Origin of the sequence: Streptomyces sp. NPDC006551 (genome assembly GCF_040611675.1) — a bacterium.
In the GTDB taxonomy this organism is placed as follows: domain Bacteria; phylum Actinomycetota; class Actinomycetes; order Streptomycetales; family Streptomycetaceae; genus Streptomyces.
Map to the genome: position 1 here is coordinate 1 of NZ_JBEXOT010000050.1, position 44,493 is coordinate 44,493.

Annotated in this window: 41 protein-coding genes; 35 read left to right on the forward strand and 6 right to left on the reverse strand. The window is 70.8% G+C overall.

Annotated elements, in window-relative coordinates:
- Window positions 1-175: 175 nt before the first annotated feature.
- Both ABZY12_RS29815 and ABZY12_RS29820 read right to left on the reverse strand, forming a co-directional pair.
- Window positions 176-1,834, reverse strand: a complete 1,659-nt coding sequence (locus tag ABZY12_RS29815) for a hypothetical protein (RefSeq protein ID WP_356895730.1) — start codon at window positions 1,832-1,834, stop codon at window positions 176-178.
- Window positions 1,835-2,028: 194 nt separating this feature from the next.
- Entirely contained in the window at window positions 2,029-4,236 is a 2,208-nt protein-coding gene (locus tag ABZY12_RS29820; protein ID WP_356895732.1) for an elongation factor G-like protein EF-G2, read from the reverse strand.
- A gap of 251 nt (window positions 4,237-4,487) precedes the next feature.
- Between ABZY12_RS29820 and pgsA the strand changes: the two genes are divergently transcribed.
- The 16 genes from pgsA to ABZY12_RS29900 all read left to right on the forward strand — a co-directional run bounded on the left by pgsA (window position 4,488) and on the right by ABZY12_RS29900 (window position 20,498).
- Window positions 4,488-5,150, forward strand: a complete 663-nt coding sequence (gene pgsA, locus ABZY12_RS29825) for a phosphatidylinositol phosphate synthase (protein WP_356895734.1) — start codon at window positions 4,488-4,490, stop codon at window positions 5,148-5,150.
- Window positions 5,147-6,085: a phosphatidylinositol mannoside acyltransferase gene (locus ABZY12_RS29830; RefSeq protein WP_356895736.1), complete on the forward strand. Its 939-nt coding sequence runs from the start codon at window positions 5,147-5,149 to the stop codon at window positions 6,083-6,085. Before pgsA ends, ABZY12_RS29830 begins: the two co-directional genes overlap by 4 nt.
- Entirely contained in the window at window positions 6,082-7,248 is a 1,167-nt protein-coding gene (locus ABZY12_RS29835) for a glycosyltransferase family 4 protein (protein WP_356895738.1), read from the forward strand. The genes ABZY12_RS29830 and ABZY12_RS29835 overlap by 4 nt, the downstream gene beginning before the upstream one ends.
- A 232-nt stretch (window positions 7,249-7,480) precedes the next feature.
- Window positions 7,481-8,152 carry an N-acyl homoserine lactonase family protein gene (locus ABZY12_RS29840; RefSeq protein WP_356895740.1) on the forward strand — a complete coding sequence of 224 codons (672 nt, stop codon included), beginning with the start codon at window positions 7,481-7,483 and terminating at the stop codon, window positions 8,150-8,152.
- 11 nt (window positions 8,153-8,163) lie between these two features.
- Window positions 8,164-8,706 (forward strand): hypothetical protein, encoded by a 543-nt coding sequence (locus ABZY12_RS29845; RefSeq protein ID WP_356895742.1) that lies wholly within the window; start codon window positions 8,164-8,166, stop codon window positions 8,704-8,706.
- 123 nt (window positions 8,707-8,829) lie between these two features.
- Window positions 8,830-9,753 (forward strand): pyridoxal 5'-phosphate synthase lyase subunit PdxS, encoded by a 924-nt coding sequence (gene pdxS, locus ABZY12_RS29850; protein ID WP_356895744.1) that lies wholly within the window; start codon window positions 8,830-8,832, stop codon window positions 9,751-9,753.
- A gap of 6 nt (window positions 9,754-9,759) precedes the next feature.
- Window positions 9,760-10,350, forward strand: a complete 591-nt coding sequence (gene pdxT, locus ABZY12_RS29855) for a pyridoxal 5'-phosphate synthase glutaminase subunit PdxT (RefSeq protein WP_356895746.1) — start codon at window positions 9,760-9,762, stop codon at window positions 10,348-10,350.
- Window positions 10,351-10,412: 62 nt separating this feature from the next.
- On the forward strand, window positions 10,413-11,165 hold the full coding sequence (locus ABZY12_RS29860; RefSeq protein WP_356895748.1) for a YebC/PmpR family DNA-binding transcriptional regulator: 753 nt from the start codon (window positions 10,413-10,415) through the stop codon (window positions 11,163-11,165).
- Window positions 11,166-11,296: 131 nt separating this feature from the next.
- A complete protein-coding gene (gene ruvC, locus ABZY12_RS29865; RefSeq protein ID WP_356895750.1) occupies window positions 11,297-11,851 on the forward strand; it encodes a crossover junction endodeoxyribonuclease RuvC in 555 nt (184 codons plus the stop codon).
- Window positions 11,848-12,480: a Holliday junction branch migration protein RuvA gene (gene ruvA, locus ABZY12_RS29870; RefSeq protein ID WP_356895752.1), complete on the forward strand. Its 633-nt coding sequence runs from the start codon at window positions 11,848-11,850 to the stop codon at window positions 12,478-12,480. The genes ruvC and ruvA overlap by 4 nt, the downstream gene beginning before the upstream one ends.
- Window positions 12,481-12,529: 49 nt before the next feature.
- A complete protein-coding gene (gene ruvB, locus ABZY12_RS29875; RefSeq protein ID WP_356895754.1) occupies window positions 12,530-13,609 on the forward strand; it encodes a Holliday junction branch migration DNA helicase RuvB in 1,080 nt (359 codons plus the stop codon).
- Window positions 13,610-13,774: 165 nt separating this feature from the next.
- Window positions 13,775-14,245, forward strand: a complete 471-nt coding sequence (yajC, locus tag ABZY12_RS29880; protein ID WP_356895756.1) for a preprotein translocase subunit YajC — start codon at window positions 13,775-13,777, stop codon at window positions 14,243-14,245.
- Window positions 14,246-14,387: 142 nt separating this feature from the next.
- Window positions 14,388-16,157 carry a protein translocase subunit SecD gene (gene secD / locus ABZY12_RS29885; RefSeq protein WP_356895758.1) on the forward strand — a complete coding sequence of 590 codons (1,770 nt, stop codon included), beginning with the start codon at window positions 14,388-14,390 and terminating at the stop codon, window positions 16,155-16,157.
- A gap of 1 nt (window position 16,158) precedes the next feature.
- On the forward strand, window positions 16,159-17,265 hold the full coding sequence (gene secF, locus ABZY12_RS29890; RefSeq protein ID WP_356895760.1) for a protein translocase subunit SecF: 1,107 nt from the start codon (window positions 16,159-16,161) through the stop codon (window positions 17,263-17,265).
- Window positions 17,262-17,813: an adenine phosphoribosyltransferase gene (locus tag ABZY12_RS29895; RefSeq protein ID WP_356895762.1), complete on the forward strand. Its 552-nt coding sequence runs from the start codon at window positions 17,262-17,264 to the stop codon at window positions 17,811-17,813. The genes secF and ABZY12_RS29895 overlap by 4 nt, the downstream gene beginning before the upstream one ends.
- A gap of 201 nt (window positions 17,814-18,014) precedes the next feature.
- The gene (locus tag ABZY12_RS29900) at window positions 18,015-20,498 is read left to right on the forward strand and encodes a bifunctional (p)ppGpp synthetase/guanosine-3',5'-bis(diphosphate) 3'-pyrophosphohydrolase (RefSeq protein WP_356895764.1); all 2,484 of its coding nucleotides are present in this window, start codon (window positions 18,015-18,017) and stop codon (window positions 20,496-20,498) included.
- Between the two features lie 60 nt (window positions 20,499-20,558).
- On the opposite strand, the gene ABZY12_RS29905 is transcribed toward ABZY12_RS29900, so the two are convergent.
- The gene (locus ABZY12_RS29905; RefSeq protein WP_356895766.1) at window positions 20,559-21,788 is read right to left on the reverse strand and encodes a DUF349 domain-containing protein; all 1,230 of its coding nucleotides are present in this window, start codon (window positions 21,786-21,788) and stop codon (window positions 20,559-20,561) included.
- A 198-nt stretch (window positions 21,789-21,986) separates the two neighbouring features.
- Window positions 21,987-22,775, reverse strand: coding sequence for a peptidylprolyl isomerase (locus ABZY12_RS29910; RefSeq protein ID WP_356895768.1), 789 nt, complete (start codon window positions 22,773-22,775; stop codon window positions 21,987-21,989).
- Between the two features lie 153 nt (window positions 22,776-22,928).
- Between ABZY12_RS29910 and ABZY12_RS29915 the strand changes: the two genes are divergently transcribed.
- From ABZY12_RS29915 to ABZY12_RS29930, 4 genes are all read left to right on the forward strand, one after another.
- The gene (locus ABZY12_RS29915; protein WP_356895770.1) at window positions 22,929-23,645 is read left to right on the forward strand and encodes an MBL fold metallo-hydrolase; all 717 of its coding nucleotides are present in this window, start codon (window positions 22,929-22,931) and stop codon (window positions 23,643-23,645) included.
- 10 nt (window positions 23,646-23,655) lie between these two features.
- Window positions 23,656-24,918: a histidine--tRNA ligase gene (hisS, locus tag ABZY12_RS29920; RefSeq protein ID WP_356895772.1), complete on the forward strand. Its 1,263-nt coding sequence runs from the start codon at window positions 23,656-23,658 to the stop codon at window positions 24,916-24,918.
- A 161-nt stretch (window positions 24,919-25,079) separates the two neighbouring features.
- Window positions 25,080-25,688 (forward strand): vitamin K epoxide reductase family protein, encoded by a 609-nt coding sequence (locus tag ABZY12_RS29925; RefSeq protein ID WP_356895774.1) that lies wholly within the window; start codon window positions 25,080-25,082, stop codon window positions 25,686-25,688.
- 50 nt (window positions 25,689-25,738) lie between these two features.
- On the forward strand, window positions 25,739-27,094 hold the full coding sequence (locus ABZY12_RS29930; protein ID WP_356895776.1) for a replication-associated recombination protein A: 1,356 nt from the start codon (window positions 25,739-25,741) through the stop codon (window positions 27,092-27,094).
- 13 nt (window positions 27,095-27,107) lie between these two features.
- On the opposite strand, the gene ABZY12_RS29935 is transcribed toward ABZY12_RS29930, so the two are convergent.
- A complete protein-coding gene (locus ABZY12_RS29935) occupies window positions 27,108-27,803 on the reverse strand; it encodes a DUF2470 domain-containing protein (RefSeq protein WP_356895804.1) in 696 nt (231 codons plus the stop codon).
- Between the two features lie 200 nt (window positions 27,804-28,003).
- Here ABZY12_RS29935 and rpsD point away from each other — a divergent pair, with 200 nt between their 5' ends.
- Window positions 28,004-28,618: a 30S ribosomal protein S4 gene (rpsD, locus tag ABZY12_RS29940; protein ID WP_260230400.1), complete on the forward strand. Its 615-nt coding sequence runs from the start codon at window positions 28,004-28,006 to the stop codon at window positions 28,616-28,618.
- A 55-nt stretch (window positions 28,619-28,673) separates the two neighbouring features.
- Here rpsD and ABZY12_RS29945 read toward each other — a convergent pair whose 3' ends face one another.
- Complete coding sequence (locus ABZY12_RS29945) at window positions 28,674-30,845, reverse strand: AAA family ATPase (RefSeq protein ID WP_356895779.1); 2,172 nt, start codon at window positions 30,843-30,845, stop codon at window positions 28,674-28,676.
- Window positions 30,846-31,002: 157 nt separating this feature from the next.
- Between ABZY12_RS29945 and ABZY12_RS29950 the strand changes: the two genes are divergently transcribed.
- From ABZY12_RS29950 to nusB, 14 genes are all read left to right on the forward strand, one after another.
- On the forward strand, window positions 31,003-31,443 hold the full coding sequence (locus ABZY12_RS29950) for a DUF948 domain-containing protein (RefSeq protein ID WP_356895781.1): 441 nt from the start codon (window positions 31,003-31,005) through the stop codon (window positions 31,441-31,443).
- 6 nt (window positions 31,444-31,449) lie between these two features.
- Window positions 31,450-31,815, forward strand: a complete 366-nt coding sequence (locus ABZY12_RS29955) for a DUF6167 family protein (RefSeq protein ID WP_356895783.1) — start codon at window positions 31,450-31,452, stop codon at window positions 31,813-31,815.
- The gene (gene alaS / locus ABZY12_RS29960; protein WP_356895785.1) at window positions 31,815-34,484 is read left to right on the forward strand and encodes an alanine--tRNA ligase; all 2,670 of its coding nucleotides are present in this window, start codon (window positions 31,815-31,817) and stop codon (window positions 34,482-34,484) included. The genes ABZY12_RS29955 and alaS overlap by 1 nt, the downstream gene beginning before the upstream one ends.
- Entirely contained in the window at window positions 34,484-34,948 is a 465-nt protein-coding gene (gene ruvX, locus ABZY12_RS29965; protein ID WP_356895787.1) for a Holliday junction resolvase RuvX, read from the forward strand. Before alaS ends, ruvX begins: the two co-directional genes overlap by 1 nt.
- Before the next feature lie 102 nt (window positions 34,949-35,050).
- The gene (gene mltG, locus ABZY12_RS29970; RefSeq protein ID WP_356895789.1) at window positions 35,051-36,736 is read left to right on the forward strand and encodes an endolytic transglycosylase MltG; all 1,686 of its coding nucleotides are present in this window, start codon (window positions 35,051-35,053) and stop codon (window positions 36,734-36,736) included.
- Window positions 36,736-37,563, forward strand: coding sequence for a shikimate dehydrogenase (locus tag ABZY12_RS29975; RefSeq protein ID WP_356895791.1), 828 nt, complete (start codon window positions 36,736-36,738; stop codon window positions 37,561-37,563). The genes mltG and ABZY12_RS29975 overlap by 1 nt, the downstream gene beginning before the upstream one ends.
- 177 nt (window positions 37,564-37,740) lie before the next feature.
- The gene (aroC, locus tag ABZY12_RS29980) at window positions 37,741-38,925 is read left to right on the forward strand and encodes a chorismate synthase (RefSeq protein WP_356895793.1); all 1,185 of its coding nucleotides are present in this window, start codon (window positions 37,741-37,743) and stop codon (window positions 38,923-38,925) included.
- A gap of 29 nt (window positions 38,926-38,954) precedes the next feature.
- Window positions 38,955-39,440: a shikimate kinase gene (locus tag ABZY12_RS29985; RefSeq protein WP_356895806.1), complete on the forward strand. Its 486-nt coding sequence runs from the start codon at window positions 38,955-38,957 to the stop codon at window positions 39,438-39,440.
- Window positions 39,437-40,531, forward strand: a complete 1,095-nt coding sequence (aroB, locus tag ABZY12_RS29990) for a 3-dehydroquinate synthase (protein ID WP_356895794.1) — start codon at window positions 39,437-39,439, stop codon at window positions 40,529-40,531. Before ABZY12_RS29985 ends, aroB begins: the two co-directional genes overlap by 4 nt.
- Window positions 40,528-40,974 carry a type II 3-dehydroquinate dehydratase gene (gene aroQ / locus ABZY12_RS29995; protein ID WP_356895796.1) on the forward strand — a complete coding sequence of 149 codons (447 nt, stop codon included), beginning with the start codon at window positions 40,528-40,530 and terminating at the stop codon, window positions 40,972-40,974. The genes aroB and aroQ overlap by 4 nt, the downstream gene beginning before the upstream one ends.
- Window positions 40,975-41,090: 116 nt before the next feature.
- Window positions 41,091-42,041 carry an AAA family ATPase gene (locus tag ABZY12_RS30000; RefSeq protein WP_356895798.1) on the forward strand — a complete coding sequence of 317 codons (951 nt, stop codon included), beginning with the start codon at window positions 41,091-41,093 and terminating at the stop codon, window positions 42,039-42,041.
- A 243-nt stretch (window positions 42,042-42,284) separates the two neighbouring features.
- On the forward strand, window positions 42,285-43,391 hold the full coding sequence (locus ABZY12_RS30005) for an aminopeptidase P family protein (RefSeq protein ID WP_356895800.1): 1,107 nt from the start codon (window positions 42,285-42,287) through the stop codon (window positions 43,389-43,391).
- 49 nt (window positions 43,392-43,440) lie between these two features.
- Window positions 43,441-44,007, forward strand: a complete 567-nt coding sequence (efp, locus tag ABZY12_RS30010) for an elongation factor P (RefSeq protein WP_215071963.1) — start codon at window positions 43,441-43,443, stop codon at window positions 44,005-44,007.
- A gap of 2 nt (window positions 44,008-44,009) precedes the next feature.
- Window positions 44,010-44,441 carry a transcription antitermination factor NusB gene (gene nusB, locus ABZY12_RS30015; RefSeq protein ID WP_356895802.1) on the forward strand — a complete coding sequence of 144 codons (432 nt, stop codon included), beginning with the start codon at window positions 44,010-44,012 and terminating at the stop codon, window positions 44,439-44,441.
- The last annotated feature ends 52 nt before the right edge of the window (window positions 44,442-44,493 follow it).

Sequence of the window (44,493 nt, forward strand, 5' to 3'; positions counted from 1 at the left end):
GTCTTTCGGATCTTGCCGGGCTCGCGGCGTCCGGCACGCACGCTCGCCGCGTTGTCGTCGGTCGCCAACGCTCCGCGTTGTCTCCCTCCTCCGCCATGCGATCGCACGCACCGGACGCCGCTCCCTGATCCGGCCTGATCCAAAAGACACGCCCTAGCCCCGCCGCGCCCGTCCGTCACGCGTCGTAGACGTCGGCCTTCTTCGGGCCGGGGTCCTGGATGGCGCCGCTCAGGATCAGCGAGCGGTTGGTGAAACGCTCCGTGTCCACCCCGTGATCGTCGAGCACCTTGATGGTCGCGGAGTGGACCGCGCGCATCACCGGGGTCGCGGCGCGGATGGCGTCGTCGGCCATGAAGCGGTGGCGCCAGGGCTGGGCCGCCCAGGCGTGCCGCAGGCCGAACGGCTCCGGCAGGACGAGCTTGCCGCCGAGGAAGTCCAGAACCGGAGGGAACCAGGTCAGCGGGGCGCGGACCGCGAGGCGGACCACCTCGTCGGTCTCGACGAGCGGCAGCTTGATCTCCCGGGTCTCCCAGAACCGTACGGTCTTGGAGACCTCCTTCGTCTTCGCCTTGGGCTTGGTGGTGAAGAGCGAGTGGACCGGCCCGAGCGCGTGGCCGGTGACCTCGACGCGCAGGGTGTGCAGCAGCGAGGTCACCGTGATCATCATGGTGAGGACGAGCTGGCCGTCCCAGAGCGTGAACTGCACGCCGAGGTAGTGACGGTTGCCGCTGCCGAACTGCTGGTCGTTGCAGATGCGCTGTATCTCGTGCGGCTTGACCTGGTAGTGGACGATGTTGTCGCCCTCCGGGCGGGCGACCTCGTCGGCGCCCTCGCCGACCGGCGAGACGATCCAGTGCTTGACGGTCGGCTTCGGGAAGCCGGTCTTGAGCGAGCCCCGCTCCAGCAGCGTGAGCTCGTCGTGGATCTTGCGCACGATGTCCCACGCGCGGAAGTCGTGGATCTCCCGTCCCTCCTGGGGGACGAGCTCCTCGGCCAGGGTCCAGCTGCCCCACCGGGTTCCCATTCCCAGTATTCCCTTGGGTCCGGCGTAGAAGACGACGTTGGAGTGCTGCTCGGCGGTGAGCTTCTCCAGGTTCTGGCGGAGATCCTCCGCGGCCTTCTCGGTCGGATCCGTCGGGACCGCTTCGGGGATCCTGGCCCCGATCCCCCCGCCGCTGAGCAGACCGGTCCAGCGTTCCCGCAGGTCCTGAGCGGTGGACTCGCAGATGCGCTTGGCGAGGAACCAGCCGACCACCGGGGCCACGAGCATGGCGCGGAGATAGAACGCCAGGAAGCCGCCGAACGGGAGCTTGAACAGGACGAGCGCGGCGAGCAGCCCCGCGCCGAGGAGCAGCGCCGTGCCCAGGGCGCTGGTGCGCCGGTTCTCCGTACCGGAGACCATGCGGCGCAGCTGGATGACGCCGAGCCAGAGCAGCAGACCGGGCAGGAAGACGACACCGAAGACGAAGGTGACCAGGGTCAGCTTGGTGTCACGCTGCTTGCGGATGCGCGTGGCGGCCAGGCAGTGCTCGACCACGGGCTGGGGCTCGGTGCCGAAGGACTGGATGAGCGCCTTGCGGGCGCCTCCGAGCATCCGCACCTGGACCGCCCGCGAGAACGCTTCGCCGAGGTCGGGCCTGAAGAGCTTGTGCCACTTGCCCTCGGTCACCTTGGACTGGTGCCATTCGTTGTTGGCCTTGAGAATCTCCTCGACCGGGCCGTCCCGGTAGGCGGCGGAGGCGAGGGCATGCGTCGCCGCCGTCTGTCCGTCCGAGCCCTGGAGGGGAATCTGCGCCCCGGGTCCGAAACTGCCGATCGTCACTGCCGCCCCCATCGCCGCGTGCCCGCGTGGTCCACCGCGTGTCCCTCTGCGGCCTGTTCCCAACTACCGCGCCCCGCACACCTTCTGAACTGGGCACCACAGCGTAACCGGGTACCGGCGGATGCGTCACGAGGACGGGCGTCGACGGCCGGATGCCGCCCACCGGAAAGGAGTTGGGCGGGCGGCACCGGCCGAGGGGCGGTCGACTAGGAGCCGTTCTCCGCCTGTTCCCGGATCTTGCCGGCCAGCGGCGGCGGCATGGCCTCATGACGGGCGTACGAACGGTCGAAGCGGCCGGTGCCGTGCGAGACGGACCGCAGATCGACCGCGTACCGGCCCATCTCGATCTCGGGGACCTCGGCCCGCACCAGGGTGCGCCCCGGCCCCGCCTGCTCGGTGCCGACGACCCGGCCGCGCCGCCCGGACAGATCACTCATCACCGGGCCCACGTACTCGTCGGGGACGAGCACCTGGACCTCGGCGACCGGCTCCAGGAGCTGGATGGTCGCCTCGGCGGCCGCCTCGCGCAGCGCCAGCGCGCCCGCCGTCTGGAACGCGGCGTCGGAGGAGTCGACCGAGTGCGCCTTGCCGTCGCGCAGGGTGACCCGTACGTCGACCAGGGGATAGCCGGCGGCGACCCCGCGTGCGGCCTGGGCGCGCACGCCCTTCTCGACGGAGGGGATGAACTGGCGCGGAACGGCACCGCCCACCACCCTGTCGACGAACTCGATGCCGCTGCCCGGCGGGAGCGGCTCGACGTCGATCTCGCAGATGGCGTACTGGCCGTGCCCGCCGGACTGTTTGACGTGCCGGCCCCGCCCGGCCGAGGGGCCGCCGAAGGTCTCGCGGAGCGACACCTTGTGCGGGACGGCGTCGACCTGCACTCCGTAGCGGTTGCGCAGCCGTTCCAGCGCCACGTCCCGGTGGGCCTCGCCGAGGCACCACAGCACCACCTGATGGGTGTCCTGGTTCTGTTCGAGGCGCATGGTGGGGTCCTCGGCGACGAGCCGGGCCAGGCCCTGGGACAGCTTGTCCTCGTCGGCCTTGCTGTGCGCCTCGATGGCGAGCGGGAGCAGCGGGTCGGGCATCGTCCACGGCTCCATGAGGAGCGGATCGTCCTTGGACGACAGGGTGTCGCCGGTCTCCGCGCGGCCCAGCTTGGCCACGCACGCCAGATCCCCGGCCACGCACCGGTTGAGCGGGCGCTGCTGTTTGCCGAAGGGCGAGGTCAGCGCACCGACCCGCTCATCGACATCGTGGTCCTCGTGCCCGCGGTCGGTGAGCCCGTGCCCCGAGACATGGACGGTCTCGTCCGGGCGCAGGGTGCCGGAGAAGACGCGTACCAGCGAGACCCGGCCGACATAGGGGTCGGAGGCGGTCTTGACGACCTCGGCGACGAGCGGGCCTTCCGGGTCGCAGGTGACCGGCGGCCGCGGCTGCCCGTCGGGCGTGGTGACGGCGGGGACCTCGCGCTCCAGAGGGGTGGGGAATCCGCGGGTGATCAGCTCCAGGAGCTCGACCGTGCCGAGACCCTGTTTTCCGCCGTCGGCGGCGGGCGCGGCGGCGAGCACCGGGTGGAAGGCGCCCCGGGCGACGGCCTTCTCCAGGTCGTCGATCAGTGTCTTGACGTCGATCTCCTCGCCGCCGAGATAGCGGTCCATCAGGGACTCGTCCTCGCTCTCGGCGATGATCCCCTCGATGAGCCGGGCGCGGGCCTCGGCGATGAGGGGCCGCTGGCTCTCATCGGGCGGATTCTCGCGCCGTTCGCCGGTGGAGTAGTCGAAGATCCGCTCCGAGAGCAGTCCGACCAGGCCGGTGGCCGGCGCGTGTCCGTCGGGCGCCTCGGCGCCGTGGACGGGCAGGTAGAGGGGCAGCACGGCGTCGGGGTCGTCCCCGCCGAAGATCCGGCCGCAGACCTCGGTGAGCTCGGTGAAGCCGGTGCGGGCGGTGTCCAGATGCGTGACCACGATGGCGCGCGGCATGCCGACGGCCGCGCACTCCTCCCACACCATCCGGGTCGAGCCGGCCACGGCGTCCGCCTCCTGGGCCGCCGAGACGACGAAGAGGGCCGCGTCCGCCGCGCGCAGACCGGCCCTCAGTTCCCCGACGAAGTCGGCGTATCCGGGTGTGTCCAGAAGATTGATCTTGCATCCGCCCCATTCCAGCGGGACGAGGGAGAGCTGTACGGAACGTTGCTGGCGGTGCTCGATCTCGTCGTAGTCCGAGATCGTCCCGCCGTCCTCGACGCGTCCGGCCCGGTTGACCGCTCCCGCGGCCAGCGCGAGCGCCTCGACGAGGGTCGTCTTGCCCGATCCGCTGTGGCCGACCAGCACCACGTTCCGTACGTCCGAGGGCCGGTCGGCCGTTGGAGCCCTGCCGGCGGCCCCGGTGTGCGCGTTCGCCTTGTCGCCCATGATCTTCCTCCCGATCGCTTGCACGGTGAGGCGGGCGCGGGCGTGGGGAGGGGGCGCGGCGGACGGTGCTTCGCGTACGGCTCCGGCGACGCCCGCGGTTGTCCTTCGAGCTTCGCACCGACGTCACGGTGCGTCCATACGTCGTACGCGACGCGGCGGGGCGGGTACCCGACGGTACGGCGCGGCGTCCTGGCTACGATGGGTGAGCCGGTGGTCGTAGGGACCGCGGCCCACCGAACCTCGGGAAGGCCATGCTGAACAAGTACGCGCGTGCGTTTTTTACGCGTGTCCTCACACCGTTCGCCGCGTTTCTGCTTCGCCGGGGGGTCAGCCCCGACGCGGTGACACTCATCGGCACGGCCGGAGTGATGGCGGGAGCGCTGGTCTTCTTCCCCAGGGGAGAGTTCTTCTGGGGCACGATCGTCATCACCCTCTTCGTCTTCTCCGACCTCATCGACGGGAACATGGCCCGACAGGCCGGCGTCTCCAGCCGCTGGGGCGCGTTCCTCGACTCGACCCTGGACCGGGTCGCCGACGGAGCCATCTTCGGTGGCTTCGCGCTCTGGTACGCGGGTACGGGCAACGACAACATCCTGTGCGCCGTCGCCATCTTCTGTCTCGCCAGCGGCCAGGTCGTCTCGTACACCAAGGCGCGTGGCGAATCGATCGGCCTGCCGGTCGCGGTCAACGGCCTGGTCGAACGGGCCGAACGGCTGGTGATCTCGCTGGTCGCCGCGGGCCTCGCGGGCCTGCACGCCTTCGGCGTGCCCGGTGTGGACGTGCTGCTGCCGATCGCGCTGTGGATCGTGGCGGTGGGCTCCGCGGTGACGCTGGGACAGCGTGTGGTGACGGTACGGCGGGAGTCGGCGGAGGCGGACGCGGCCTCCGGGCGGGGGAGCGAGGCGACGTCATGAGTGGTGCGAATGACCTGCGGGACCGGCTGACCGACGGGCTGTACGGGCTCGGCTGGTCGACGGTCAGGAAACTCCCGGAGCCGGTCGCGGCCGGCCTCGGCCGGCGGATCGCCGACCTCGCCTGGAAGCGGCGCGGCACGAGCGTGCTGCGGCTGGAGTCGAACCTCGCGCGCGTGGTGCCCGACGCCACGCCCGAGCGGCTCGCCGAGCTCTCCAAGGCCGGCATGCGCTCCTACATGCGGTACTGGATGGAGTCCTTCCGGCTGCCGACCTGGAGTAAGGAGCGGGTCGAGGACAGCGTCGACATCAAGGACGTCCACCGTCTGAAGGACGGGCTCGCGTCCGGGCGCGGTGTCATCGTGGCCCTGCCGCACCTGGCCAACTGGGACCTGGCGGGCGTGTGGGCGACCCGCGCGCTCGGTGTGCCGTTCACGACGGTCGCGGAGCGGCTCAAGCCGGAGACGCTGTACGACCGCTTCGTCGCCTACCGCGAGTCCCTGGGCATGGAGGTCCTGCCCCACACCGGAGGCGCCGCCTTCGGCACCCTGGCACGGCGGCTGCGGGCCGGTGGCCTGGTCTGCCTGGTCGCCGACCGCGACCTGTCGGCTTCCGGCACCGAGGTCACGTTCTTCGGCGACACCGCGCGGATGCCGGGCGGCCCCGCGATGCTGGCGCAGCAGACCGGCGCCCTGCTGCTGCCGGTCACGCTCTGGTACGACGACTCGACGGTCATGAAGGGGCAGGTGCACGCACCCGTCGACGTACCCGAGTCGGGTACGCGGGCCGAGAAGACGTCTGTGATGACACAGGCGCTGGCCGACGCCTTCGCCACCGGCATCGCGGACCACCCGGAGGACTGGCACATGCTGCAACGACTGTGGCTCGCGGATCTCGAGGAACGGGGCGCCGACCGGGCCGAGGGGTCGCGGTCTTGAGGATCGGCATCGTCTGCCCGTACTCGTGGGACGTGCCGGGCGGCGTCCAGTTCCACATCCGCGACCTCGCCGAGCACCTGATCCGGCTGGGCCACGAGGTGTCGGTGCTCGCCCCCGCCGACGACGAGACACCGCTCCCGCCGTACGTCGTCTCGGCCGGGCGGGCCGTACCCGTGCCGTACAACGGCTCGGTGGCGCGGCTCAACTTCGGCTTCCTCTCGGCGGCACGGGTGCGGCGCTGGCTCCACGACGGCACCTTCGACGTGATCCACATCCACGAGCCGGCCTCCCCCTCGCTGGGTCTGCTGACCTGCTGGGCGGCGCAGGGGCCGATCGTCGCCACCTTCCACACGTCCAACCCGCGTTCGCGGGCGATGATCGCCGCGTACCCGATCCTCCAGCCGGCGCTGGAGAAGATCAGGGCGCGGATCGCGGTGAGCGAGTACGCGCGCCGGACATTGGTCGAGCATCTGGGCGGCGACGCGGTCGTCATCCCCAACGGCGTCGACGTCGACTTCTTCGCGCGGGCCGAGCCGAAGAAGGAGTGGCAGGGGGAGACGCTCGGGTTCATCGGGCGGATCGACGAACCGCGCAAGGGCCTGCCCGTGCTGATGAGGGCCCTGCCGAAGATCCTCGCGGAGCGGCCCGGGGCACGGCTGGTCGTGGCCGGGCGCGGCGACGAGGAGGAGGCCGTGGCCTCGCTGCCCTCCGAGATGCGCTCGCGGGTCGAGTTCCTCGGGATGGTCAGCGACGAGGACAAGGCGCGGCTGCTGCGCAGCGTCGACGTGTACGTGGCGCCCAACACCGGTGGCGAGAGCTTCGGGATCATCCTGGTCGAGGCGATGTCGGCGGGCGCGCCGGTCCTCGCCTCCGACCTCGACGCGTTCGCCCAGGTCCTGGACCAGGGCGCGGCGGGCGAGCTGTTCGCCAACGAGGACGCGGACGCGCTGGCGAGCGCGGCGATCCGGCTGCTCGGGGACGAGGAGCGGCGCGAGGAGCTGCGGGCCCGGGGGAGCGCGCACGTGCGGCGCTTCGACTGGTCGACGGTGGGCGCGGACATCCTGGCCGTGTACGAGACGGTGACGGACGGCGCGGCGTCGGTGGCGACGGACGAACGCACGGGCCTGCGGGCGCGGTTCGGCCTCGGCCTGGCACGGGACTGACGGTTCCGCGGGGCGGAGCGATCGGGTGTCCGCACGGAGCGGCCCCCGTTCGCGGACCGGGGCTCCTTCGGGGACCGGGCGTTTCGCGGACCGGGTCCCTTCGCGGACCGGGTCCCTTCGCGGGTCGGGCCCTTCGCGGTGGGGCTCCTTCAGGGACCGGGCTCTTCCCGTGTCGGGCCCGTCGCGGGTCGGGCCCTTCACGCCCCGAGCCGCGGGGTGGCACGCTGAGTCGATGACGTCACCCACCGTGCACCTCCTGGACCTGGGGTACTTCGTACGGCCCGCCGCCGAGTGGGGCGGTCCCCACGCGCGCGTGGAGCCCGTCCTCGCGTACCTCGTACGGCACGAGGACGGGACGCTCCTCTTCGACACCGGTATGGGCGCCGGGTCGCCCGAGGCGGACGCGCACTACCAGCCCGTCCGCAAGCCCCTCGCCGTCCGCCCCCACGACGTCGACCTCGTCGTGAACTGCCACCTCCACTTCGACCACATCGGCGGCAACCAGCGCTTCGCGGACATCCCCGTCGTCGTCCAGCGCAAGGAGCTCGCCACCGCCCGCGCCGGCGGCTACACCCTCGACCACCTCCTCGACGGCGTCCGGTACGAGGAGATCGACGGCGAACACGAGATCGCACCCGGCATCCGGATCGTGCCCACGCCCGGGCACACCGAGGGCCACCAGTCCCTCGTCCTCCACCAGGGCGACCGGGTGACCGTCCTGGCGGGGCAGGCGTACGACTTCGCCTCCGAGTTCGCCACCGACGAGATGGGGCGCCGCGCCGGACTCCTGCCGTACCGGCCGTGGATCGACCGGTTCGCCGAACTCGCCGACGGCCGGACGGCGCACGTCCGGTTCGCCCACGACCGTGCCCTCTGGGAAGGTGTGCTGCCCCCGCCCCGGTAGCCTGTGCGCCCGTGACCGAAACCCTGATCTGGACCGTCGTCGCGCTGATCGCGATCGGCCTGTACCTCAGCTGGACCGCCGGGCGGCTCGACCGGCTGCACTCCCGTATCGACGCGGCCCGCGCCGCTCTCGACGCTCAGCTGCTGCGCCGGGCCTCGGTCACCCAGGAGCTGGCCACCTCCGGAATCCTCGACCCCGCCGCCTCGATCGTGCTCTACGAGGCGGCCCACGCCGCCCGCCAGGCCGAGGAGGACCAGCGTGAGGTCGCCGAGAGCGAGCTGAGCCAGGCGCTGCGCGCCGTGTTCGGCGAGCCCGAGCAGGTCGAGGTCGTACGGGAGACCCCCGGCGGCGACGAGGCCGCCGGTGAACTCGCGGCGGCCGTGCGCCGCGTCCCCATGGCCCGCAGGTTCCACAACGACGCCGTGCGCGCCGCGCGGGCGCTGCGCCGGCACCGCACGGTGCGCTGGTTCCGGCTGGCGGGGCACGCCCCGTTCCCGCTCGCCTTCGAAATGGACGACGAGCCGCCTCTCGCCCTTGCCGATCGACCGGCCTGACCGTCCTCACCTGCGAAATCGACGAAAACGATCCACCGGCTCCACATTGGCCCTTGCTGTGGACTGGTGGTGGCCTGTTTCCTCACTCTTGTCTGAACACCGCTTTCTCCGAGTGAGGTCCCCGTGTCCACCACGCTTCCCAACAGCAACCAGTCCGCAGAGTCCTCGGCGATTGGCACCTCCCGCGTCAAGCGCGGCATGGCCGAGCAGCTCAAGGGCGGCGTGATCATGGACGTGGTCAACGCCGAGCAGGCGAAGATCGCCGAGGACGCCGGCGCCGTGGCCGTCATGGCCCTGGAGCGGGTCCCGGCCGACATCCGCAAGGACGGCGGCGTGGCCCGTATGTCCGACCCGAACATGATCGAAGAGATCATCGGCGCGGTGTCCATCCCGGTCATGGCCAAGTCCCGCATCGGTCACTTCGTCGAGGCCCAGGTGCTGCAGTCCCTCGGCGTCGACTACATCGACGAGTCCGAGGTCCTCACCCCGGCCGACGAGGTCAACCACTCCGACAAGTGGGCGTTCACCACCCCCTTCGTCTGTGGCGCCACCAACCTGGGCGAGGCCCTGCGCCGCATCGCCGAGGGTGCGGCCATGATCCGCTCCAAGGGCGAGGCCGGCACCGGCAACGTCGTCGAGGCGGTCCGCCACCTGCGCCAGATCAAGAACGAGATCGCCCGCCTGCGCGGCTACGACAACAACGAGCTGTTCGCCGCCGCCAAGGAGCTGCGCGCCCCGTACGAGCTGGTCAAGGAGGTCGCCGAGCTGGGCAAGCTGCCGGTCGTGCTGTTCTCCGCCGGTGGCGTCGCCACCCCGGCCGACGCCGCGCTGATGCGCCAGCTCGGCGCCGAGGGCGTCTTCGTCGGCTCCGGCATCTTCAAGTCGGGCGACCCGGCCAAGCGCGCCGCCGCCATCGTGAAGGCCACCACCTTCTACGACGACCCGAAGATCATCGCGGACGCCTCCCGCAACCTGGGCGAGGCCATGGTCGGCATCAACTGCGACACCCTCCCCGAGTCCGAGCGCTACGCCAACCGCGGCTGGTAATCCCCCATGAACACTCCTGTGATCGGTGTCCTGGCGCTCCAGGGCGACGTGCGGGAGCACCTGATCGCCCTGGCCGCGGCTGACGCCGTGGCCAGGCCGGTCCGGCGCCCCGAAGAACTCGCCGAGATCGACGGCCTGGTCGTACCCGGCGGCGAGTCCACCACGATCTCCAAGCTGGCCGGCCTGTTCGGCCTGATGGAGCCGTTGCGCGAGCGCATCGCCGCCGGCATGCCGGTCTACGGCACCTGTGCCGGGCTGATCATGCTCGCCGACAAGATCCTCGACCCGCGTTCGGGCCAGGAGACCTTCGGCGGCATCGACATGATCGTCCGCCGCAACGCCTTCGGGCGGCAGAACGAGTCCTTCGAGGCGGGCGTCGCCGTCAGCGGCATCGAGGACGGACCCGTCGAGGGCGTCTTCATCCGCGCTCCCTGGGTCGAGTCCGTCGGCGCGGAGGTCGAGGTCCTCGCCGAGCACGAAGGGCACATCGTCGCCGTGCGCCAGGGCCAGGCCCTCGCGACCTCGTTCCACCCCGAACTCACGGGCGACCACCGCCTGCACGCCCTGTTCGTCGACATGGTGCGCGCAGCCCGGTGACACGATCCCGGTAGGATCTCTGGGGTTCGTTCAGAAATGGGTTACGCGAAGGAGACAGGCAGATGTCCGGCCACTCTAAATGGGCTACGACGAAGCACAAGAAGGCCGTGATCGATGCCAAGCGCGGCAAGCTCTTCGCGAAGCTGATCAAGAACATCGAGGTCGCGGCCCGTACGGGCGGCGCCGACCTGGATGGCAACCCGACGCTGTTCGACGCCGTGCAGAAGGCCAAGAAGAGCTCGGTCCCGAACAAGAACATCGACTCGGCGATCAAGCGCGGCGGCGGCCTCGAGGCCGGCGGCGTCGACTACGAGACGATCATGTACGAGGGTTACGGCCCGAACGGCGTCGCGGTGCTCATCGAGTGCCTCACCGACAACCGCAACCGCGCCGCCTCCGACGTCCGCGTCGCCATGACCCGCAACGGCGGCTCCATGGCCGACCCGGGCTCGGTCTCGTACCTGTTCAACCGCAAGGGCGTCATCGTGTTGCCCAAGGGTGAGCTGACCGAGGACGACGTCCTCGGCGCGGTGCTCGACGCGGGTGCCGAGGAGGTCAACGACCTCGGTGAGAGCTTCGAGGTCATCAGCGAGGCCACGGACATGGTCGCGGTCCGCACCGCCCTCCAGGAGGCCGGCATCGACTACGACTCCGCCGACTCCAGCTTCGTCCCGACCATGCAGGTCGAGCTCGACGAAGAGGGCGCGCGCAAGATCTTCAAGCTGATCGACGCGCTCGAGGACAGCGACGACGTGCAGAACGTCTTCGCCAACTTCGACGTCAGCGACGAGGTCATGGAGAAGGTCGACGCCTGATTCCGGGCCGACTTCGGCGGGCCGACGGGGACACACCCCCGTCGGCCCGCCGCCGTTTTGCGCGGCGTTGTCAGTGCGAGCGGATAGCCTGCACAAACACATGAACGAAGAAGGTCCAGGGAGGGGCTGACGTGCGCGTGCTCGGGGTGGACCCGGGGCTGACCCGATGCGGTGTCGGCGTCGTCGAGGGCGTCGCCGGCCGGCCCCTGACCATGCTCGGAGTCGGCGTCGTGCGGACCGCCGCGGACGCGGACATCGGCATACGTCTGGTGGGCATCGAGCGCGGCATCGAGGAGTGGCTCGACCGCTTCTCGCCCGAACTGGTCGCCGTGGAACGGGTCTTCAGCCAGCACAACGTCCGTACGGTCATGGGCACGGCCCAGGCCAGCGCGGTCGCCATGCTCTGCGCCTCGCGCCGCGGGATCCCCGTCGCCCTGCACACCCCCAGCGAGGTCAAGGCCGCAGTCACCGGCAGTGGCCGGGCCGACAAGGCCCAGGTCGGAGCGATGGTGACCCGGCTGCTGCGGCTCTCGGCCCCGCCCAAGCCGGCCGACGCCGCCGACGCGCTCGCCCTCGCCATCTGCCACATCTGGCGCGCCCCGGCGCAGAACCGTCTGCAGCGGGCCGTCGCCCTGCACACCGCTCAGCACACTGCTCAGCACACCGCGAAAGGCCGTACCCGATGATCGCCTTCGTCAGCGGCCCGGTGGCCGCCCTCGCCCCCACCACCGCGGTCATCGAAGTCGGCGGTGTCGGGATGGCCGTCCAGTGCACCCCGAACACCCTCTCCGGACTGAGGATCGGTCAGGAGGCCCGCCTCGCCACCTCCTTGGTGGTGCGGGAGGACTCCCTGACCCTGTACGGCTTCGCGGACGACGACGAGCGGCAGGTCTTCGAACTGCTCCAGACCGCCAGCGGCGTCGGACCACGCCTCGCCCAGGCCATGCTCGGCGTCCACAGCCCCGACGCACTGCGGCTCGCCGTCTCCACCGGCGACGAGAAGGCGCTGACCGCCGTCCCCGGCATCGGCAAGAAGGGCGCCCAGAAGCTCCTTCTCGAACTGAAGGACAAGCTCGGCGCCCCGCTCGGCAGCAGTGGCCTGGTCGGTGCGCAGCGCGTCGCGGCCACGGGGCCCGCCCCCTGGACCGAGCAGCTCCAGGCCGCCCTCATCGGCCTCGGGTACGCGAGCCGCGAGGCGGAGGACGCCGTCGCCGCGGTGACCCCGCAGGCCGAGGCGGCGATCGCCGAGTCCGGCTCGGCCCCGGTCCCGCAGCTGCTGCGGGCCGCGCTCCAGACGCTCAACCGCGCCCGATAGCGTCGCCAGACCCACCGCACCGCACCGAGAAGACCGAGAAGGCAGAGACGTGAACTGGGACGACGAGACGGCACCGGACGGCGAGGAGCGGATCGTCGGCGCCTCCGCCGAGGGCGACGACCAGGCCGTCGAGGCGGCCCTGCGCCCCAAGGACCTCACCGAGTTCGTCGGCCAGGAGAAGGTCCGCCAGCAGCTCGACCTGGTCCTCAGGGCGGCCCGCCAGCGCGGTGCGACCGCCGACCACGTCCTGCTCTCCGGCGCCCCCGGCCTCGGCAAGACCACCCTCTCGATGATCATCGCCGCGGAGATGAACGCCCCGATCCGGATCACCTCCGGCCCCGCCATCCAGCACGCCGGCGACCTCGCCGCGATCCTCTCCTCCCTCCAGGAGGGCGAGATCCTCTTCCTCGACGAGATCCACCGGATGTCCCGGCCCGCCGAGGAGATGCTCTACATGGCGATGGAGGACTTCCGCGTCGACGTCATCGTCGGCAAGGGCCCCGGCGCCACCGCCATCCCGCTGGAACTGCCGCCCTTCACCCTGGTCGGCGCCACCACCCGGGCCGGACTCCTGCCGCCGCCGCTGCGCGACCGCTTCGGCTTCACCGGGCACATGGAGTTCTACGAGCCCGCCGAGCTCGAGCGCGTGATCCACCGCTCCGCCGGGCTCCTCGACGTCGAGATCGACGGCGCGGGCGCCGCCGAGATCGCCGGCCGCTCCCGTGGCACGCCCCGCATCGCCAACCGCCTCCTGCGGCGCGTCCGCGACTATGCCCAGGTCAGGGCCGACGGCGTGATCACCCGGGAGATCGCCGCCGCCGCCCTCGGCGTGTACGAGGTCGACAGCCGCGGCCTCGACCGGCTCGACAGGGCCGTCCTCCAGGCCCTGCTCAAGCTCTTCGGCGGCGGGCCGGTCGGCCTGTCCACGCTCGCGGTCGCGGTCGGCGAGGAGCGCGAGACCGTCGAGGAGGTCGCCGAGCCCTTCCTCGTACGCGAGGGGCTGCTGGCGCGCACGCCCCGTGGCCGGGTCGCCACTCCCGCGGCATGGACGCATCTCGGCCTGGTTCCGCCGCAGGCAGCGGGCCCGGGAGCCGCAGGAAGCGGACAACAGGGGCTCTTCGGGGCGTGACGGCGCGGAGACTCGCCGGACGAGGAACCGCGGTGCGATGCTGGACGTTGTTCCATCGATGCGGACTCGCCTAGACTCCGCCGATGCCGACCTTTCTGGTCGGCACGCCCACCCCCGAAGATCAGGCCGCGGGTTCTCCGCGTCCGTGCGAAGGAAACCCGTCCCGTGAGTATCGTGACCCTCCTCCCCTTCATCGTCCTCATCGGGGCCATGTTCCTGATGACCCGCTCTGCCAAGAAGAAGCAGCAGCAGGCGGCGGAGATGCGCAACCAGATGCAGCCCGGCACCGGCGTACGGACGATCGGGGGGATGTACGCCACCGTCAAGGAGGTCGGCGACGAGACCGTTCTCCTCGAGGTCGCGCCCGGCGTGCACGCCGTCTACGCCAAGAACGCGATCGGCGCGGTCCTCGAGGACGCCGAGTACAACCGGATCGTCCACGGCGACGACGCGGACGCCGCCGTGGTGCCCGACGACGCCTCCTCGCTGACCGAGTCGGTCGAGGACGGCGAGCAGGACGCCGAGGAGGTCTCGGGGGAGGCCAAGCCCGACCTGACCAAGAAGGTGGACACGGCCGAGGCCGACACCGAGGTCAAGAAGGACGACAAGGCCGACGGCGAGGCGGACGCGAAGTAGTCGCGGCCGGGGATCGCGGACGCCCACCGGCGCCCGCGGTCCCCGGCACGGTTCCACGTCTGCGGGGGCAGGTCCCCACACACACTTCGTGGCCGTACGCGCACACCCGGCGCGGAACGGTTGGACAGGGAGAAACGACAAGGTGGCAGCACCGAAGAAGGGCCGAAGGCCGGCGGGGGGACAGGGGAGGCCGGGGCGTGCCCTGGCACTGATCCTGATCGCCATGGTCGCGCTCACGGGCGGGATGTTCTGGTCGGGTCACACCACGCCGCGTCTGGGCATCGACCTGGCCGGCGGAACCTCGATCACGCTCAAGGCCGAGGCTGAGCCCGGCAAGGAAGACGCCGTCAACGAGACCAACATGAACACCGCGGTCGGCATCATCGAGCGCCGTGTCAATGGTCTGGGTGTCTCCGAGGCCGAGGTCCAGACCCAGGGCCGCGAGAACATCATCGTCAACATCCCCAAGGGTGTTGACGAGAAGCAGGCCCGTGAGCAGGTCGGTACCACCGCCCAGCTGTACTTCCGGCCCGTTCTGACCTACGCGCCCTCGGAGCAGCCGGCGCCGACCGCCAGCTCCTCGGCGTCCCCGGCGCCGTCGGCCTCCGGGGCGACCGCGGACAAGGGCAAGGACGACGGCAAGAAGGACGAGAAGACGGCCACCCCGTCGGCGAGCGCCTCCACCCAGGGCCGCGCGGTCTCCGAGGCCCTGAAGGCCCCGAGCCCGACGCCCACGCCGACCGGTTCCGCCTCCGGCGGCCCGAAGGCCTCCGAGAGCCCCAAGGGCTCCCCGTCGCCGGACGCCGCGACCTCCGCGCTCGAGCAGAAGTTCGCCACGCTGAACTGCCTCGACCCGAAGCAGCGCAGCGCCGCCAACAAGAACGCCAAGCCGGCCGACACCATCGTGGCCTGCGGCAAGAACGCCATCGGCCAGTGGGAGAAGTACATCCTCGGCCCGGCCGAGGTGGACGGCAAGGACGTCGACGACGCCCAGGGCGTCTTCGACCAGCAGCGCGGCATGTGGATCGTCAACATGGAGTTCACCAGCAGTGGCTCCAAGAAGTTCCAGAAGATCACCAGCAAGCTGTCGACGCAGCAGGAGCCGCAGAACCAGTTCGCGATCGTCCTGGACGGCGAGGTCGTCTCGGCCCCGTCGGTGCGCACCACGCTGAGCGCCAACGCCGAGATCTCCGGCAGCTTCACCCAGAAGTCCGCGCAGGACCTGGGCAACATCCTGTCCTACGGTGCGCTGCCGCTCTCCTTCGACACCCAGAGCGTCACCACCGTCACCGCCGCGCTCGGCGGTGAGCAGCTGGAGGCGGGCCTGATCGCCGGTGCGATCGGTCTGGCCCTGGTCATCATCTACCTGGTGGTCTACTACCGCGGCCTGTCGCTGGTGGCCCTTCTCAGCTTGCTGGCCTCGGCGATCCTGACCTACGTGATCATGGCCCTGCTCGGCCCGGCCATCGGCTTCGCGCTGAACCTGCCTGCCGTCTGTGGTGCCATCGTGGCCATCGGTATCACCGCGGACTCGTTCATCGTGTACTTCGAACGCATCCGCGACGAGATCCGCGAGGGCCGCTCGCTCCGCCCGGCCGTCGAGCGTGCCTGGCCGCGTGCCCGCCGCACGATCCTCGTCTCCGACTTCGTGTCCTTCCTCGCCGCCGCCGTGCTCTTCCTCGTCACCGTCGGCAAGGTCCAGGGCTTCGCGTTCACGCTCGGCCTGACCACCCTGCTCGACGTGGTCGTGGTGTTCCTCTTCACCAAGCCGGTCATGACGCTCCTCGCTCGCACCAAGTTCTTCGGCGAAGGCCACGCGTGGTCCGGCCTCGACCCGAAGCGGCTCGGCGCCAAGCCGCCGCTGCGTCGTTCTCGCCGTGTCTCCGCCCCCATCGACCCGAAGGAGGCGTGAGATGTCGAAGCTCGGCAATCTCGGCGCCCGGCTCCACCGTGGTGAGGTCGGCTACGACTTCATCGGTAAGCGAAAGATCTGGTACGGCGTCTCGATCCTGATCACCATCACGGCCATCGTGGCCCTGGCGGTGCAGGGCCTGAACATGGGCATCGAGTTCAAGGGCGGCGCCGTCTTCACCACCCCGAAGGCGTCGGCCTCGGTCTCGCAGGTCCAGGAGTACGCGGAAGAGGCCTCCGGCCACGACGCGATCGTCCAGGAGCTCGGCAACGGCTCCATGCGGATCCAGGTCGGCGGCCTCGACACCCAGCAGTCCGACAAGGTCCGCACGGAGCTGGCCAAGGACCTGAACGTGCCCGAGGACAAGATCGCCGCGGAGCTGGTCGGCCCCAGCTGGGGCGAGCAGATCGCCAACAAGGCATGGACGGGACTCGGGGTCTTCATGGTCCTGGTGGTCGTCTATCTGGCCATCGCCTTCGAGTGGCGGATGGCGGTCGCCGCGCTCGTCGCCCTGATCCACGACATCACGATCACCGTCGGCATCTACTCCCTCGTGGGCTTCGAGGTCACGGTCGGTACGGTGATCGGTCTGCTGACCATCCTCGGTTACTCCCTCTACGACACGGTGGTCGTCTTCGACTCCCTCAAGGAGGGCACGAAGGGGGTCACCAAGCAGACGCGCTGGACGTACAGCGAGATCGCCAACCGTTCGATCAACAGCACGCTGGTCCGTTCGGTCAACACCACCGTCGTCGCCCTGCTGCCGGTCGCCGGTCTGCTCTTCATCGGTGGCGGTGTCCTGGGCGCCGGCATGCTGAACGACATCTCGCTGTCGCTCTTCGTCGGTCTCGCCGCCGGCGCGTACTCGTCGATCTTCATCGCCACCCCGCTCGTCGCCGATCTCAAGGAGCGCGACCCGGCGATCAAGGCGATGAAGAAGCGGGTGCTCGCCAAGCGGGCGGCCGCGGCCGCCAAGGGTGAGTCCCTGGACGTGGACGACAGCACCGACGGCGACGACGGCGACGACGGCTTCGAGGACGCGGCGGAGACCGCCGTCGTCGGGCAGCGCGCGTCGCGCCGCGGACGGCCTTCGGAGCGCCGCGGATGACGGCGGAGGCCCAGGACACCGCCGGTCTGCTGCTCAGCCGGATCAGGGACGTCCCCGACTATCCCAAGCCGGGGGTGCTGTTCAAGGACATCACTCCGCTGCTCGCGGACCCGGTGGCGTTCACGGCCCTGACCGACAGCCTCGCCTCGCTGTGCGTCACGCACGGCGCGACGAAGATCGTCGGCCTGGAGGCGCGCGGCTTCATCCTCGCCGCACCGGTCGCGGTCCGCGCGGGCCTGGGCTTCGTCCCGGTGCGCAAGGCCGGCAAGCTGCCCGGTGCCACGCTGAAGCAGGCGTACGAGCTGGAGTACGGCACCGCCGAGATCGAGGTGCACGCCGAGGACCTGGTCCCCGGCGACCGCGTCATGGTCATCGACGACGTCCTGGCCACCGGCGGCACCGCCGAGGCGTCGCTGGAGCTCATCCGGCGGGCCGGGGCCGAGGTCGCGGGCGTCGCGGTCCTCATGGAGCTCGGCTTCCTCGACGGGCGGGCCCGGCTGGAGCCCGCCCTGGGCGGCGCTCCGCTGGAGGCGCTGATCACGGTCTGATCCGTGGCACGTACGGGGCGGGGCGCTCCGGGGGAATCCCCGGGGCGCCCCGCCTGTTTTCCCGGTATGTCCCCGATCGGGGCCCCGGACGCGGGCAGCGGCGGTCGTACCGGCCACACGCGTGAGCACCCGGGCTCCCGGGTCGATACCATGGGCTTTCCGGGCCTGTCCGGGGGACCCGGTACCGCACGAGGAGCGCTCTTGCCAGACGAGGCCCAGCCACTCTCCGCAGCGCAGCCCGACCAGCAGGCCGAGAAGGCCGCGGCGGGCCCCGCCACGCCCCAGGACAAGCCCGCGGAGAGCAGCCCCTCGCCCGTGGCACCAGCACCGGCTCCCGCGCCGGCACAGCCCCCCGCGCCGAAACCCGCGCAGGCCGCCCCGGCCCGCTCCGGGGGCTCCTCCAACCGCGTGCGCGCCCGCCTCGCCCGCCTGGGTGTCCAGCGCTCCTCCCCGTACAACCCGGTCCTCGAACCGCTGCTCCGGATCGTCCGGTCCAACGACCCGAAGATCGAGACGGCGACGCTCCGCCAGATCGAGCGGGCCTACCAGGTCGCCGAGCGCTGGCACCGCGGCCAGAAGCGCAAGAGCGGCGACCCGTACATCACCCACCCGCTGGCCGTCACCACCATCCTCGCCGAGCTCGGCATGGACCCGGCGACGCTGATGGCCGGGCTGCTGCACGACACCGTCGAGGACACCGAGTACGGCCTCGACACCCTCCGCCGCGACTTCGGCGACCAGGTCGCCCTGCTCGTCGACGGCGTCACCAAGCTGGACAAGGTCAAGTTCGGCGAGGCCGCGCAGGCCGAGACCGTGCGCAAGATGGTCGTCGCCATGGCCAAGGACCCGCGCGTCCTGGTCATCAAGCTCGCCGACCGGCTGCACAACATGCGCACCATGCGTTATCTCAAGCGGGAGAAGCAGGAGAAGAAGGCCCGCGAGACCCTCGAGATCTACGCGCCCCTGGCCCACCGCCTGGGCATGAACACCATCAAGTGGGAGCTGGAGGACCTCGCCTTCGCGATCCTCTACCCCAAGATGTACGACGAGATCGTCCGGCTCGTCGCCGAGCGCGCGCCCAAACGCGACGAGTACCTCGCGATAGTGACCGACGAGGTCCAGTCAGACCTGCGCGCCGCCCGCATCAAGGCCACCGTGACCGGCCGGCCCAAGCACTACTACAGCGTCTACCAGAAGATGATCGTCCGCGGCCGTGACTTCGCGGAGATCTACGACCTGGTGGGCATCCGCGTCCTCGTCGACACGGTCCGCGACTGCTACGCCGCCCTCGGCACCGTCCACGCGCGATGGAACCCGGTCCCCGGCCGGTTCAAGGACTACATCGCGATGCCGAAGTTCAACATGTACCAGTCGCTCCACACGACGGTCATCGGACCCAACGGCAAGCCCGTCGAGCTGCAGATCCGCACCTTCGACATGCACCGCCGGGCCGAGTACGGCATCGCCGCGCACTGGAAGTACAAGCAGGAGGCCGTCGCCGGCGCCTCCAAGGTGCGCGCCGACGTGCCGAAGAAGACCGGCAAGGACGATCACCTCAACGACATGGCGTGGCTGCGCCAGCTCCTCGACTGGCAGAAGGAGACCGAGGACCCCAGCGAGTTCCTGGAGTCCCTGCGCTTCGACCTGTCCCGCAACGAGGTCTTCGTCTTCACCCCCAAGGGCGACGTCATAGCGCTGCCGGCCGGCGCCACCCCCGTCGACTTCTCCTACGCCGTCCACACCGAGGTCGGCCACCGCACCATAGGGGCCCGGGTCAACGGGCGGCTCGTGCCGCTCGAATCGACCCTCGACAACGGCGACCTGGTCGAGGTCTTCACCTCCAAGGCCCCCGGTGCCGGCCCGTCCCGCGACTGGCTGGGCTTCGTCAAGTCCCCGCGCGCCCGCAACAAGATCCGGGCCTGGTTCTCCAAGGAACGCCGCGACGAGGCGATCGAGCAGGGCAAGGACGCCATCGCGCGGGCCATGCGCAAGCAGAACCTGCCGATCCAGCGGATCCTGACCGGCGACTCGCTCGTCACGCTCGCCCACGAGATGCGCTACAGCGACATCTCCTCGCTGTACGCGGCGATCGGCGAGGGCCATGTCACCGCCCAGTCCATCGTGCAGAAGCTCGTCCAGGCCCTCGGCGGCGAGGAGGCCGCCAACGAGGACCTCGTCGAGACCGCGCCGCCCTCGCGCGGCCGCTCCAAGCGCCGCTCCAGCGCCGACCCCGGTGTCGTCGTCAAGGGCGTCGAGGACGTCTGGGTCAAACTGGCCCGCTGCTGCACACCCGTACCGGGCGACCCGATCATCGGCTTCGTCACCCGGGGCAGCGGCGTATCGGTGCACCGCAGCGACTGCCTCAACGTCGAGTCGCTCTCCCGGGAGCCGGAACGCATCCTCGAGGTGGAATGGGCGCCCACCCAGTCGTCGGTCTTCCTCGTCGCCATACAGGTCGAGGCCCTGGACCGCTCGCGGCTCCTCTCGGACGTCACCCGCGTCCTCTCGGACCAGCACGTCAACATCCTGTCGGCGGCCGTCCAGACCTCCCGTGACCGGGTGGCCACCTCGCGCTTCACCTTCGAGATGGGCGACCCGAAGCACCTTGGACACGTCCTGAAGGCCGTACGGGGCGTGGAGGGCGTCTACGACGTCTACCGGGTCACCTCGGCCCGAAGGCCGTAACCGTACGTACGAGAAGGGCCCCGGCACCGCGAGGTACCGGGGCCCTTCTCGTACGGGAACTCAGCCGCCGAACTCCTCCAGCCCCTTCAGGGCCTGGTCGAGAAGCGCCTGACGGCCCTCCAGCTCACGCGCCAGCTTGTCGGCCTTGGCGTCGTTGCCCGCCGCACGGGCCGCGTCGATCTGCTTCTGCAGCTTGTCGACCGCGTCCTGCAGCTGGCCGGTCAGACCCGCGGCACGCGCGCGTGCCTCCGGGTTCGTCCGGCGCCACTCCGACTCCTCGGCCTCGCCGATCGCCCGCTCCACCGCGTGCATCCGGCCCTCGACCTTCGGCCGGGCGTCGCGCGGCACATGGCCGATGGCCTCCCAGCGCTCGTTGAGGGAACGGAAGGCCGCACGGGCCGCCTTCAGATCCTTCACCGGCACCAGCTTCTCGGCCTCGGCCGCGAGCTCCTCCTTCAGCTTGAGGTTCTCCGTCTGCTCCGCGTCCCGCTCGGCGAAGACCTCGCCGCGCGCCGCGAAGAAGACGTCCTGGGCGCCGCGGAATCGGTTCCACAGGTCGTCCTCGTGCTCGCGCTGGGCGCGGCCCGCCGCCTTCCAGTCCGTCATCAGCTCGCGGTACCGGGCGGCCGTCCCACCCCAGTCCGTGGAGTTCGACAGCGACTCGGCCTCCGCGACCAGCTTCTCCTTGACCTTGCGGGCCTCCTCGCGCTGCGCGTCCAGCGAGGCGAAGTGCGCCTTGCGACGCTTGGAGAACGCCGAGCGGGCGTGCGAGAAGCGGTGCCACAGCTCGTCGTCGGACTTCCGGTCGAGCCGCGGCAGGCCCTTCCAGGTGTCCACGAGCGCGCGCAGCCGCTCACCGGCGGACCGCCACTGCTCGCTCTGCGCCAGCTCCTCGGCCTCCTTGACCAGAGCCTCCTTGGCGCCGCGCGCCTCGTCGGTCTGCTTGGCCTTCTGGGCCTTGCGCTCCTCGCGACGCGACTCCACCGTCTCGACCAGCTTGTCGAGCCGCGTGCTCAGCGCGGCGAGGTCACCCACGGCGTGGTGCTCGTCCACCTGCTTGCGGATGTGATCGATCGCGGCCATCGCGTCCTTGGCCGAGAGGTCGGTCGTCCTCACCCGCTTCTCGAGGAGGCCGATCTCGACCACCAAGCCCTCGTACTTGCGCTCGAAGTAGGCCAGTGCCTCCTCGGGAGTACCGGCCTGCCACGATCCGACGACCTTCTCGCCCTCGGCAGTACGCACGTACACGGTGCCCGTCTCGTCGACGCGGCCCCACGGGTCGCTGCTCACAGCGCCTCCTCCACATGATGCCGACGAGGGGGTTGTGCCCCCTGGGCATCGTCCACAGTTTCCGGGGGCGGGCAGCGCCCGCCCTGCACAACGCCAATCTAGGCGAACGGTCGCCCGGCTGTCCGCACTCAGCGCGACCCAAATTGAATGGTCACGCCGTGTCCGCGCCTCGTGTCACCGCTCGCTGAACGCTTCGCGTCACTCCTTCGTGACGGTGGCCTTCGCGATGGTGACCGCCTTCTTGGGGGCGCCGTCCTTGGCACCGCCCTCGACACCGCCCTTGGCGACCTCCTGGACGGCCTTCAGGCCGGCCTTGTCGATCGTGCCGAAGGGCGTGTAGGTCGGCGGCAGCTTGGTGTCCTGGTACACGAGGAAGAACTGGCTGCCGCCGCTGCCCGGCTGCCCCGTGTTGGCCATGGCCACGGTGCCGGCCGGGAACGTCACCGAACCGTCCGCGCCGGCCTTGCCCAGCGCGGTCAGGTTCTCGTCCGGGATGGTGTAGCCCGGGCCGCCGGTGCCGTCGCCCTTGGGGTCGCCGCACTGGAGGACGAAGATGCCCTCCGTGGTGAGCCGGTGGCACTTCGTACCGTCGAAGTACTTCTTGTCCGCGAGGTGCTTGAAGGAGTTCACCGTCCGCGGGGTCTTCGCGGCGTCCATCGTGATGCGGACGTTGCCCTGGTTCGTCGTCAGGGCCATCGTGTACTTCGCCTTCGTGTCGACGGCCATGGCCGGCTCCGGCGCCGAGGACTCGCTCTGCGTGGGCGTCGGGTTGTCACTCGGCGTCGCGGCCGCGTCCGACCCCTTCTTGTCCCCGTCGGTCAGCGCCACCGAGGCGTACACCGCACCGCCGGAGGCCAGCACCACGGCCAGCCCGGCCGCGATGACGGTGTTGCGGCGCCTGGCCTTCTGCTGCGCCTGACGTCGCTGCTGCTGGCGCACGTACTTCTCCCGGGCGAGCTGCCGCCGCCGCTGATCGCTGCTGACCACCGGGTCTGCTCCTTGTAGGTCGTCTGTTCCAGTCCTGGCCGGATGTGCCCGTACCGTATACGGGTTGGCTGTGGAATACGCAGCGCCGGTAGGCTCTGATCTGCCACTTCCGCCCCGCCGCACACCTGTGCCGGACGACATTTAAGGACGATCGTGCTGATTGCCGGGTTCCCCGCCGGGGCCTGGGGGACCAACTGCTATCTGGTCGCCCCCGCCGCCGGCGAGGAGTGCGTGATCATCGACCCGGGCCACCAGGCCGCCCAGGGGGTCGAGGAGACGCTCAAGAAGCATCGGCTCAAGCCCGTCGCCGTGGTCCTCACCCATGGACACATCGACCATGTCGCCTCCGTCGTCCCGGTCTGCGGCGCCCATGACGTACCCGCGTGGATCCACCCCGCCGACCGGTACATGATGAGCGACCCGGAGAAGGCCCTCGGCCGCTCCATCGGGATGCCGCTCATGGGCGAGCTCACCGTGGGCGAGCCGGACGACGTGCACGAGCTCACCGACGGCGCGAAGCTGGATCTCGCCGGACTCGAGTTCTCCGTCGCGCACGCGCCCGGTCATACCAAGGGGTCGGTGACCTTCCGGATGCCCCAGAGCCCGGAGATCCCCTCCGTGTTCTTCTCCGGGGATCTGCTCTTCGCCGGCTCCATCGGACGCACCGACCTGCCCGGCGGTGACATGGACGAGATGCTCGAATCGCTGGCCCGCGTGTGCCTGCCGCTCGACAACTCGACCGTGGTGCTGTCGGGACACGGTCCCCAGACGACCATCGGCCAGGAGCGCGCCACCAACCCGTATCTGCGGCAGGTGGCGGCAGTCCGTCAAGGACACGGCAGCGTTGACGCTCCCCGACGAGGAATGTGACGAGATCCACGTGAGCACCTTCAAGGCCCCCAAGGGCACCTTCGACCTCATCCCGCCGTACTCCGCCACGTATCTGGCTGTGCGCGACGCCATCTCCGGCCCGCTGCGGAAGTCCGGCTACGGCTATGTCGAGACGCCCGGCTTCGAGGACGTCGACCTGTTCGCCCGCGGCGTCGGTGAGTCCACCGACATCGTGACCAAGGAGATGTACACCCTCACCACCAAGGGCGGAGCCAACCTAGCGCTGCGCCCCGAAGGCACCGCCTCCGTGCTGCGCGCGGCCCTCGAGGCCAACATGCACAAGGCCGGCGGCCTCCCGGTGAAGCTCTGGTACTCCGGCTCGTACTACCGCTACGAGCGCCCGCAGAAGGGCCGCTACCGCCACTTCTCCCAGGTCGGTGCCGAGGCCATCGGCGCCGAGGACCCCGCCCTGGACGCCGAGCTGATCATCCTGGCCGACCAGGCGTACCGCTCGCTGGGCCTGCGGAACTTCCGCATCCTGCTGAACTCGCTCGGCGACAAGGAGTGCCGCCCGGCCTACCGCGAGGCGCTCCAGGGCTTCCTGCGCGGCCTCGACCTCGACGAGGAGACCCGCCGCCGCATCGAGATCAACCCGCTGCGCGTCCTCGACGACAAGCGGGCCGACGTCCAGAAGCAGCTCGTGGGGGCGCCGGCGCTGCGCGACCACCTGTGCGACGCGTGCAAGGCGTACCACTCCGAGGTGCGCGAGCTGCTCACGGCGGCGGGTGTGGCCTTCGAGGACGACGAGAAGCTGGTGCGCGGTCTCGACTACTACACGCGGACGACGTTCGAGTTCGTCCACGACGGCCTGGGCTCGCAGTCCGCGGTGGGCGGCGGCGGCCGCTACGACGGACTGTCCGAGATGATCGGCGGCCCGGCGCTCCCGTCGGTCGGCTGGGCGCTCGGCGTGGACCGCACCGTCCTGGCCCTGGAGGCCGAGGGCATCGAGCTGGACATTCCGCCGGCGACCAGCGTCTTCGCGGTCCCGTTGGGCGAGGAGGCGCGCCGGGTCCTGTTCGGGCTCGTCACCGAGCTGCGCAAGGCCGGCGTCGCGACCGACTTCGGTTACGGCGCCAAGGGCCTGAAGAGCCACATGAAGAACGCCAACCGTTCCGGTGCCCGGTTCGCCGTCGTCGCCGGCGAGCGCGACCTCGCCGAGGGCGTCGTCCAGCTCAAGGACATGGAGTCCGGCGAGCAGGAGCCGGTCGCCCTTGACAAGGTGATCACGGAGATCCAGGCGAAGCTGGCCTGATCCGCGGACGTACGCGACGAGGGGCCCGGACCGCGGAGAAGCGGTCCGGGCCCTCGTCGCGTACGGGCCCTGCCGTTCTTATGTCCATCGAACGGCGTGTACGGGTCCTCGTACGGCAGAATGATCGTGCCCAGAGCCCAGCGAACGACGGAAACGGCGATATGACGACAGCAGCGGTGGAGCGCGACGGCGGCACGATCGGCGCGAGCCGGGCCTTCGCCTGGATGCTGGTGATCACCGGAGCGGCCGGGCTGCTCGCCTCCTGGGTCATCACGATCGACAAGTTCAAGCTCCTGGAGGACCCGAACTTCACCCCGGGCTGCAGCCTCAACCCGATCGTCTCGTGCGGCAACATCATGAAGAGCGAGCAGGCGTCGGTCTTCGGTTTCCCCAACCCCATGCTCGGCCTCGTCACCTACGCCATGGTGATCGCGATCGGCGTCGCCCTCCTCGCGGGCGCCCGCCACCGCCGCTGGTACTGGCTCGGCCTGAACGCGGGCACGTTGTTCGGTGTCGGCTTCTGCACCTGGCTGATGTACCAGTCGCTGTACGAGATCAACTCGCTCTGCCTGTGGTGCTGCCTGGCCTGGGTCGCCACCATCGTCATGTTCTGGTATGTCACCTCGCACAACGTGCGCCGGGGCGTCATCCGGGCTCCCGGCGGTCTGCGGACCTTCTTCGAGGAGTTCACCTGGGTGCTGCCGGTGCTGCACATCGGGATCATCGGCATGCTGATCCTGACGCGCTGGTGGGACTTCTGGACCAGCTGACGGCCACCGGCCCGGCCGCGTTGTCAGTGGCGTGACCTAGGCTTCATGACGTGGAGCCCGACCTCTTTACCGCAGCCGCCGAAGAACGCCAGGAGAAGGACCCGTCCAGCAGCCCCCTGGCCGTCCGGATGCGCCCGCGCACCCTCGACGAGGTCCTCGGCCAGCGGCATCTGCTGAAGCCGGGGTCGCCGCTGCGCCGGCTCGTCGGGGAGGGCGGCGGGGGACCCGCCGGCGCCTCGTCGGTGATCCTCTGGGGCCCGCCCGGCATCGGCAAGACCACCCTCGCGTACGTCGTCTCCAAGGCGACCAACAAGCGCTTCGTGGAGCTCTCCGCGATCACCGCGGGCGTCAAGGAGGTCCGGACGGTCATCGACGGCGCCCGGCGCGCGGCCGGCGGCTACGGCAAGGAGACCGTCCTCTTCCTCGACGAGATCCACCGATTCTCCAAGGCCCAGCAGGACTCGCTGCTGCCCGCCGTGGAGAACCGCTGGGTGACGCTGATCGCGGCGACGACGGAGAACCCGTACTTCTCGATCATCTCCCCGCTGCTCTCGCGCTCGCTGCTGCTCACCCTCGAACCGCTCACCGACGACGATCTTCGCGATCTGCTCAAGCGGGCGCTGACCGAGGAACGGGGGCTCGGCGGGGCGGTCACGCTGCCCGAGGACGCCGAGGCGCATCTGCTGCGCATCGCCGGCGGTGACGCGCGCCGGGCGCTGACCGCCCTGGAGGCGGCTGCCGGCGCCGCCCTCGCCAAGGGCGAGCCGGAGATCACCCTCCAGACGGTCGAGGAGACCGTCGACCGCGCGGCGGTGAAGTACGACCGGGACGGTGACCAGCACTACGACGTGGCCAGCGCGCTGATCAAGTCGATCCGCGGCTCGGACGTGGACGCGGCGCTGCACTATCTGGCGCGGATGATCGAGGCGGGGGAGGACCCCCGTTTCATCGCGCGGCGCCTGATGATCTCGGCCAGCGAGGACATCGGCCTCGCCGATCCGACCGCCCTGCCGACGGCCGTGGCGGCCGCCCAGGCCGTCGCCATGATCGGTTTCCCCGAGGCCGCTCTGACCCTGTCCCACGCCACGATCGCCCTGGCCCTGGCACCCAAGTCGAACGCGGCGACCACCGCGATCTTCGCCGCCCAGGCGGACGTCCGCAACGGCCTGGCGGGCCCGGTCCCCGCCCACCTGCGGGACGGGCACTACAAGGGAGCGGCCAAACTGGGCCACGCCCAGGGGTATGTCTACCCGCACGACGTCCCCGGAGGCATCGCGGCCCAGCAGTACGCCCCGGACGCGGTCCACGGCAAGCGCTACTACGAACCGACCCGATACGGCGCCGAGGCGCGGTACGCGGACGTGGTGGAGAAGGTCCGCGAGCGCCTGCGCGGCGACGGCGGGTGAGTGGTGGGTGACGTCAGGCGCGGGCCGCGTCGAAGAGCCGGTGCATCTCGCGCCGCAGCCCGCTGACGTCCCGTACGGGCTCGGGGAAGTCGAAGCGCGCGTCGAAGCAGTGCTGCGGCCCGGAGCTGAAGCGGATCCGCAGCCCGAAGCGGTCCAGCGCCAGCGGTGCGACGTCCCTCATCGGCGCCACGACGGCCGAGCGCTCGCCGAGCAGCCCGCCCAGCGCGCGGACCTGCTCGCCATGGGCCGCGTGCAGATGCTGGAGCAGCTCGGTCTCGTGGGCGTGCAGGGGGTCGGGCGTCGCGGCGGCGAAGTCCTCCGGCTCGACGCGGGCGGTGCCCCACAGGTCGTCGACGCGGGCCTCGCCGACCTCGAGGCGCAGCATCATCCGGCCGGGCTCGGCGACGCCGGGCAGGCAGGTGAGCCAGCCCGAGACCCAGGCGCGGCCGCGGATGCGGTGCGGGACGGAGACCGGCGCGACGTCGGTGAGTTCGAGCACGACCGGCAGTTCGTCGTCCTGGGCGTGCGTCGCGGCCCGTACGGGCGGGGCGTCGGCGGGGAAGAGCAGGAAGACCTCGCCGTCCGGACCGACGGCCCTGGCCTCCGGTGTGAGCAGCTCGGGGCGGACCCCGTCGGTGCCCGGGATCAGGAGCACCGCGGAGCATGTACTCTGTACGAGAGTTCGTGTGCGCTCGGCTGCTGACGGCAGCCGTGCGATTTCAAGCCCGCTGGGACGCGGCTGACCATGAGCTGATCGGACCTCCGTCACATCGATGCCCTCCGCGGACGCGGAGGAAGCGTCGTTCATTGTGCTGCTGTCTGTGATGCGCGTGGTGTTCCCAGGGCGAGACATGCGATCTCCTTGAGTAAGGTGAGCCTAACCTAACCTACAACGGAGGTCTGGAGAACGTGCCTAACCAGTCGCGTCCCAAGGTCAAGAAGTCTCGCGCGCTCGGTATCGCGCTGACGCCGAAGGCTGTCAAGTACTTCGAAGCCCGCCCGTACCCGCCGGGCGAGCACGGCCGTGGCCGCAAGCAGAACTCGGACTACAAGGTCCGTCTGCTCGAGAAGCAGCGCCTGCGCGCTCAGTACGACATCAGCGAGCGCCAGATGGCGCGCGCCTACGACCGCGCCAAGAAGGCCGAAGGCAAGACGGGCGAGGCGCTGGTCGTCGAGCTCGAGCGTCGCCTCGACGCCCTGGTCCTGCGCTCGGGCATCGCCCGCACCATCTACCAGGCCCGCCAGATGGTCGTGCACGGTCACATCCAGGTCAACGGTGGCAAGGTCGACAAGCCGTCGTTCCGTGTCCGTCCCGACGACGTCGTGATGGTCCGCGAGCGCTCCCGCGAGAAGCCCCTGTTCCAGGTCGCCCGCGAGGGTGGCTTCGCCCCCGACGGTGAGACCCCGCGCTACCTGCAGGTCAACCTGAAGGCCCTGGCCTTCCGCCTCGACCGCGACCCGAACCGCAAGGAAATCCCGGTCATCTGCGACGAGCAGCTGGTCGTCGAGTACTACGCCCGCTGATCCTGGGCCCCTCCCGGCCCCGGCTGGAGGAGTAGTACCGCACACTCCGCGGTTCTCAGCCCGCCGCTTCCCCACCCTTCCCGGTGGGGGAGCCGGCGGGCTTCCGCGTTCCCGGGACGGTCCGACTCCGCGGAGGGGAGGACTCCGCGCGCGCCTCTCCGGTGGCCGGATCCCGTCGCTCGGCGAGCGCCCGGGCCACGGTCTCCTCCAGCGAGAGGCCCCGCCCCTCCCGTACCGCCGCGGCGTAGCGCTCCGCGCCGAGCAGCTCGGTCGCCTGCTGTTCGCACAGCGCCCGCGGCCCGCCGAACGAAACCGATCCGAACAGCCGCAGCCCCACCGAGTCCCACACCGGCAGAGTCGCGCCCTGCAGCACCGCCGCCTCCGCCGGATCGCCCTCGCTCGCCGTCACCAGCGCGAGCAGCTCGATCGCGAGGACGAGTCCGACCAGGTCATGGAACCGGTGGTCGATGGTGATGCACTCGCCGAGCAGCTCGCGCGCCTCGCCATGGGCGCCCCGGGTCCACGCCGCGTACGCCAGCACATAGAGCGCGTACGCCCGCGTCCAGAGCTCCCCGCGCTCCTCGCAGATCTCCCGCACTTCGGCGCACAACGCGACCGCGCTCTCCAGATCGCCCTGGAAGACCCGGACCATCGCCAACTCGACCTGGCCCATCAGCACGTTGCTGTTCAGCTCGCCCAGCTCCCGATACGCCTCAAGAGCCCGGCCGAACAGCTCCTCCGCCCGGACCATGTCGTTCGAGAGCAGCGCCAGACAGCCCATCCGGTGCGTCGCGTACGCCTCCGCGATCGCGTTGCCCGCGAAACGGGCCCGCTCGCCGCACTCGTGCAGCGCCGCCACCGCCGCCGTGCCGTCTCCCTGCAGGATCGCCACATAGCCGAGCACCCACAGTGCCTTGAGCCGGGCGTGCTCGTCCCCGTCCTCGTCCTCCGAGCCGAGCGCCAGCGCCCGGTCCAGCCAGTGCCGGCCCTCCGACAGACGCCCGCACCCCACCCAGTAGAACCAGAGCGTCCCCGCCAGATGCCGCGCCAGACGCGCCTCGTCCGGCTGCTCCAGACAGAGCTCGAAGGCCGCCCGCAGATGGGGCAGCGCCGCCTCCGTGCTCGCCGCGACCTCGGCCTGACGCGGACCGAACCATTCCAGCTCACACCACGTGGCGAGGCCCGTGTACCAGTCGCGGTGCCGTCGGCGCATCCGCTCGGTGTCCTCCAGCGCCGCCAGCCATTCCGCCCCGTACGCGGCGACCGTGTCCAGCATCCGGTAACGCGGGCCCGCCGGGCCGTCCTCACGCGAGAGGAGCGACTGGGCGAGCAGGCCCCCCAGCACGTCGAGCACCCGCTCGGGGGGAAGCTCGGGGCCACCGCAGACGTACTCCACCGCCTCCAGGTCGAACGGCCCCGCGAAGACCGAGAGGCGCGCCCACAGCAGCCGCTCCTCGGGGGTGCACAGCTCATGACTCCAGCCGATCGCCGTGCGCAGGGTCTGATGGCGGGGCTGCGCCCCGCGCACCCCGCCCGTGAGCAGCCGGAAGCGGTCGTCGAGCCGGCGCGACACCTGCTCCACCGTGAGCAGCGGCATCCGGGCGGCCGCCAGCTCCAGAGCCAGCGGAATCCCGTCAAGGCGCCGGCACAGCTCCCGGACGGCGGCGCCGTCGCCGGGATCGCCCGGGGCCGGAGACGTCACGCCCGCACCGGCGACCCGTTCCCCGAAGAGCGCCACCGCGTCCTCGTCGTCCATCGGCGCCAGCGTGAAGACCGCCTCCCCGTCCACCCGCAGCGGACGGCGGCCCACCGCGAGCACGGTCAGACCGGGGGAGTGCAGCAGCAACTCCCGTACGAGGGGCGCGCACTCCTCCACCAGGTGCTCGAAACCGTCCACGACCAGCAGCAGCCGGCGCTCCGCCAGATGCTCGATCAGCGCCTGGCGCGGTGCGCGCGGGGTGTGGTCGGTCAGGCCCAGCGCCTCCACCAGCGCGTGGGCCACCAGCTCCGGGTCCCGCAGCGCCGAGAGCTCGGCGAGCCACACGCCGTCGGCGTAGCGTTGCCGCGCCTCCGCCGCGATCCGCAGCGCAAGCCGTGTCTTGCCGACCCCTCCGACCCCGACGACCGTCACCAGCCGGAACTCCTCGAGGAGCCGGGCCAGTTCGTCCCGCTCGCCGGCCCGTCCGACGAACCGGTTCAACTCCGCCGGGAGATTGCTCCTTCGCATGGGACACGGAGCGTACCCATCCCGCCGCACTCCGTACAATCGGACCGCGCGAGACCCGCCTAGGGGCCCGTAATGCGGTACGGCGAAAGACCGCGGGCGCGATAGGGTCGGAGGACGACTTTTCGCAAGCCCCAACGACAGCAGAGAGCGGTGCGGAGTGACCGGTGGAGAGGTTGCCGGGATTCTGGTGGCCGTGTTCTGGGCGATTCTCGTCTCCTTCCTCGCCGTGGTGCTGGCGAGACTGGCGCAGACGCTCAAGGCGACCACCAAGCTCGTCGCGGACGTGACCGAGCAGGCCGTCCCGCTGCTCGCCGACGCCTCGGCGACCGTGCGGTCGGCACAGACCCAGCTCGACCGGGTCGACGCGATCGCCTCGGACGTCCAGGAGGTCACCTCCAACGCCTCGGCGCTCTCCACGACCGTCGCCTCCACCTTCGGCGGTCCGCTCGTCAAGGTCGCGGCCTTCGGCTACGGCGTGCGCAAGGCGCTCGGCCGAGGCCGCGAGGAGGCGGCCCCGGCGGCCCGGACGACCTCGCGCCGTACCGTGATCGTCGGCCGCACCGTGCCGTCGGCGAGGCGCCGGAAGCAGAAGGGCTGAGCCGCGATGTTCCGCCGTACGTTCTGGTTCACCGCGGGCGCCGCAGCCGGCGTGTGGGCCACCACCAAGGTCAACCGGAAGCTCAAGCAGCTCACCCCGGAGAGCCTCGCCGCGCAGGCGGCGAACAAGGCGATCGAGACCGGTCACCGGCTCAAGGACTTCGCCCTCGACGTCAGGGCGGGCATGGTCCAGCGGGAGGCCGAACTCGGCGAGGCGCTCGGCATCGAGGCACCCGTCGACGCGGCCGCCGACCACGAACTCGCCGGGCCGCGCCGCAGGGCCGCGCTCGACCCCACCGCACCGGCGTCCCGGACGCGCAAGAAGACGTATCCGTACCCCACGATCACGTACAACCGGAATGAGGACCACTAATGGAGTCGGCTGAAATCCGCCGCCGCTGGCTGAGCTTCTTCGAGGAGCGCGGTCACACCGTCGTCCCTTCGGCGTCGCTCATCGCGGACGACCCGACTCTGCTCCTCGTCCCCGCCGGCATGGTGCCGTTCAAGCCCTACTTCCTGGGTGAGGTCAAGCCGCCGTTCCCGCGCGCCTCCAGCGTGCAGAAGTGCGTGCGCACGCCGGACATCGAAGAGGTCGGCAAGACCACCCGCCACGGCACCTTCTTCCAGATGTGCGGCAACTTCTCCTTCGGCGACTACTTCAAGGAAGGCGCCATCAAGCTCGCCTGGGAGCTGCTGACCACCTCGGTGGAGCACGGCGGCTACGGGCTCGAGCCGGAGAAGCTCTGGATCACGGTCTACCAGGACGACGATGAGGCCGAGCAGATCTGGCGCGACGTCGTCGGTGTCCCGGCCGAGCGGATCCAGCGCCTGGGCAAGAAGGACAACTTCTGGTCCATGGGCGTCCCCGGCCCCTGCGGTCCGTGCTCCGAGATCAACTACGACCGCGGTCCGGACTTCGGCGTCGAGGGCGGCCCGGCCGTCAACGACGAGCGGTACGTGGAGATCTGGAACCTGGTCTTCATGCAGTACGAGCGCGGCCAGGGCACCGGCAAGGACGACTTCGAGATCCTCGGCGACCTCCCCTCGAAGAACATCGACACCGGTCTCGGTCTCGAGCGCCTGGCGATGATCCTCCAGGGCGTACAGAACATGTACGAGACCGACACCCTCAAGGTCGTCATCGACAAGGCCACCGAGCTCACCGGTGTCGCCTACGGCAAGGCCCACGACAGCGACGTCTCGCTGCGTGTGGTGGCCGACCACATGCGTACGTCCGTGATGCTGATCGGTGACGGCGTCACCCCCGGCAACGAGGGCCGCGGCTATGTGCTGCGCCGCATCATGCGCCGCGCCGTCCGCAACATGCGTCTGCTCGGCGCCACCGGTCCGGTCGTCCAGGACCTCGTCGACGTGGTGATCGACACCATGGGCGAGCAGTACCCGGAGCTGGTCACCGACCGCAAGCGGATCGAGACCGTCGCCCTCGCCGAGGAGGCCGCCTTCCTCAAGGCCCTCAAGGGCGGCACCAACATCCTCGACACCGCCGTGACCGAGACCAAGGCCGCCGGCGGCACGGTCCTCGCCGGCGAGAAGGCGTTCCTGCTCCACGACACCTGGGGCTTCCCGATCGACCTCACCCTGGAGATGGCCGCCGAGCAGGGCCTCTCCGTGGACGAGGCCGGGTTCCGCCGCCTGATGCAGGAGCAGCGCGAGCGCGCCAAGGCCGACGCCAAGGCCAAGAAGACCGGTCACGCCGACGTGACCGCCTACCGCGAGATCGCCGACAGTAACGGTGCCACCGAGTTCACCGGCTACACCAACACCGAGGGCGAGACCACGGTCGTCGGCCTGCTGGTCAACGGTGTGCCGTCGCCCGCCGCCACCGAGGGCGACGAGGTCGAGGTCGTCCTCGACCGCACCCCGTTCTACGCCGAGGGTGGCGGCCAGCAGGCCGACACCGGCCGGATCCGGCTCCACAGCGGTGCCGTCATCGAGGTCCGCGACGTCCAGCAGCCGGTCCCCGGTGTCTCCGTGCACAAGGGCTCGGTGCAGGTCGGCGAGGTGACCGTCGGCTCCACCGCCTACGCCACCATCGACGTCCGCCGCCGCCGGGCCATCGCCCGCGCCCACAGCGCCACGCACCTCACGCACCAGGCGCTGCGCGACGCCCTCGGTCCGACGGCCGCCCAGGCCGGTTCGGAGAACTCCCCGGGCCGCTTCCGCTTCGACTTCGGTTCGCCGAACGCCGTGCCCGGCACCGTGCTGACCGATGTCGAGCAGAAGATCAACGAGGTCCTCGCCCGGGAACTCGACGTGCACGCCGAGGTCATGTCCATCGACGAGGCCAAGCGACAGGGCGCCATCGCCGAGTTCGGCGAGAAGTACGGCGAGCGGGTCCGCGTGGTGACCATCGGCGACTTCTCCAAGGAGCTGTGCGGCGGTACGCACGTCCGCAACACCGCCCAGCTCGGCCTGGTGAAGCTGCTCGGCGAGTCGTCGATCGGCAGTGGCGTGCGCCGTGTCGAGGCCCTCGTGGGTGTCGACGCGTACAACTTCCTCGCCAAGGAGCACACGGTCGTCGCCCAGCTGCAGGAGCTGATCAAGGGCCGCTCCGAGGAGCTGCCCGAGAAGATCTCCGCCATGCTCGGCAAGCTGAAGGACGCCGAGAAGGAGATCGAGAAGTTCCGCGCGGAGAAGGTCCTGCAGGCCGCCGCCGGTCTCGTCTCCGGCGCCAAGGACGTCCGGGGCGTCGCCCTGGTCACCGGCCAGGTCCCCGACGGCACCTCCGCCGACGACCTGCGCAAGCTGGTCCTCGACGTCCGCGGCCGCATCCCGGGCGACCGCCCCGCCGTCGTGGCTCTGTTCACCACGGCCAACGGCCGTCCGCTGACGGTCATCGCCACCAACGAGGCCGCCCGTGAACGCGGCCTCAAGGCCGGCGAGCTGGTCCGCACGGCCGCCAAGACCCTCGGCGGCGGCGGTGGCGGCAAGCCGGACGTCGCCCAGGGCGGCGGTCAGAACCCGGAGGCCGTCGGCGACGCCATCGACGCCGTCGAGCGCATGGTCGGGGAAACCGCCTGATGCGACGCGGCCGTCGTCTCGCGATCGACGTCGGGGACGCCCGGATCGGGGTCGCCTCGTGCGACCCCGACGGGGTCCTCGCCACTCCGGTGGAGACCGTGCCGGGACGCGACGTCCCGGCCGCCCACCGACGGCTGCGGCAGATCGTCGAGGAGTACGAACCGATCGAGATCGTGGTCGGCCTGCCTCGCTCCCTCTCCGGGCGCGAGGGGCCGGCCGCGGCCAAGGTCCGCCGCTTCGCCCAGGAGATGGCCAAGGGGGTGGCGCCCGTACCGGTGCGCCTGGTCGACGAGCGGATGACGACCGTGACGGCGACTCAGGGGCTGCGGGCCTCGGGCATGACATCGAAGAAGGGCCGCTCCGTCATCGATCAGGCCGCCGCTGTGATCATCCTCCAGAACGCTCTTGAGTCCGAACGGGTATCAGGTAATCCGCCCGGTGAGGGCGTCGAAGTGGTCATCTGATCGCGATACGGTAACGTTCCGCGCGATGCGGCGGTGTTCGAACAGCTGCCGCACTACGTAGAGGCGGACCGTTCCGGATGCCTCGCGGCTGTTTGGGGATCGATGACTGAGTATGGCCGGGGCCCCGGCTCCGAACCGTGGCACCCCGCGGACCCGCTCTACGGGGACCAGGGGTGGGAAGGTCAGCAGCAGTACCCGCAGCAGGCGCAGTACGGCCACCAGGACCCGTACGGTCAGGGGCACGGCGGGCACGGCGGGCACGGCGGCCAGGAGCAGGGCTACGACGCTCAGTACCAGCAGCCCCAGGCTCCTCAGCAGTACAACGATCAGCAGTATGTTGATCAGACGTACGGCGGGCAGGCGCAGGAGTACGACACGCCCGGGTACCCCGCACAGCAGTACGACGCGAGCTGGGAGTCGAGCCAGGCGGCCATGTCGTACGGCACCACTCCCGCCGATCCGTACGGCGGACAGAACCCGGATCTCTACGGCACCCCCGAGGCCTACCCCCCGCCGCAGCCGCCTGGCCGGCGCCAGGAGCCGCCGGAGCCGGTCACGGACTGGGAGGCGGAGGAGCCGGAGGAGGAGCGGCACCCCTTCTTCACCGGTGAGGACGGCCCCGAGGACGACGAGGAACCGGCGGGCAACCGCTCGTCCCGCGGCGGGCGCGACCGCCGCGGCAAGGGCAAGGGCAGGGGCGGCAAGGGCAGGAAGAGCAAGAACGGCGTGGCCTGCCTGGTCGTCGCCCTCGTCCTCGTCGGCGGAGTCGGCGGCATCGGTTACTTCGGCTACCAGTTCTGGCAGGGCCAGTTCGGCGACGCGCCCGACTACGCGGGTAGCGGCAGCGGCTCGGTCCAGGTCGAGATCCCCAGGGGCGCCCTCGGCTACGACATCGGCAACATCCTGAAGAAGGCCGGTGTCGTCAAGAGCGTCGACGCGTTCGTCTCGGCGCAGCAGAAGAACCCCAAGGGGCGGTCGATCCAGGCCGGCGTCTACACGCTGAAGAAGGAGATGTCGGCGGAGAGCGCCGTCTCCTTGCTGCTCAGCCCGGCGAGCCAGGCCAACTTCGTCATCCCCGAGGGCAAGCGGAACGCCTGGGTGTACGACCAGCTGGACAAGCGCCTCGATCTCGAGGCGGGCACCACCAAGGACATCGCCAAGGCCAAGGCGAACGACCTCGGCCTGCCCGACTGGGCCAAGAACCACGAGAACGTCAAGGACCCGCTGGAAGGCTTCCTCTTCCCCGCGAGCTACCCCGTCGCCAAGGGCAACAAGCCCGAGGACGTCCTGCGCAAGATGGTGGGCCGCGCCAACCAGGAGTACGGCAAGCTCGACCTGGAGGCCAAGTCCAGGCAGCTCGGACTCAAGGGTCCGTGGGAGCTCGTCACGGTCGCCAGCCTCGTCCAGGCCGAGGGCAAGACGCACGACGACTTCACCAAGATGGCCGAGGTCATCTACAACCGGCTCAGCCCGGAGAACACGGAGACCAACCGGCTCCTCCAGTTCGACTCGTCGTACAACTATCTGATGGGCCAGAGCAAGATCAAGATCGGCCGCGACGAGATCAACAGCAACCCGGACCCGTACAACACCTACAAGCAGACGGGTCTGACGCCCGGACCCATCGGCAACCCCGGAGCCGAGGCGCTGGTGGCCGCGCTGAATCCGACGAAGGAAGGCTGGATGTACTTCGTCGCGACCGACGGCATGAGCAAGACCGAATTCGCCAGAACGCTCGCCGACCACGACAAGCTCGTCGAGAAGTTCAACGCCTCCGGGAGCAACTGATGTCCTCGACACGGCGCGCGGCCGTCCTCGGCTCGCCCATCGCCCACTCGCTCTCCCCGGTGCTCCACCGGGCGGCGTACACCGCGCTGGGCCTGGAGAACTGGTCGTACGACCGCTTCGAGGTGGACGAGGCCGGGCTCCCCGGCTTCGTCGCCGGCCTCGACGACTCCTGGGCGGGCCTTTCGCTGACCATGCCGCTGAAGCGGGCGATCATCCCGCTGCTCGACGAGATCAGTGACACGGCGGCCTCGGTCGAGGCGGTGAACACCGTCGTCTTCACGGGAGACGGCCGCCGGATCGGCGACAACACCGACATCCCGGGCATGATCGCGGCCCTGCGGGAGAGGGGCATCGAGAAGGTCGAGTCCGCCGCGATCCTCGGCGCCGGCGCCACCGCCTCCTCGGCGCTCGCCGCGCTCGCACGGATCTGCGGCGGCCCGGTCACCGCCTACGTCCGCAGCGAGGCGCGCGCGGCGGAGATGCGGGGCTGGGGCGAACGGCTCGGCGTCGACGTCCGCACCGCCGCGTGGGAGGACGCCGACCAGGCGTTCGCCGCACCGCTCGTCGTCGCGACCACCCCGGCCGGCACCACCGACGCACTCGCCGCGGCCGTCCCCGGCGCCCCCGGCACGCTCTTCGACGTCCTGTACGACCCGTGGCCGACCGCGCTCGCCGCGGCGTGGTCCGACCGCGGCGGCAAGGTGGTCGGCGGCCTCGACCTCCTCGTCCACCAGGCCGTGCTCCAGGTCGAACAGATGACGGGCGCCGCCTCGGCGCCCCTGGCGGCGATGCGAGCCGCGGGGGAGCGGGCGCTCGGCGAGCGTTGAGCGGCCGGCTCGGACGCCCTGAGCCGCCCAACTGATGCCCGACCTGACATGCTGCGTCCGATACCTGGACCGGCGAGCGGGTTCCCGCCCCGGACGTGGGAGGATCGGATACGGCGGGCTCGGGCCGCGCACCCGTTCGCGCCGCAGCAGTTCCAGGCGCGAGCATGAGGAGCATCGTTGAGCAGGTTGCGTTGGCTGACCGCTGGGGAGTCCCACGGACCCGCGCTGGTCGCGACGCTGGAGGGCCTTCCCGCCGGCGTCCCCGTCACCACCGAACTGGTGGCGGACCACCTCGCGCGGCGGCGCCTCGGCTATGGGCGCGGCGCCCGGATGAAGTTCGAGCAGGACGAGGTCACCTTCCTCGGCGGCGTCCGGCACGGGCTCTCCCTCGGCTCCCCGATCGCCGTGATGGTCGGCAACACCGAGTGGCCGAAGTGGGAGAAGGTGATGTCGGCGGACCCCGTCGACCCCGCCGAACTCAAGGAGACGGGCCGCAACGCGCCCCTGACCCGGCCCCGTCCCGGCCACGCCGACCTCGCCGGCATGCAGAAGTACGGCTTCGACGAGGCCCGGCCGATCCTGGAGCGCGCCAGCGCCCGGGAGACAGCCGCCCGTGTGGCCCTCGGTGCCGTCGCGCGGTCGTTCCTCAAGGAGGCCGCCGGGATCGAGATCGTCTCGCACGTCGTCGAACTCGCCGCCGCGAAGGCGCCGTACGGGGTGTACCCCAAGCCCTCCGACGTCGAGAAGCTGGACGCCGATCCGGTGCGCTGTCTGGACGCGGACGCGTCGAAGGCGATGGTCGCGGAGATCGATCAGGCCCACAAGGACGGTGACACCCTGGGCGGTGTCGTCGAGGTGCTGGCCTACGGCGTTCCCGTCGGGCTCGGCTCGCACGTGCACTGGGACCGGCGGCTCGACGCCCGCCTCGCCGCCGCGCTGATGGGCATCCAGGCGATCAAGGGCGTCGAGGTCGGCGACGGCTTCGAGCTGGCGCGTGTGCCCGGCTCGCAGGCGCACGACGAGATCGTGAGGACCGAGGAGGGCATCAGGCGCACCTCCGGCCGCTCCGGCGGTACGGAGGGTGGTCTGACCACCGGCGAACTGCTCCGCGTACGGGCGGCGATGAAGCCGATCGCGACCGTCCCGCGCGCGCTGGCCACCGTCGACGTCGTCACCGGTGAGGCCGCTCAGGCTCATCACCAGCGCTCCGACGTGTGCGCGGTCCCGGCTGCCGGGATCGTCGCCGAGGCGATGGTCGCGCTCGTGCTCGCGGACGCGGTCGTGGAGAAGTTCGGTGGGGACAGCGTTCCCGAGACCCGCCGCAATGTCCGGTCGTACCTCGACAACCTCCAGATCCGGTGAGCGGACCGCTGGTCGTCCTGGTCGGGCCGATGGGCTCCGGCAAGTCCACGGTGGGCGCGCTCCTGGCCGAACTCCTCGACGCGCCCTACCGGGACACCGACGCCGACATCGTCGCCGCCCAGGGCCGGGAGATCTCGGACATCTTCATCGAGGACGGGGAGGAGCACTTCCGCGCCCTCGAACGCGAGGCCGTACACAAGGCGGTCGCCGAGCATGAGGGAGTCCTCGCGCTCGGCGGCGGCGCCGTCCTCGACGCCGGCACCCGCGCCCTGCTCACCGGGCTGCCCGTCGCCTATCTCTCGATGGACGTCGACGAGGCGGTCCGCCGCGTCGGTCTCAACACCGCGCGGCCGCTGCTCGCCGTCAACCCGCGCCGTCAGTGGCGCGAGCTGATGGAGGCGCGGCGCCACCTCTACACCGAAGTCGCACGCGTCGTCGTCGCCACGGACGAACGCACCCCCGAAGAGGTCGCGAGCGCGGTCCTCGACGCACTGGAGCTGAAGAAGGACGTATGACGGACCAGGAAGTGACCCGTATCCAGGTCGGCGGCTCGGCGGGCACGGATCCGTACGAGGTGCTGGTGGGCCGGCAGCTGCTCGGTGAGCTGCCCGCCCTGATCGGTGCGAAGGCCAAGCGGGTGGCCGTGATCCACCCCGAGGCGCTCGCCGAGACGGGCGAGGCGCTGCGGGCCGACCTCGCCGACCAGGGCTTCGAGGCCGTCGCCATCCAGGTGCCGAACGCCGAGGAGGCCAAGACCGTCGAGGTCGCGGCGTACTGCTGGAAGGCGCTCGGTCAGACCGGCTTCACCCGCACCGACGTCATCGTCGGCGTCGGCGGCGGTGCCACCACCGACCTCGCCGGGTTCGTGGCGGCGACCTGGCTGCGGGGCGTGCGCTGGATCGCCGTCCCGACCACCGTCCTCGCCATGGTGGACGCGGCCGTCGGCGGCAAGACCGGCATCAACACCGCCGAGGGCAAGAACCTCGTCGGCGCCTTCCACCCGCCCGCCGGGGTGCTCTGCGACCTGGCGGCGCTGGACTCGCTGCCGGTCAACGACTACGTCAGCGGGCTGGCGGAGATCATCAAGGCGGGCTTCATCGCCGACCCCGTGATCCTCGATCTGGTGGAGGAGGATCCGCAGGCGGCTCGTACGCCCGCCGGACCGCACACTGCCGAGCTGATCGTCCGCTCGATCCGGGTCAAGGCGGAGGTCGTCTCCGGCGACCTGAAGGAGTCGGGCCTGCGGGAGATCCTCAACTACGGCCACACGCTCGCCCACGCGATCGAGAAGAACGAGCGGTACAAGTGGCGGCACGGTGCCGCCGTCTCCGTCGGCATGGTCTTCGCCGCCGAACTCGGCCGGCTCGCCGGCCGGCTCGACGACGCCACCGCCGACCGGCACCGCACCGTCCTGGAGTCGGTCGGCCTGCCGCTGACCTACCGCGGCGACCAGTGGCCCAAGCTGCTCGAGACCATGAAGGTCGACAAGAAGTCCCGGGGCGACCTGCTGCGCTTCATCGTCCTCGACGGCCTCGGCAAGCCGACCGTCCTGGAGGGCCCCGACCCGGCGGTGCTCGTCGCGGCCTACGGCGAGGTGTCCGCGTGAGCGAGCTCCGCCCCGTTCTGGTGCTGAACGGCCCGAACCTCGGCCGGCTCGGCTCCCGCGAACCCGACATCTACGGCGCCACGTCCTACACGGGCCTTGCGGACTCCTGCCGGACACTCGGCGCCGAGCTGGGCTTCGACGTGGAGGTCCGGGAGACCAACGACGAGGGCGAGATGATCCGCTGGCTGCACGAGGCGGCGGACGGTTCGTTTCCGGTCGTCCTCAACCCCGGTGCGTTCACGCACTACTCGTACGGAATGCGCGACGCGGCCGCCCAGCGGACCGCCCCGCTGATCGAGGTGCACATCTCGAATCCGTACACCAGGGAGGAATTCCGGCACACCTCGGTTGTTGCTGCCGTGGCCACCGGGACCATCGCCGGGTTCGGGATCGGTTCGTACCGGCTGGCGCTGCGGGCGCTCGCCGAGGAACTGACCGGCTGACAGCGAACGGGCCCGCCCGAAGGGCACTGTGGACCGCCCCCGGCCGTTCCCCCTGTGGGGGCCGGGGGCGGTAACGTTCCTGGAAGTATCGGCCGTACGAGACGGAGTGGCACCGGATGCAGCACGCAGTGGGGGCTCCGTTGCCACCGCCCGAGCGCTCGGGATGGGCAGCGGCCCAGGGCGGACACCAGGCGCGGTCCCCGCAGTCCCGTCAGTCCCCTCAGGCGCCGCCTCAGCACCCCTCGGCGCCCCACACCCACCCCACTCCCGCGCATCCGGGGGCGGCCCCGCACCCGGCGCCGCAGGGGCACCACCCCGCCCCGCAGGGACCGCCGCCGTCCCCGCCCGCACCGGGCTGGGCCGCCGGAGGGATGCCGCCGCATCCCGGACCACCGCACCCGCCCCAGCAGGCGCCCGCCCACCTCGGCCCGCCGCGGGACACCACCGCGCACGTCCAGCTGCCGCCCGTCGGCATACCCGCCGCGCCGCACGCCGAGGCCGGTACCGGCACCGCGACCCTCGCCGTCCTGCTGATCGGCCCGGCCGGAGCGGGCAAGACGACCGTCGCCCGTCACTGGGCACAGCGCCGTCGCGTCCCCACGGCGCACATCAGCCTCGACGACGTCCGCGAATGGGTCTGCTCCGGCTTCGCCGACCCGCAGTCGGGCTGGAACGAGCACTCCGAGGCCCAGTACCGCCTCGCCCGCCGCACCTGTGGCTTCGCCGCCCGCAACTTCCTCGCCAACGGCATCTCCTGCATCCTCGACGACGCCGTCTTCCCGGACCGCCCCGTCGTCGGCCTCGGCGGCTGGAAGCGGCACGTCGGCCCCGGCCTGCTTCCGGTCGTCCTGCTGCCGGGCCTGGAGATCGTCCTGGAGCGCAACGCGGAACGCAGCGGCAACCGGCGTCTGTCGGACGAGGAGGTCGCGTCCATCCACGGCCGGATGGCGGGCTGGTACGGCTCCGGCCTGCCGATCATCGACAACTCCAAGTACGACGTGGAGACGACCGCCCGCGTCCTCGACGAGGTCCTGGCCCGCTCCATAGCCAGCCCGCCCGCCTGGTAGCCCGCCCGCCTGGTGGCCCGACTGCCTGGCAGTCCGGGTGGCTCACCTGCCCGCCCGCCTGGGCGGCTCACCGCCCGCCCGGCTCGCCCGCCTCGGCCGCCCGCCGCCGGATCCCCCGGCTCGCCCGCCCGGCTCCGGTCGACCGGGCTCCGGCCCCCGCGGTGCTGGAGGGATCCGTCCGGCGATGGTCCGGTCGGCCGCGCTGAGCGAGCCGGGGCGCCCAGCCCCTCGTAGGCTCGGAACATGTCAGAGGTGTATGCGGACCGCCGTGTGCGGCTGCGCGACCGGTGCGCGGCAGCGGGCAGCCCGGCGGCCCTGGTCTCCCGCCCCGCAAACGTCCGCTATCTCGCGGGTGCTTCGCCCCCAGGGGCCGTCCTGCTGGTCGGCCCGGACGAGGACGTACTGCTCTGTCCCGTCCCGCCCGGCGGCGATCCGGCCGACGGACGGCTCGACGAACTGCTCCGCCAGGCAGTTCTGCCCGTGGGCAGCGGTGATCCAGCCGTAGCGGCCGTCGACTTCGCCCGCAAGGCGGGCGCGGACGCCCTCGCCGTCGAGGAGCACCATCTGACGGTCGCCCGGCACCGGGCCATGGGCTCGATCGCGCCCCAGCTCCGCCTCGCCGACCTCCGTGGGGCCGTGGAGCAGCTGCGGATCGTCAAGGACGAGGACGAGATCGCCTGTCTGCGGATCGCCGCCGAGATCGCCGACCAGGCCCTCGGCGAACTCCTCGAATCCATCCTGGTCGGCCGGACCGAGCGCCATCTCGCCCTGGAGCTGGAGCGGCGGCTCGTCGACCACGGTGCGGACGGAGCCGCGTTCCCGACCTCCGTCGCCACCGGTCCGAACTCCGGCCGCAGCGGCCACCGGCCCTCCGACCGCCGGGTCGAGGAGGGTGATTTCCTGTCGGTCTGCCTCGGCGCCGACTACCGCGGCTACCGCTGCGAGATCGGCCGTACCTTCGTCATCGGCACGACTCCGGCGGACTGGCAGATCGAGCTCTACGACCTCGTCTTCGCCGCTCAGCGGGCCGGGCGCGAGTCGCTCGTACCCGGCGCGGAGTACCGCGAAGTGGACCACGCCGCCCGCCACATCCTGGACGCCGCGGGCCACTCGGAAGCCGTTCCCCCGCTCATCGGGCACGGCGTCGGCCTTGAAATCGACGAGGACCCGCAGCTCGCACCCTCGGCCATGGGTAAACTGGACGCTTGTGTGCCGGTCACCGTCGAACCGGGGGTCCACCTCCCGGGCCGGGGCGGGGTCCGGATCGATGACACGCTCGTCGTGCGCCAGGAGGCGGACGGCGGACCCGAGCTACTCACCATTACGACCAAGGAGCTGCTCGCGCTGTAGGGCGCGTACGCCTCTCTGGTCCCACGTCAGTCCAGGAGATTCCGCAACCGTGGCTTCCACGAACGACCTCAAGAACGGCATGGTGCTCAAGCTCGACGGGGACCAGCTCTGGTCCGTCGTCGAGTTCCAGCACGTCAAGCCCGGCAAGGGCCCGGCCTTCGTGCGCACCAAGCTCAAGAACGTGCTCTCCGGCAAGGTCGTCGACAAGACCTTCAACGCCGGTGTGAAGGTCGAGACGGCCACCATCGACCGCCGCGACATGCAGTTCTCGTACATGGACGGCGACTACTTCGTCTTCATGGACATGCAGACGTACGACCAGCTGCACGTCGACCGCAAGGCCGTCGGGGACGCCGCCAACTTCCTGATCGAGGGCTTCACCGCCTCCGTCGCGCAGCACGAGGGCTCGGTGCTCTACGTCGAGCTCCCCGCCGCCGTCGAGCTGACCATCCAGCACACCGACCCGGGCGTCCAGGGCGACCGGTCCACCGGCGGCACCAAGCCGGCCACGCTGGAGACCGGCCACGAGATCCAGGTCCCGCTCTTCATCACCACCGGTGAGAAGATCAAGGTCGACACCCGCACGAGCGACTACCTCGGCCGGGTGAACAGCTAACCGTGGCTGCCCGCAGCAACGCCCGTAAGCGCGCCTTCCAGATCCTCTTCGAGGCCGACCAGCGCGGCGCGTCCGTGCAGCAGGTCCTCGCGGACTGGGTACGGCACGCTCGCTCCGACGACCGGCAGCCCGCGGTCAACGAGTTCACGATGCAGCTGGTCGAGGGATACGCGGACCACGTGGACCGTATCGACGATCTCATCGCCACCTACGCGGTGGACTGGGACCTGGACCGGATGCCGGTCGCCGACCGGAACATCGTGCGCCTCGGCGCGTACGAACTGATCTGGCTGGACGAGACGCCGGACGCGGTGGCGATCGACGAGGCGGTGCAGCTCGCCAAGGAGTTCTCCACCGACGAGTCCCCGACCTTCGTCAACGGCCTGCTGGCCCGCTTCAAGGACCTGAAGCCACGCCTGCGCCGGGACGCCTGACCCAGGCATTCCCCGGCAGTCGAAGGGGCCCGCAGCACCATGTGCTGCGGGC

Bases quoted from the DNA above. Each gene is read 5' to 3' on its own strand.
- pdxT (WP_356895746.1), top strand. From the start codon at position 9,760: ATGAACACTCCTGTGATCGGTGTCCTGGCGCTCCAGGGCGACGTGCGG.
- ruvX (WP_356895787.1), top strand. From the start codon at position 34,484: ATGCGACGCGGCCGTCGTCTCGCGATCGACGTCGGGGACGCCCGGATC.
- ABZY12_RS29815 (WP_356895730.1), bottom strand. From the start codon at position 1,834: ATGGGGGCGGCAGTGACGATCGGCAGTTTCGGACCCGGGGCGCAGATT.
- ABZY12_RS29945 (WP_356895779.1), bottom strand. From the start codon at position 30,845: ATGCGAAGGAGCAATCTCCCGGCGGAGTTGAACCGGTTCGTCGGACGG.
- ABZY12_RS29895 (WP_356895762.1), top strand. From the start codon at position 17,262: ATGACGGCGGAGGCCCAGGACACCGCCGGTCTGCTGCTCAGCCGGATC.
- ABZY12_RS30005 (WP_356895800.1), top strand. From the start codon at position 42,285: ATGTCAGAGGTGTATGCGGACCGCCGTGTGCGGCTGCGCGACCGGTGC.
- ABZY12_RS29820 (WP_356895732.1), bottom strand. From the start codon at position 4,236: ATGGGCGACAAGGCGAACGCGCACACCGGGGCCGCCGGCAGGGCTCCA.
- pgsA (WP_356895734.1), top strand. From the start codon at position 4,488: ATGCTGAACAAGTACGCGCGTGCGTTTTTTACGCGTGTCCTCACACCG.
- ABZY12_RS30000 (WP_356895798.1), top strand. From the start codon at position 41,091: ATGCAGCACGCAGTGGGGGCTCCGTTGCCACCGCCCGAGCGCTCGGGA.
- ruvA (WP_356895752.1), top strand. From the start codon at position 11,848: ATGATCGCCTTCGTCAGCGGCCCGGTGGCCGCCCTCGCCCCCACCACC.
- ABZY12_RS29955 (WP_356895783.1), top strand. From the start codon at position 31,450: ATGTTCCGCCGTACGTTCTGGTTCACCGCGGGCGCCGCAGCCGGCGTG.
- ABZY12_RS29830 (WP_356895736.1), top strand. From the start codon at position 5,147: ATGAGTGGTGCGAATGACCTGCGGGACCGGCTGACCGACGGGCTGTAC.
- ABZY12_RS29925 (WP_356895774.1), top strand. From the start codon at position 25,080: ATGACGACAGCAGCGGTGGAGCGCGACGGCGGCACGATCGGCGCGAGC.
- ABZY12_RS29975 (WP_356895791.1), top strand. From the start codon at position 36,736: ATGTCCTCGACACGGCGCGCGGCCGTCCTCGGCTCGCCCATCGCCCAC.
- mltG (WP_356895789.1), top strand. From the start codon at position 35,051: ATGACTGAGTATGGCCGGGGCCCCGGCTCCGAACCGTGGCACCCCGCG.
- ABZY12_RS29860 (WP_356895748.1), top strand. From the start codon at position 10,413: ATGTCCGGCCACTCTAAATGGGCTACGACGAAGCACAAGAAGGCCGTG.
- alaS (WP_356895785.1), top strand. From the start codon at position 31,815: ATGGAGTCGGCTGAAATCCGCCGCCGCTGGCTGAGCTTCTTCGAGGAG.
- ABZY12_RS29840 (WP_356895740.1), top strand. From the start codon at position 7,481: ATGACGTCACCCACCGTGCACCTCCTGGACCTGGGGTACTTCGTACGG.
- ABZY12_RS29985 (WP_356895806.1), top strand. From the start codon at position 38,955: ATGGGCTCCGGCAAGTCCACGGTGGGCGCGCTCCTGGCCGAACTCCTC.
- secF (WP_356895760.1), top strand. From the start codon at position 16,159: ATGTCGAAGCTCGGCAATCTCGGCGCCCGGCTCCACCGTGGTGAGGTC.
- aroB (WP_356895794.1), top strand. From the start codon at position 39,437: ATGACGGACCAGGAAGTGACCCGTATCCAGGTCGGCGGCTCGGCGGGC.